Here is a 57,671-nt window from a genome sequence, read left to right as displayed (position 1 = left end):
TTTAAATCCTGCTAGATGAGTTCCACCTTCTATTGTGTCTATATTATTAGCAAAGCTAAATATATTTTCATTGTATCCATCATGATATTGAAGTGCTACTTCTACAGATATTCCATCCTTTAATCCTTCAACATATATTGGTTCCTTATGCATAGCCTCTTTATTTCTATTTAAGTAAGAAACAAAAGATTTTATACCACCTTCATAATGATAATCCTCTTCCTTTTCAAATCTTTCATCAATAAGTTTTATTCTAATTCCCTTATTTAAGAAAGCTAACTCTCTAAGTCTTTGAGATAAAATTTCAAAATCAAATGTTGTCTCTTCAAATATTTCTGAATCAGGCTTAAAGTGAACCTTAGTTCCATGCTTATCAGTCTCACCTATTCTCTCTAAACCTGTTTTAACTAGTCCCCTAGTATAAATTTGTTGCCATAGCTCACCTTCTCTCGCTACAGTAACTATACATTCTTCTGATAGAGCATTAACAACAGATGCACCAACTCCATGAAGGCCTCCAGATACCTTATATCCACCTCCACCGAATTTTCCTCCGGCATGAAGTACTGTCATTATTACCTCAACTGTTGGCTTTCCCATTTTGGGATGAATACCAACAGGCATTCCTCTACCATCATCTATAACAGTAATTGAATTATCTTTGTGTATATATACTTCAATATTATTACAATATCCCGCTAGAGCCTCATCTATACTGTTATCAACTATTTCGTAAACCAGATGATGAAGTCCTCTTGAACTTGTGCTACCTATATACATACCAGGTCTTTTTCTTACAGCCTCAAGTCCTTCAAGAACTTGAATTTGACTTTCATCATAGGCTTGCTTATTTTGTTCTAACATATAACTCCTCCTACCTTTTTCACTAAAAATAAATTTAAAATTTATTTTTAGTGTAATTAACCTTTCCTTAATTGCTATATACTAATAGTCAATATCCGTTCTTTTTGTTAATGTTGAGGATGATATTGGGGAAAGATAAATCTTGCTTTTTTTATTTACTTCAGCAATTACAAAAGATTTTGGTTTATCATTAGTTATTCGCTCAACAAATCCGTCCTCTTCTGCCATTCTTAAAAACGCTATTGTATCTGAACTGTACATAGTTGTTTGAAGATCAAATATACCTATAACATCTTTTATAGGTACTACTACATTTTCACCTAAATGTAAAAACACAAATACTCCTCCTTTATTTTCCTTGTATAATACCTTCTATGACTCTAAAAACCTTCGCCTTATCATCAAGATAATTAGTTAAATCCTCTATACCCGTGCAAGTTATAATTGTTTGTATATCTTTTATGGAACTTAACACATATCTTTTCCTATTAAAGTCTAACTCTGAAAGTACATCATCAAGAAGAAGTACTGGATACTCTCCTGTAAGCTCCTTAATTATTCTAAGAGAGGCAAATTTTATAGTTAACACTGCCGTCCTTTGTTGACCTTGAGATCCATAACTTTTAGCATCTACTCCATTTATAAAAATAGAGAAATCATCTCTGTGTGGTCCAACAGATGTATTTCTTTTTTCTTTATCCTTTTCTCTATTTTTTTCTAAAGAAGTTATTAGAGATGACTTAATATTATCTAAATCTTTAATAGAGCTTATATATTTAAAATCAATTTTCTCTTTTCCTGATGTAATTTCATTATGAACAATTTTACCTTGTTCATTAAGCTTATTTAAATATTTCAATCTTTCTTTTACTATATATTCTCCAAATTCAGCTAATTGAAAATCATAGATATCAAGCATAGAAAGATCTATATTTCTATTTTTTAAGACCATGTTACGTTGACTTAAAACTTTATTATATTGGACTAAGTTATAATAATATTTTTTATTTAATTGACAAATCTCCATATCTAAAAACTTTCTTCTTATTCCAGGAGATTCTTTTACAATTCTTAAGTCCTCAGGAGAAAACATCACTACATTAAATGCACCAACTAATTCGCCGATTTTATTTATTTTTATAGAATTTACTTTAATGGCCTTTCTACCATCTTTTAAAATGCTTATATCAATTTTCTTATCTAATCTTTTCTTAGAAATATTAATACTTATATAAGCTTTTTCTTTATCCCATTTTACTAATTCTTTATCTCTATTAGTTCTGTGAGATCTTGCAAATCCACAGTAATACATAGCTTCAAGAATATTAGTTTTTCCTTGGGCATTATCTCCCATAAATATATTCACATTTTCTCCAAGATCTATTGATATTTGGTCATAATTTCTGTAATTTAAAACCATTATATTTTTTATATACATATAAACACCCATTTAATTATATCATATTATTAAATAATATATATTAAATGTAAATTATTAAATAATACTATACTCTTGCTCTTCAAACTGAACCTTATCTCCAACAAAAAGCTTTTTTCCCCTTTGAGTACATATTTCTCCATTAACTTTTACTAAACCTTCAGCTACTAATATTTTAGCTTCTGATCCTAGTGATACAATTCCGCTCCATTTTAAAAATTGATCTAATTTTATAAATTCAGTATTTATATTTATTTCCTTCATAATACTTTTAACTATAAATGATTAATTAACCAATTATAATTAACAACCTCCATAATACATTTTTTTACTATTTTACCAATCTAACTGGTAATACTAAGTACTTACTATTGTTAATTTCTTTATTTCTTATAACACAAGGAGATACACTACTAGTTAATTCTAATATAACATATTCCTCTTCCATATTTTTAAGAACATCTAATAAATACTTTGAATTAAATGCAATTTGCATAGGATCTCCTTGCAAATTTATTGAAACTTCTTCTCTTACTTTTCCCAATTGAGAATTAGAAGTGATTATTATATTATCTTCTTGAATATCTAATTTTATAAGATTACTATTACCTTCTTTGGCCATAAGAGAAGCTCTTTCTATACCATTTTGGAATCCTTGCTTATTAACTTCTACTAAAACTTTATATTCTTGAGGCAATAAAGAATTATATTTAATAAATTCTCCTTCTAAAAGTCTTGATATAACTTTAGTATTTCCCAAATTAAATAAAATATGGTTAGTTGTAAAAGTTATATTTACATTTTCATCACTTTCTTCTAATATCTTTGCTACTTCATTAAGGGTTTTACCTGGTATCACAGCACTTATTGTGTTATTTGTATCTATAGTTTCGCTTCTTAAAGCTAATCTATATCCATCAAGTGCTACTAAATTTAAATTTCCTTCAGTAACTTCAAAAAGTATTCCTTGAAGTATTGGTCTTGTTTCATCTTGAGCTATAGCAAAAGATGTTCCCTTTATCATATTTTTTAGTAGACTTTGAGAAACTGTAAAAATCATATTTTCATTTATTTGAGGTAATCCAGGAAACTCATCTGAATTCATGTGTATAAGATTAAAATTAGATTTTTCACATGTTATTTGTATTATATTATTTTGTAATGTTTCTATTTTTACTTCTGAGTTAGGTAATTTTCTAATTATCTCTCCAAAGATTTTAGCATCTACAACTATTTTTCCTTGTTCTAATACATCTGCTGATATCTTAGTTTCAATACTTACGTCTTTATCTGATCCTATTAAAGTTAAAGTATTATTATTAGCTTCTATGTAAATACCTTCTAAAATAGGCATTGTTGATTTACCAGTTATTGCTTTTTGTGCTATAGATATAGCATCTTGAAGTTTTGTTTTATTACATATAAAAATCAAAGTATAAAACCTCCTTATTTATTAACAGTTAAAATATAGTTTAATTATAGATAGATATAATTAATATTTAATAGTAGTAGTAGTAGGGGCTGTGAATTTGTGGATAAGTATATTATATGTAGTAATAGCTTAAAAGATTGTGTAAATATAATGTGGATAAGTCATTACTAAATTTTTAAACTTATCCACAGTATTCACATTGTAAAAATACAAATATATTTATCCACAGGTAATTCAGTATTTATTATAAACAATTGTTAATTAATTTTGATTTAGTTTTTTAGATAGCTCATTTATAGTGTTTTCAAGGCCTTCATCTGATTTTAAATTTTCAGAGATTTTTTCATAGGCATGAATTACAGTAGTATGATCTCTACCTCCAAATTCTTCGCCGATTTTTGGAAGCGACATATCTGTTAATTTTCTACTTAAATACATTGCTATTTGACGAGGATAAGCTACATTTCTTGTTCTTCTTTGAGATTTTAAATCCTCAACTCTAAGGTTAAAATAATTAGCTACTGTATCTTGAATTATATCAATGGTTATGTGTACTCCTTGCTTGTTTGAAATAATATCCTTTAAAGCTTCAGAAGCTAAATCTACAGTAATATCTCTATTAGTTAAAGATGAATAAGCTACTATTCTTATTAAAGCTCCTTCAAGTTCTCTTATATTAGATTTTATTTTTGTTGCAATATACACCATAACTTCATTTGCTACATTTAAATTTTCTACATCTGCTTTTTTCTTTAGTATTGCCATTCTTGTTTCAAAATCAGGGGGTTGTATGTCGGCTATTAATCCCCATTCAAATCTTGAACGTAATCTATCCTCTAATGTTGGTATTTCTTTAGGTGGTCTATCAGAAGATAGGATTATTTGTTTATCTGCTTCATGAAGTGCATTAAATGTATGGAAAAATTCTTCTTGAGTTCTTTCCTTACCAGCAATGAACTGAACATCATCTATTAAAAGAACATCTACATTTCTATATTTATTTCTAAACTCTTCATTTTTATCATCTTTTATTGCGTTTATCAATTCATTAGTGAATTTTTCAGAAGATACATAAACAACTTTCGCTTTAGGATTATTTTTTAATATATAATGACCTATAGCATGCATTAAGTGAGTTTTTCCAAGTCCAACTCCTCCATATATAAATAGAGGATTATAAGCTCTTGCTGGAGCTTCAGCAACTGCTAAAGATGCTGCATGAGCAAACCTATTACTGTTACCAATGACAAATGAATCGAAAGTATATTTAGGATTTAAAGTTGCTGACATTTCATCATTTACCACTACAGAACTTTGATTATCATCAACTTTTTTATTTTCCTTTGAAATCTCTCCTTCTCCTTGCATATTTGACTCAATTAAAAAATCTATATCATATTTTTTTGAAGATACTAATTTTATTGCTTGGATTATTAGAGGTTTATATCTTTTCTCCAAAATGTCTTTGGTGAACTCATTAGGAACGCTCAATTTTATGGTTGAATCTTTTATAGCGATAGGCTCACAGCTTTTGATCCAAGTGTTAAAGCTAACTTCCGTCATTTCACCCTTAATAATATTTAGGGTTTTTTCCCATATTTGATCTAATTGGGCATCCATGTTATATCCTCCAGTTATAAAAATATAATAATAAAATAAAAATTTTTTCGACAAAAAAAGCTAATATTAACAGGTTATCAACAATATAATCAACATATACAATAATTGTAATATGATGTTGATAAACTTATACACATGTTAATAATTACGTTTATTAAAAAAATTATATCATAATTATCCACAATATAAGACAAAATGTATAAGAAAATTATTGACAAAGCTTAATATTAGAATTTTAGCCAAAAATATAAAATATAATACTAACTTATATACAAAAAATAACAAGTTATGCACAGAGTTTTCCACAGTTGTGGATAAGTCCTATGTATATATATATTTATTCACAATCAATTTTAATAATAACATAAGTAAATAGGGCGTTTCAATAACTTATCCACAATTATTTTTATACTATGAGTGATTTATTAACAGTTCTTTAATTCCTTGACATAATATTGCTTCAAATATATAATTAAAAAGTAAAACTTAAATTAATATTTAAATTGGCAGAATAGTTTTTGACTATAAAGAAATAATAGTCGAAGGGGGTGAATTGCAAATGTTCATGACATACCAACCAAAAAAGAGACAAAGAAAAAAAGAGCACGGTTTCAGAAAAAGAATGAGCAGTGCTGCTGGAAGAAACGTTATTAAGAGAAGAAGACTAAAAGGTAGAAAAAAATTGACAGCATAAGGGCCGCTTTTGTGGCCTTTTTCTGCAATTTGCAGAAAAAAAGGAGATTGGATATATAAATGCTAGCCAATAACAAAAATAAAAAATTTAAATTAAGAAAAAATATAGAATTTAGAAATGTATATAGAAGAGGCAAATCTTTCTCCAATTCTTTACTTGTTTTGTATGTATATAGCAATAGAAAAAACAAGGATAATGAGGGAAAGATTTTTAATAAGGTAGGAATTTCGGTAAGTAAGAAAGTTGGAAAAAGTGTAGTTAGAAGTAGAGTAAAAAGATTGATAGGTGAAAGTTATAGACTGAATCACGAATCTATTAATAAAGGCTATGACTTTGTATTTATAGCCAGAGTAGCTTCAAAAAATAGTGACTATAAAAATATAGAAAAAGCCATGCTTAATTTATTTAAAAAGGCAGGTCTTCAAAATGATGAAAAGGATTTTTATAAGTCTAATTAAATTCTATAGAAAATATATATCACCTTTAAAAAAACCTTGTTGTATATATTATCCATCTTGTTCTCAATATACAATGGAGGCCATTGAAAAATATGGAGCTTTAAAAGGTGGTTTTATGGGCATAAAGAGAATATTAAGATGTCATCCTTTCCACGAAGGTGGTTATGACCCAGTTAAGTAGAACTTAGGAGGTTAGAAATTTGTATACAGTATTAAAGCCAATAATTGCTTTATTGACCATGGTATTTAATGGACTACACCAATTTATAGTAAGTATAGGTGTTACTAATAGTGGTGTTTCTTATGTACTTGCTGTACTTTTAGTTACAGTAATAGTTAGATTAATATTGTTACCTTTAAATATAAAGCAAATGAAGTCTCAAACTAAAATGCAAGAGCTTCAACCTAAAATGCAACAATTACAAAATAAGTATAAAAATGATCCACAAAAACAACAAATGGAGATTATGAAACTTTACAAGGAATTTGGAGTTAGTCCTTTTAGTGGTTGCTTACCTCTATTAATTCAAATGCCAATACTTTTCTCATTATATTATGTATTTATGGGAATAAATATTGGAGGGGCTTCATTCTTATGGCTTGCAGATCTTCAACAACCTGACCCATATTATATTTTACCTATATTATCAACAGTTACAACATTCCTATCAACTTATATGATGTCAAAGTCAACGCCATCACAAAATACTGGTGGAATGAATATGAACTCAATGAATATAGTAATGTCATTAATGTCAGGATTTATAGCATTAAGAATAGGTTCATTACTTGTTCTTTATTGGATAATGGGTAACTTAATACAAATAATTCAAAATTATTTCTTAATAGTATTACCAGCCAAGAAAAAGAAACATGAAGAGGCAAGAAAAAATAATTAAGTTTTAAACTTAGAAAAATAAGGTTTTTAATTAATTATTTAATAGGGTTTTTATTGCTTATAAGGTGGGTGAATAGGGTATGAAAACATTAGAAATGACAGGTAAAACTGTAGATGAAGCTCTTAAAAACGCTTTGAAAGAATTAAATGTTAGTGCTGATAAGGTAGAATATGAGGTTCTTGATGAAGGAAGTAAGGGCTTTTTAAATATTATAGGAACTAAACCAGCTAAAATACTTGTAAAAGTTAAAAGAGATTATGTTTTAGAAGCTAAGAGCTTTTTAAGAAAAGTTTTAGATTCTATGGATATAAAAGCAGAAATAAAAATTACAGAAGAAAAAGATACCTTAAAGGTTAATTTAGTTGGTCCTAAAATGGGTTTAATAATAGGTTATAGAGGTGAAACTTTAGATTCTTTACAATATCTAATTAGTTTAGTTGTTAATAAGGGGCACGATATTCCTTATAAAAGAATTGTTTTAGATACAGAAAATTATAGAAGTAAAAGAGAAGAAACCCTTAAACGTTTAGCAGAAAAAACTGCTTATAAGGTAAAAAGGTCTGGAAAGCCTTTTAGGCTTGAACCAATGAATCCTTATGAAAGAAGGGTTATTCATTCAGCTCTTCAAGATAATAAGTTTGTATATACTTATAGTCAAGGAGAAGAGCCTTATAGACGAATAATAATAGAATTAAAAGATAATAATTAAAGTAAAAAGAAGCCTTTATAAAAGGCTTTTTTTTATTTAGAAGTTTTTTGACTATTTTATAATAGTTTTGTAAAATAAATATTAGTTTTTATGTTGGGTTAAGCTAGGTTTAATTTACCTAGTAACAAGGAGGATAACATGAAAGAATTTGATACAATAGCGGCTATTTCCACTGCTTTAGGAGAAGGTGGAATAGCTATAATTAGAGTTTCTGGAGATAAGGCTTTAGAAATCGTAGATAGTATCTTTAAAAGTAAGAATGGCAAAGATATTTTTGATATGAAAACTTATACTATGAGGTATGGACATATAATTGATTCTAATAGTGGTGAAAATATAGATGAAGTAATAATTAGTTTTATGAAGGGGCCAAGAAGCTTTACTGCAGAAGATACAGTAGAAATTAATTGTCACGGAGGAGTTGTATCTACTAATAGAGTTTTAAATGAAGTTATAAAAGCTGGAGCAAGATTAGCTGAACCGGGAGAATTTACTAAGAGAGCTTTTCTTAATGGAAGAATAGACTTAAGTCAGGCCGAGGCTGTTATGGATATTATTAAGGCTAAAACTGAACTTTCAATGAAGTCTGCAATGCTTCAAAGTGAAGGTAAACTATCTAAAGAGATACATAGCTTAAGAGCGGAATTATTAGATGTATTAGCTTTAATTGAATATGCAGTAGATTTTACTGAAGATGATGAAGAACCTGATGAAACTATACCTGTAAGGGTAGGTCAAAATTTACAAGTAGTTTTAAATAAAATTAATAATCTTTTAAATAGTGCAGAAGAAGGTAAACTTATAAGAGAAGGATTAAGTATGGTTATAGTGGGAAAACCTAATGTTGGAAAGTCATCTCTTTTAAATGCACTTTTAAGTGAAAAAAGAGCTATAGTAACTGATATTCCTGGAACTACAAGAGATGTTATTGAGGAATATATAAACTTAGATGGAATACCTGTAAAATTAGTTGATACTGCTGGAATCAGAGAAACAGAGGATGTAGTAGAAAAAATAGGTGTTGAGAGATCTAAAGAAAAAATTGAAGAGGCAGATCTTATAGTATTCATGGTAGATACTAGTAGACCCTTAAATGAAGAGGATAGAGATATAATAAACTATATAAAGAATAGAAAATATATAGTACTTTTAAATAAAGTTGATTTAGATAAAAAAGTTGATGATAAGGATTTAGATAATCTTCATAATAAAATAGAAATATCAGCAAAAACAGGATATGGAATTAAGGATTTAAAAGAAAAGATTAAAGATATGTTCTTTAATGGAAATATTGATACAGAAAGTGTTTATGTTACTAATACAAGGCATAAGCAAGCTTTATATAGAGCAAAAGAAAATGTTGAGGAAGCAATAATAAGAGTTAAAAATGACGAATTTTTAGATTTAATATCTATTTATGTTACTTCAGGTTTAAGAGCATTAGGAGAAATTACAGGTTCAGAACTTGAAGAAGATTTAGTAAATAAGATTTTTTTAGAATTCTGTTGTGGAAAGTAGGAATAAAAGTATGAAATATTTAGCTGGTGAATATGATGTAATAATAGTAGGTGCAGGTCATGCTGGCTGTGAAGCAGCTTTAGCTTCTGCAAGAATTGGATGTAAAACTCTAGTATGTACAATGAATTTAGATAGTATAGCTTTAATGCCTTGTAATCCTAATATAGGTGGAACAGCAAAGGGTCATTTAGTTAGAGAAATAGATGCCCTAGGTGGGGAAATGGGAATTAATATAGATAATACATTTATTCAATCTAGAATGTTAAATACTTCAAAGGGGCCTGCAGTACATTCTTTAAGAGCTCAAGCGGATAAAAAGAGATATCAAGAAAGAATGAAATATGTTCTTGAAAATCAAGAAAATCTTACAATTAAGCAAGTTGAAGTTATAAAATTAGATGTTGAAGATAATAAAGTTGTTGGAGTTTTAACTAAAACTGGAGCATACTTTAAAACTAAAGCAGTAATTTTGGCTACAGGTACTTATCTAAAGGGAAAAATAATTATAGGAGATATTAGCTATAATGGTGGTCCAAATGGATTATTCCCTGCAAATGATTTATCACAATCATTATTAGATTTAAAGATAGCTTTAAGAAGATTCAAAACAGGAACTCCTGCAAGAATAAATAAAAGAAGTGTTGATTTTTCTAAGATGATAGAACAACTTGGAGATGAAAAGATAGTACCTTTCTCATTTATGAGCAAGGATATAGATAAAGATCAGGTTTCCTGTTGGTTAACATATACTAATGAAAACACCCATAATATTATAAAAGATAACATCGATAGATCTCCTATGTATAATGGACTTATAAAGGGTATAGGACCTAGATATTGCCCTTCTATTGAGGATAAGGTTATGAGGTTCCCAGATAAAGATAAACATCAAATTTTTATCGAACCAGAAGGTGAAAATACAGAAGAAATGTATGTAGGAGGATTATCTTCTTCTCTTCCTGAGGATGTTCAAATACAAGTGTTAAAGAGTATTGCAGGACTTGAAAATGTTGAAATGATGAGAACTGCATATGCAATAGAATATGATTGTATAGATCCAACACAACTAAAGCCTACTTTAGAGTTTAAAGAAATAAATGGATTATATGGTGCAGGTCAGGTTAATGGAAGTTCAGGATATGAAGAAGCTGGTGGTCAAGGATTATTAGCAGGAATGAATGCTGCATTAAAAATACAAGGAAAAGAACAAGTTATCCTAACAAGAAGTGATGGATATATAGGTGTTTTAGTAGATGACTTAGTTACTAAGGGTACTAATGAGCCTTATAGAATGATGACTTCAAGAGCAGAGTATAGATTAATTTTAAGACAAGATAATGCAGATTTGAGATTAACAGAAATAGGTTATAAAGCAGGCCTTGTAACAGAAGAAAGATGGAATTCATTTAAAGAAAGAAAGAAAAATATCGAAGATGAAATTGAAAGATTAAAAAATCTTCAAATAACTAATAAAAGAGAAGTAAATGAATGGTTGGTATCTAAAAATTCTGTAGATCTAAAAAAGCCTATAAGTATGTATGAACTTATTAAACGTCCAGAGTTGGATTATTTTGTAGTTGCAGAATTAGATCCAGAAAGACCTAATTATTCTGATGATATCGGGGAGCAAGTTAATATAGTTGCAAAATATGAAGGATATATTGAAAAGCAATTAGAGCAAGTTGGTCAATTTAGAAAGTTTGAAAAGAAACTAATTCCTGAAGAATTAGATTATAATGATGTAAAAGGACTGAGAATAGAAGCAATTCAAAAACTTAGTAAAATAAAACCTATAAGTATAGGGCAAGCATCAAGAATTTCTGGAGTTTCTCCTGCTGATATATCTGTTTTATTAATATATTTAGAGCATCAATATAAAAGTAAGAATAAAAATAGTTAGTGGAGGAATCTAAATTGATATATTTTGAAATATTAAAAAAAGCTTGTGAAGATGTAGAAATAAGTTTTAATGAGCAAAAATATAAAATGCTTATGGATTATAAGGAGCTATTAAAAGAATGGAATGAAAAAATAAATCTTACAGCAATAACTGATGATGAAGGAATAGTAAAAAAGCATTTTATTGATTGTATAAAGGCTTTTAAGGCAGAAGAATTTAAAATGGCTGATAAGATAATAGATGTTGGAACAGGAGCTGGATTTCCTGGATTAGTTTTAGCTATAATGAGAGAAGATATGGAAGTTACTTTATTAGATTCATTAAATAAAAGAATAAACTTTTTAAATCAAGTAGTATCTACTTTAGGTTTAAAAAATGTTTTAACTATTCATTCAAGAGCTGAAGATGGTGCAAGAAGAAAAGATTTAAGAGAAATTTTTGATATAGCTACTTCTAGAGCTGTAGCTAATATGGCTGTACTTTCAGAATTATGTATTCCTTACGTAAAAGTTGGGGGAAGCTTTATAGCATTAAAAGGCCCTGCTATTGATGAGGAAATGAAGGATGCAAGTAAGGCTATAGATACTTTAGGTGGTCAATTAGATAGAGTAATAAAAGTAGAAATAGAAGATACAGATTTGAATCACAATGTAGTTATAGTAAAAAAAATAAAGAATACTTCTAAGGTATATCCAAGAAAAGCAGGAACGATAAATAAAAAACCAATAAAATAATTTTATTTTTTGTTGGTTTAAATAGTAATTTTTAGATATAATTTTATTATATTAAGGTTAAGTTTATAGCTTATATAAAGGGATGGGTGAAATATGCATAACGAAATAAAAAAGGTTGCGGTTGGTAATATAGTGCCAAACACATATCAGCCTAGAAAGTATTTTAATGATGAGGCATTAAAAGAACTTTCTCAATCTATAAAAGAACATGGGATTCTTCAACCTCTAACTGTAAGAAAAAGAGGAGATATGTATGAACTTGTAGCTGGTGAAAGAAGATTAAGAGCGGCAAAATTAGCTAATATGGAGTTTGTACCATGTACAATAATAGATATTACTGATAAAGAATCAGCAGAATTAGCACTTTTAGAAAATCTTCAAAGAGAAGATTTAAACTTTATTGAAGAGGCAGAGGCGTATGCAAATCTTATAAGTGATCATCACTTTACTCAAGAAAAATTAGCAGAAAGAATGGGAAAAAATCAATCTACGATAGCTAATAAACTTAGACTTTTAAAATTAGGAGAAGATGTTAGAAACCTTTGCTTACAAAATAATCTTAGTGAAAGACATGCTAGATCACTGTTATCTTTACCTAATGAAAAATTACAGCTAAAAGTTATAAAAAAAGTAATTAAGCAAGGATTAAATGTAAAAAGGACAGAGGAGCTAGTTAATAAGGAGTTATTGAAAATAGCAGGTAAAGAATTAACTAATAATGGTAAGAAAAAAATAACTGGTATTTTTTCTCCTAAGATTTACATAAACTCAATTAAGCAAGTTTTTGATAAATTTAAAATTCCAGCAGAATATAAATCAAAAGATTGCGGAGATTATGTACAAATAACTGTTAACATACCTAAGAATGGAAAAAAATAATTATAGAGAAGTATTATAAAATAATTTTAGTAATTAATTATAGTTAAAATTTATTGTTAAAATCCGAAAAATTATAAAAATAATTTTTCGGATTTTTTATGTTTCACGTGAAACATTAGTATATTTTTATGAAAAAATATGATAATTAGGTAATTGTTATCTTTAATTATTCCTATTTAGAATATATAATATAAATTAGTGGATTCGGTGAGAGGAGGTGAAACTCTAATACGGGTAGTAATTAGAGTATAATATGAAAACTATTTGCATTTTTAATCAAAAAGGTGGAGTAGGAAAAACTACTACAAACATAAACTTATGTTCATATTTAGCTATGGCAGGATATAAAGTATTAGCTATAGATATAGATCCTCAAGGTAATACTACAAGTGGATTAGGACTTGATAAAAGAAATTTAAAAAAATCAATGTATGATGTTATGACGACAGATACTAAATTAAGTGAAGTCATTAGTGAATGTGAATTAGTAAATAATTTATTTCTTGCTCCAGCTACTATGGAACTTGCAGGGGCAGAGGTAGAGATAATAGGTAATACTAAAAGAGAAAATATATTATTAGAAAAGATTGAAGAAGTAAAAGACGATTTTGATTATGTTTTTATAGATTGTCCTCCTTCACTAGGTGTTCTTACTATAAATGCATTAACTACTAGTAATTCTGTTCTTATCCCTATTCAATGTGAATTTTATGCTTTAGAGGGAGTAGGACAACTTATTAATACTATTCAGCTTGTTAAAAAATCATTAAATAAAAATCTAAATATAGAAGGTGTAGTTATGACTATGTATGATGCTAGAACTAACCTTTGTAATGAAGTTTATAAAGAAGTAGAAAAATACTTTAAAGAAAAAGTGTTTAAAACAACTATTCCAAGAAATATTAGATTAGCAGAAGCTCCAAGCTTTGGATTGCCTATAATGTTATATGATGACAAGTGTAAAGGTGCAGATGCTTATGAAAAACTAACAAATGAATTTTTAAGTAAGCAAAAGGAGTCTTAATATATGAGTAAAAAATTTGGTTTAGGAAAAGGATTAGGTGCATTAATACCAGATATGTCTGAAGATGATGCTTCAAATAAAAGTATAAAAGATGAAGAACATAAAGATAATAAAGAAAAAGATAGTTCTGAAACTATTATACCATTAAATAGAATTAAAGCTAATAATGATCAACCAAGAAAATATTTTGATGGTGAAAAAATTGGAGAATTAGCTGAATCTATAAAAAATCATGGTATAATTCAACCTTTAATATTAAAAAAAGATGGAGATTTTTATACTATAATTGCTGGGGAAAGAAGATGGAGAGCTGCTAAATATTTAGGACTTAAGGAAGTACCTGCAATTATTAAAGAGTTAAATGACAAAGAAGTATTGGAAATTTCATTAATTGAGAACATACAAAGACAAGACTTAAATCCTATTGAAGAAGCTCAAGCTTATAATAAATTATTAAAGGATTTTAATTTAACTCAAGAACAGTTAAGTGAAAGATTATCAAAATCTAGAACATCTATTACTAATACAATGAGGCTTTTAAATTTAGATCCAAGAGTTCAACAATACATTATAGAAGGCGTATTATCTGAGGGTCATGGAAGGGCGTTACTTTCATTAAAGGATAAAGAATTACAGTTTAATTTAGCTCAAAAAATTGTAGATGAAAATTTATCTGTAAGAGAATGTGAGAAAGAAGTAAAAAAAGTATTAGAGACAAAGGATAACAAAAAAGATAAAGAACAAAATAAAGCTACTGATAATATTTATTATAAAGAGATTCAAAATAAACTTCAAAATTATTTTGGAACTAAGGTAAATATAAATTCTAAAAAAGATAAAGGAAAAATAGAAATAGAATATTATTCAGAAGATGATTTACAAAGAATATTAGATATTATTAATTATAAATAATATTTACTATAAATAATGTTTAATGTTTCACGTGAAACATTTTAAGAAAGGATGAAATTTAGTGGATAACATAACAAAAGCTATATCACAATACACACCATATATTTTAATAGCACTATCAGTAGTAGCTTTATTACTTTTTATATTAGTTATAGTCTTATTTAAATCTCTTAATAAGCTTGAAAAAAGATATAGAAGACTTATGAGAGGTGTTAATAATAAAAATATAGAAGATTTAGTTGTTAACTATTTAGATAAAGTTGATGAAGCAAAAGAAATATCAAAAGAAGCTATGGCTCATTGTATTGGTTTAGAAGAACATATAAAGGGATGTATACAAAAGGTATCTGTAGTAAGATTTAAAGCTTTTGAAGATGTAGGAAGTGATTTAAGCTTTTCCGTCGCTTTATTAGATGAAAATAATGATGGAGTTATTCTTACAGGAATATATGGAAGACAGGAAAGTACAACTTATGCAAAACCTATAGATAAAGGTATATCAAGATATGATTTATCTGATGAGGAATTAACCGTGTTAAATCAAGCTATTAATAAATCTATATCAAAATAATATTAGATTAAATAAAAGTATAAAAACCTCCTATAAAGATAATATTATCTTTATAGGAGGTTTTTATATGAATATATATGTTAGCGATAAATTAAAGGACTTTATAAATCCCTTAGAGAAAAAGGGATATAAAGTTGCCAGAAAAAAGGATGAAAATTTTGAAGCTTTAATTTGCAGTGTAAAGGAAGAAGATTTATCAAATTTTCAAGAGAAAATTAAACTAAATAATATATTAGTTATTGATAGTAGGAGTAAAAGTATAGATGAAATAGATATTATATTACGGAATAAGCATTTTAATAATTTTTAATTAATTACATCTTCAATTTTATTTATAAATTTTGTTTTATTATTACCAAAAACTTTTAATATAAAATGATTTATAGCAATAGATATAGAGTTAGCTAAAGTTACCACTGTATATAGTCTAGTATTTTGTAGTACCATAAATTCTAAGCTTCCACATATATTTACAATGCCAAGTATGCTTAAATCTCCTACTGGAGGTAAGTCTTTAGATACTGCAAGACCGGGTTTAAGAGGTTTTTTTTCTATTAATATTTTTCCTACATTTTGAACGGTTCCTAGACAAGCGTCTATTGCAACTATATAAGGGTTCTTAAATTTTTTATTTATTGATATTATTGTTTCTTTAAGATTCTTTGCGTGGATAGGATTTTCTAGGCTACCATAAAAATATATACTTTTTTTTATAGAAAATTTCAGTTTATCTCCTACTAATGGTCCTAAGGAATCACCGGTAGACCTATCTGAACCTATACATAAGAATATAATAGTTCTTTTTTGCTTTATTATTGGTAAAAGTTCTCTATACAAATAATCTCTAAGTATAAAAGATGAATTTAAGTCTAAAGAGTCTAATAAAAGTGAGTTACACATAATAAAAACCTCCTTTATTGTTAATTATTAACAATAAAGGAGGTTTTTATACTATAATTAAAGAATTTCTACCTTTTTTAAAATATTATAAAATACCACTAAGAACATACAAAATACCATTCCGCCAAAGCCGTTTAGTTCTAAACCTATAAATATTGCTGCTAATACTGCAACAGGATCTAGCCCTAAGGATGATGACATAATTTTAGGTTCTATAATCTGTCTAGTTAAGAATACTAAAATGTATAATATCACAAGACCAATACTTCCAAAATAATTTCCTTGGAAAAAGAACATTATTGATAGGGGAATATAAACTAAAGGCATTCCTACTACAGGAAGTAAATCTAATAAAGCAGATAATATACTTAAAACTAAGGCATATGGTACTTTAAAAAATAAAAATCCTATAAAAGTCGTTAAAAATGATATAAATATTATAGCCATATAGGATAATATATAATTACTAAACATTTTTTTACCGTGAGTAAAAACTTTAAATATTTTATTTGTTGATTGAGGCATTTTATTTAAAAGTTTAGCTGAACTTGACATTGCTAATCTCTTAGTAAAGAAATAAGTTGATAGCAATGTAAAGGCAATAACCATCCCTATATAAGGTACATAAGAAACAATTGTTATAAGAGCTTGTATTAATGTTGTGCCTAAAGATATAGATGTACTTATAAGGCTTGTAGCTGTTGAAGCTAAATTATTTCTTATAGCATCAGATATTGTGGGATCTATTGCTATTGATGATATATTGTTTAAAGTATTTGTAAAAAAGTTATAAATTTCAGATGAGTTATTTGATATTAATTGTTGAAGGTATTTTGTTATACCTATTAATTCTGCTGTTAATGATGAAACTAACATTATATTAACAACAGTTATTATTCCAAAAAATATTACAGTTGTAATTATTGAAGCTAACCAATCTTTCATTTTAAACTTTTTTATTAAAAATCTAGTAGGATATCTAAGTATATATGCACAAATTGCAGCTAATACAAAGGGTATTGTGTATTTTAATGTAGAAAAGAATAATATAAAACAAATAGTATATGCTACAAAAAAGATACTTAACCTACTAATACGCTCCTGAAAATCCATTAAAGTCCTCCTTTTATTGAGTTTATTGCATCTATAAATTTGTCTATTTCTTTATATGTATTAAAGTATCCTAAACTTATTCTTACAGTACCTTCAGGAAATGTTCCAATTGTTTTATGAGCTAAAGGTGCACAATGAAGACCTGTCCTATTAACAAAACCATATTCACTATCTAATATAAATGATGCTTCAGATGGATCTATATCTTTAAAATTAAAAGAAAAGGTAGCAGTTCTTCCCTTAGGAGATTTTAATCCATAAACTTTTATTGAGTCTATGTTTAGCATCTTTTCTAATAGATATTTACTTAAACTTTCCTCTTTTTCTCTTATAGTGTGTAGTCCCTCTTTATTTATAAAATCTAATGCAGCTTTTAAACCTATTATTCCTGGAATGTTTAAAGTTCCACTTTCAAATTTATCTGGTAAATAATCAGGTTGATATAAGGAATGTGATAAACTACCAGTACCTCCAGTTATAAATGGTTTTGATATAGAGTTTAAATCATCACTTATAATAAAACCACCTATACCTTGAGGTCCCATTAATCCTTTATGGCCTGTAAAGGCTAAAGCACTGCAATTTAATTTTTTAAAGTCTAAATCTATAATTCCTGCAGTTTGAGCTGAATCGATTATAAAGTATAGATTGTGTTTTTTGCAAAGCTCACCTATTTTTTCTAATGGTTGAATTGTTCCTATTATATTTGAAGCATGAGAAAAAACCATTAATTTAGTATTATGGTTTATTGCTTTTTCAATATCTGATAAGTCTATTCTTCCTAATAAATCGCATTGAATTATATCTAAGGTTATAAAACCTTCATCTTTTAATTTGATTAATGGTCTAAGTACTGAATTATGTTCCATTGATGATGTTATAACATGCCATCCTTTTTGTATAGAACTAAGAAAAAGTGTGTTTAGTGATGTTGTTATGTTGTTTGTAAATATTACATTTTCTGATTTATCAAAATTAAAAAAGCTTGATAATATTTCTCTACACTCAAAAATATTTCTACTACTTTCTAATGAAGCAGATGATGAACCTCTACCAGCATTTCCACCACCATTTATCATATAATTTACCATAGCATCTACAACTGCTTTTGGTTTAGGAAAAGTAGTTGCGGCATTATCAAAATAAATACTCATATATACCTCCCTAAAAAATTAATTTATAAAGACCAAAAACTATAAAACCTAATCCTAAAATTATTAATATATATTTTAATAAGAAAAAAGTTTTTGTAGTTTGATTTTTTTTGAATATCTTTATTCCCTTACAAGCTAAAGCATTTATTATAGCAAACCAAGCTAATGATCCTACTATCATAGATATTATAGCAGTAAAATAGTAAAGTGTCCCAGAATCCCTCCATACAGGAATTATTGTACCGCTTAAAGCTAACCATAAGGATGGAGTCATAGGATTAAGTGCTGTTAGAAAAAATCCTGTAATTATACCTCCAAGTTTAGTGTCTTTTAAAAATTTGAATTTTAAAATACTAGAACTTTTTTCTGTATTTTTTTTGGTAAGTTGTCCAAAAATAATTAGAATTAAACCACATATAACCCAAAAAAGGCCTTCTGTTTTAGGATTTGAATTAAGTAAATTTGCAAGTCCTAGATTTATTAATAAAAAATAAAATACATCTGCAAGTACAGCTCCTACAGATACTTTAAAACCTTCGTTGAATCCTTTAGAAATAGATTTATTAACGGATTCTATTCCAGAAGGACCAAGAGGTATGGAATATATAAATCCTGTTGAAAATCCAGCAGAAACTGCAATAAAAAATCTTGTAATTATATTCATTTGCAAGTCCACCTTAATTTATATTTTTGTACATATAAACATTATAATTTAAATAAAAAATTTTTTCATTAGTATTTATAAGTTTAATCAAAATATTCAAAAATATACCAATAAAATTAATATCTTTTATTCTTTTTTTACATTAGGTATACTATATAGGTAAAGATAATGGAGGTGAAATACTTTTATAGTAGAAGGATATGAATAATTATATAATAGTTTTTAAAAATACCCATGATGCTATTCAAGCAGAAAAAATTTTAAAGGAACAAGGGGAATCAATAATGGTTATGCCAACACCAACTTGTATAACAAAAAGTTGTGGAATAAGCATTAGATTCAATGAAGGAATATTAAGTAAAGTGGAAAATTTAATAAAAGAAGAAAAGATAGTTACAAAGAATATTTATGTTAAGAATGGACAAGAATTTAAATTATATAGATAGGGGGAAGTAATATTTTAATGAATTCACTTACATCATTTTTAGAATTAGATCTTGAAAAAAATTTTATAAAAATAGGACATTTACCCCCAATAGATCTAGACTCATTATATAAAGTTATATTTAAAATAATAGCTGTTATAGTAATAATGTTTTTAATGTACATATCAATTAAAATAGGAAATGTTTTAATTGAAAAGTTTATTAAAAAACAAGGTCAAAGCAATTTAAAATTTACTATGAATCAAAAAAAGGCCACTACTGTGGCAGCTTTATTAAAAAGCTTACTAAAGTATGTGGTTTATTTTTTAGGTTTAGTTACTATAGCTTCATTTTTCTTTAGTGGAGTATCTCTTGCTTTTGCTGGAATTGGAGGTACAGCTATAGGCTTTGGAGCTAAGGACCTTATAACAGATTTAATAAATGGAATATTTATATTATTTGAAGATCAATTTGCAGTTGGCGACTATGTAACTTTAGGTAACTACAGTGGTATAGTTCAAAGTATAGGCATAAGAACAACTACCCTTAAGGATTTTTCTGGTGATGTACACTTAATACCTAATGGTAGTATAACTACAGTAACTAATCACTCAAGAGGAAATATGAGAGTTATGTTAGATATAGATATAGCTTATGAAGAGGATATAGATAATGCTATAGATGTTATAAATAAGGTATGCGAAGATTTTTCAAAAGATAATAAAGACATTGTGGAAGCGCCTAAAGTAATAGGAGTGCAAGCTTTAAAAGATTATAGTGTTACTATAAGAGTTTCTGGCTCTGCAAAATCTATGACTCAATGGTCAGTTGAACGAAATCTTAGAAAATTAATTAAGGAAACTTTAGATAAGAAGAATATAGAAATACCTTATCCTAAAGCAGAATATATAAGCAAAACTAATACCCATGGTAATACTGAAAATTATACTGGTCCTAAAGGAATTGAAACTAATAATCAAGAGATTGGAAATAATATAAATAATAATTAAAACAAGAAGGAGTTATGAAATGGTAGTTCAAACTTTTTATATTGGAGATATTGTTGAAATGAAAAAGCAACATCCTTGTGGAAGTTACAATTGGGAGATAATAAGAATTGGAGCAGACATAAAGATTAAATGCGTTGAGTGCAGCAGAATAGTTATGGTTCCTAGAAGTAAATTTCAAAAGAGTATAAAAAAAATAATAAAAAGTAACGCTCCTCAAGAATAAATTTACAAAAATAATTAAATATTCTAATAAAAATCACTTGAAAATATTTTTAGTTAGTGATAATATAATAAATTGTAAGTCCCTGCAGTGGTAAACCACTGCCGTTTGGCCAGAGGGAGGAGGTGAAAATGATGAGAAAATATGAAACTATATTTGTTTTACATCCATCATTAGAAGAGGATGCTGTTAAAGCTTTAATCGAAAAGTTCAAGGGTGTAATAGAAAATGGTGGAGGAACTGTTGATAACGTTGATTTCTGGGGTAAGAGAAAGCTTGCTTACGAAATCGCTAAAGTTAACGAAGGTTACTACACTTTATTTAACTTCACTGCTAACCCAGAGTTACCAAGAGAGTTAGACAGAATATTCAGAATTACTGATGGAGTTATAAGAAACATAATCGTTAAGGAAGAAAAATAGGAGAGGTTTTTTTTATGAATAAAGTAGTTCTAATAGGAAGACTTACAAAAGATCCTGAGTTAAAGTTTACTCCAGGAACAGGAACTGCAGTCACCACTCTTACGCTTGCTGTTGACAAGTATAATCGTTCAACAGGTCAGAGAGACGCTGACTTTATTCCAGTTGTTATATGGGGTAAACAAGCAGAATCTACTGCTAACTACATGAGTAAAGGTAGTCAAATGGCTATCAGTGGTAGAATCCAAACGAGATCTTATGATGCTAAAGACGGTACAAAAAGATATGTCACTGAAGTTGTAGCAGATGATGTCCAATTCCTTTCAAAAGGATCTGGTAGTTCTCAAAATGCTAGCCAAGGATTCGGTGGCGGTTCTGAATATGGTGCTTCATCAAATAACAATAGTTTTGGTGGAGGTACTTTTGATGAGGATATGACTCCTGTAGATGATGGAGATATCCCATTCTAATTCAAATGAGGTAAGGAGGGAAAACAATGAGCAGAGAAGTAAGAAAAGGCGGAAAATTCAGAAGATCAAAGAGAAAAGTTTGTGCTTTCTGTGTTGAAAAAGCTGAAGCTATAGATTACAAAGACGTTAATAAGTTAAGAAAGTATGTTACTGAAAGAGGAAAGATACTTCCAAGAAGAATTTCAGGAACATGTGCTAAGCACCAAAGACAATTAACTGAGTCAATAAAGAGAGCTAGAAACATAGCTTTATTACCATTCACAACTGAGTAATAAAAGCATAAAACCCACGGCGTTTGTCGTGGGTTTTATTAATATACCGAATTTTATTGAAATAAATTGAATTTAAAATTAAAATATATGTTAAAGGGTTCTAGTGAATGGAGTGGTTGTATGAGAAAAGATGATTTTAATATAATGAGAAATATTAAAATAATTGAAGATTTAAAGGCACAACTTTTATGTATTATTGCAGAGTTTTTTAGACTTTTAACAAAAGGAAGTAATGTTGCTCATGATGCAATACTAGAATGCATTTCCGGGGCAATAATATTACTATATGTACTCGCAGAAAAATTAGGATACTCTTTCTTAGAAGTAGATGATGATATGAAGAAAAAGTTGAAGGTTGGAATAGTAGAAGAAGATTCCGTAGAAAAAGATGGTAAATCATTATCAAGACTTCATACTCATTTAAAGGAAAGAGGTTAATGGAGGAATTTAATGAATAAAAAATATGAAACAAAATCCATTGTAGAAGCTGCGTTAATTTCTGTCATAATATTCTTACTTATGTTTATGAGCAGTTATGTACCTTTAATTGCAAGCTTTGTAATGCCTATACCTATTGCTATGTTATACTTAAGACATGATAAATCTGTATCTATTTTATCTATAATAGTAAGTGGAGTTCTTGTATCTATGTTTAACAATATATTTATAGGCATACTTTCTGCTATTATTTATGGAGTAACAGGAATTACATTAGGTATTTGTATAAAGAAGAAAATAAAACCTATAAAAACAATATTTATTCTTGGAGTAGTAAACCTTATTACTACTATATTAAATTTATATGTTACAGTATATATTATTTCAGGTGAAAATATATCTATTATAATTCAACAAATAATAGATATGATGAAGGAGTCTTTAGAAGTATATAGTAGTATTGGAATTGATATAACAGCAAATCCTTTATATCAAATTATAAACAATTTAACTATTGAAAGTGTAATGGTTATTATTCCATCTGGATTTATAATATCAGCAATTTTATCAGCCTTTTTCAATTATATTATAAGCAGAAGTATATTTAAAAAGTTTAAATACGAGTTAGAACCATTACCTAGTTTTGAAAATTGGTATTTAGATGCAAGATTAGGAGCGATATTTATTATAATAGTTTGTTTATCGGCTATGGCGTCTTCTAAAGAATTACCTTATGCAAAGTATATATTTACTACAGTTTATAACTTATTAAATTTTAGTGTTATAATAGTTGGTTTATCTGTAATAGTTTATTTTTTAAAGAATAAGCTAAAAATGAGTAAAGTACCTTTAATTATTATAGGAATATTAATAGTTACATCTCCTATAGGTGGATTTTTGACAATATTAGGATTTATAGATTTAATTGTAGATATTAGAGGAGTGGACCCGGAGAGTTTGGGAAATGCTATAAGACGTAAAATGTCTTAAATTGAAAGCCTCAAAAAAATAATAAAGGAGGCAATTTGATGAAGTCTTTAAAAAATAAAAATATTATACTTATTTGTTTTTTTATATTTATATTAGCAGTTTTATTTTATATTAAGAACTTAATAGAGTTAAGCCTTATTATACTTTTTGGGGTTATAATATTATTTTCATATAAACTTATAAAAATAAATCAAGCTAACGAATTAAATAAAAAAAAGGCAGAAGAGTTTTCTTTAGAAATTGATGATATAATAGAAAAAAATTTATTGGCGCTTATGTATCCCTTAGCAATTATAAAAAGAGATGGAGAAATAGTTTGGAGTAACGAAAAGTTTAAAACTGTCTTTAAAGTGCAAGATGATACGGCCATTAATATAGGAACTGCTGTGAGAGGCATAGCTTTAGATAAAGCATTAAAATATCAAAATGGTATGATACAAAGATTAAGAAGTAGAAAAAGGGCTTATGATATTTATGTTAATACAATAAACTTTAATAATGAACAGTTATCTATAGTTTACTTTAATGATGTAACATATCTAATAGAAGGAACTAAGGAAAGTGTTATGCTTATAGAAGTAGATAATCTAAATGAAGTTGTAAAAAGCATAGATGAAAATAATGGACCTTTATTTATTGCAGAGGTAGAGAGAGCTATAAATAATTACGCTCAAAATCTTAATGCTATGATAAGGAAATACGACTCTACTAAGTATGTTTTGTCTGTATCAGATTCAAACATTGAAGAGGAAATTGCAAAAAAGTTTGATATATTAGATACTATAAGAGAAATCAACTTAGGAAATAAACTTGAGGTTACGCTTAGTATAGGTGTAGGAAGAGGCGGAGATTCTCCAGCAGAAAATCACGCTTATGCTATTAAAGCTAAGGAATTAGCTTTAGGAAGAGGTGGAGATCAAGCAGTAATAAAAAAAGGTGATAAATTTAGTTTTTTTGGTGGTAACACAAAGGAACTAGAGAAAAGAACAAGAGTTAGGGCAAGAGTTGTAGCCCATGCATTAAAAGATCTTATATATGAAAGTAGTAAAGTTTATATAATGGGTCATAGAAATCCTGATTTAGATTGTTTTGGGGCAGCAGTGGGAATAGCTTCTGTATCGAGACAATTAGGTAAGCAGTGTAATATTATTTTAAATAAAGATACAAGGGCTATAGAAAAGTATTTAATAAGAGTAAAAAATGATGATATAAATAGTAACCTTATAATATCAGGAGATAAGGCTAGAGAAACTATAGATGAAGACACTCTTTTGATTTTATTGGATGTTCATAGTAGGGGATATGTTCAAGATTTATCTATAGTAGAAATGGCATCTAATTTAGTTATAATAGATCACCATAGAAGAAGTGCTGATTATATAGAAGGTGCGCTTCTTAGTTATATAGAGGTATATGCTTCATCAACATCAGAACTTGTAACAGAAATGGTTCAATATATGTTAGAGAAGCCAAAACTTACTCAAATAGAAGCGGAGGGATTACTAGCTGGTATATGTATGGATACTAAAAGCTTTTTCTTTAAAACTGGAGTTAGAACTTTTGAAGCTGCATCTTTTTTAAGAAGATTAGGTGCAGATACAATAGATATAAAGAAGTTTTTTAGTAATGATTTAGAAAGCTATGTACAAAAAGCTGAAATTATAAAATCCGCAGAAGTTAAAAATAATATTGCTATAGCAACTTGTCCTTCGTATATAGATCAAACTGTTATGGCAGCCCAAGCAGCAGATGAATTATTAAATATAACAAATATTCAAGCTTCTTTTGTATTAGTACAAATAAACAACGATATATATATAAGTGGGAGATCTTTAGGAGATATAAATGTTCAAGTTATTCTTGAATATTTAGGTGGCGGTGGACATATGACTATTGCCGGTGCTAAGTTAGAAAATGTAGATATTAATAATGCAAAAGAAACACTAAAAGAAGCTATATCAAAATACTTAGAGGAAGGTGAATAATAATGAAAGTTATTTTATTACAAGATGTTAAGAAGTTAGGTAAAAAGGGTGATGTAATAAATACATCAGATGGATACGCAAGAAACTATTTATTTCCAAGAAAGTTAGCTGAAGAAGCTACAGATTCAAATTTACATGTATTAAATGCTAAAAAAGAAACTGAAAGAAGAAAAAAATTAGCAGAGTTAGAAGCAGCTCAAAAATTGGCTGGTGAATTAAAGAATAAGGAAATTAAAATAAACGCAAAAGCAGGAGAGAATGGAAGACTATTTGGCGCTATAACAAGCAAAGATGTAGCCGAATTAATAAAAAAACAATTTAATGTTGACGTAGATAAAAAGAAAATAGTAATGGATACTATAAAGGTTTCTGGAACATTTGAAATAGAAGTTAAACTTTATCCAGAAGTTTCTACTAAGATGAAGGTTGTTATTGCTCCTGTAGCATAAGGAGGACTAGAGTTTTGAAATCACTAAACCATTTTAATATATTAGAAGAAGTAATGGAAAGTAATATGAGTTTAGATTCACAAGTAAAGGTTCTATTTGATATTGTAAAAAATGTATTAGACGAAGGTGCTGTAAGAGCAAGGACTGTAAAATACAAATTACAAAAGTATGTAAAATCAGAAAATCCATATGAAAATTTATATGCATTAAATAAGATTGTGTCTGATGGAAAGGGATTAAAAGAAATTCCTACAGAAAAAAATCTTAATGAAGCTTTAGAATCTAGCTATAAATTTATATCGGAAGAACTTGCTAAAAGATATATACAAAATAGAATCGAAGGTCAAGTTGAAGAAGCCATAATGGAAAAGCAAGAGAAATATATTGATGAAATGAGATTAAGCATTATAAGAAAACAAAAGGGACCTGAAAATGCTAAAACTCTAAAAAAGCTTGAAAAACTTGAAAAGTTAGATAAAAGAGATACTAATAAAAATATAATGAGTCTTTTAAGACCAGAATCTTTTAAAGAAATAGTAGGTCAAGAAAGAGCTATAAAATCATTAATATCAAAACTTGCATCACCATATCCACAGCATATAATTCTTTATGGACCTCCAGGAGTTGGTAAAACTTCTGCAGCTAGGTTAGCTTTAGAGGAAGCAAGAAAGTTATCATTCACTCCTTTTGATGATGATTCAAAGTTTGTTGAAGTAGATGGAACAACATTAAGATGGGATCCAAGAGAAATAACAAATCCTCTTTTAGGATCAGTACATGATCCTATATATCAAGGAAGTAAGAGAGATTTAGCTGAAATTGGAGTACCAGAACCTAAACCAGGTCTTGTTACAGATGCCCATGGTGGAGTTTTGTTTATTGATGAAATTGGTGAATTAGATGACATTCTTCAAAATAAACTTTTAAAAGTTTTAGAAGATAAAAGAGTTGAATTTTCATCATCATACTACGATCCAGATGATGAAAATATACCTAAATATATAAAGTATTTATTTGATAACGGTGCACCAGCAGATTTTGTTTTAATTGGAGCTACAACAAAGAGTCCAAGAGATATAAATCCAGCACTAAGATCAAGATGTACAGAAGTTTATTTTGAACCTCTATCATCAAAGGATATTGAAGAGATAATAAATAATGCAGCCGAAAAATTAAATGTTGGTCTTGAAGATGGTGTAGCTGAATTTATAAGTGCTTATACTATTGAAGGTAGAAAAGCTGTAAATATATTAGCTGATGCTTATGGATTTGCATTATATAGTAATAAAAATTCAGATCAAAAAATAGATAAAATATCATTAAAAGACGTAGAAGAAGTTATTTCTATAGGAAGATTTGTTCCCTATGAAATATTAAATAAAAATCAAAAACCTGAAATAGGTCATATATACGGCTTAGGTGTTAGTGGATTTTTAGGATCTACTATAGAAATAGAGGCAGCTGTATTTAAAGCTAAGAAAAAAGGCGCAGGTACAGTAAGATTTAATGATACAGCAGGTTCTATGGCAAAGGATTCAGTATTTAACGCAGCCTCTGTTATTAGAGAGTTAACAGATAAAGATTTAAAGGATTATGATATCCATGTAAATGTGATTGGTGGAGGTAATATAGATGGACCTTCAGCAGGAGCAGCTATAACAATATGTATAATAAGTGCATTATTAAATAAACCTTTAAGACAAGATATTGCTATAACAGGTGAAATATCTTTAAGAGGAAATGTAAAACCTGTTGGAGGAATATTTGAAAAAGTCTATGGAGCTAGAAGAAAGGGTATAAAACTTGTAATAGTTCCTAAGGATAACGAAAAAGAAATACCTACTGGTTTAACTGATATAGAAGTTAAATCAGTAAGTAATATTGATGAAATCATGAAGTTAGTTTTTGAAGACTAATAATTAAATAAATTAAGCTTTCCTTTTTAGGAAGGCTTAATTTTTCTTACTTTAGTGAAGGTATTTATCTATTTCTCACCTAATTATTAAAATAAACTGTATAAAAAGTATATAATTTTAATTACTAGTAAAATATTATTAAATAGGAAATAAAATTAATAATTACGTATATATTTAATAATAAAATATTTTAAAAGTAACTAAACAAAATAAAATTTAATTGTCATAATAATTAAATTACGTTATATTAAACTTAGTATGTCTTAAATTTTCAATTGTGAATTTTAATTATAAATTAAAAATATTTATTATATCTAATATAAAAGAAAGGAGGAAAAAATATGGATGCACCAATGATGAGAAGTTTACCTCATAATTTAGAAGCAGAACAAACGGTTTTAGGTGCTATGCTTATTGATAAATCTGCAATATCTCAAGCAGCAGAAGGTCTTACATCAGATGATTTTTATAGAGATGCTCATAAAGTAATATTTGCAAATATGGTAGAAATGTTTCAAAAGGATATAGCTGTAGATCGTGTAACCTTACTAGAATATCTTAATTCTAAGGATAAGCTAGAAAAAGCTGGTGGTATAACTTATGTAACAGAGTTAAGTGATTCAGTGCCGTCTACTGCTAATCTAACATCATACATAAAAATAGTAAGTGAAAAATCTACCTTAAGAAAACTTATAAAATCTTCTACGGAAATAATTGAAGATTGTTATAATAATCAAGCTGATGTAAAAATGGTAGTTGATAGATCAGAAAAAAAGATTTTTGACATCGGAGAAAGTAGAAGCACTAGTGATTTTGAACCTTTAAGCATAGTTTTAGAAAGAGGATTTGAGCAAATAGAAGAACTTTTTAATAATAAAGGACAAATAACAGGTGTAGGTTCAGGATTTGTAGAATTGGATTCTAAAACTTCAGGATTTCAAAAAGGTGATATGATATTAATTGCTGCAAGACCATCTATGGGAAAAACAACTTTTGCTCTTAATATTGCAGAACATGCTGCCTTAAGAGAGGGAAAAAGTGTTGTAATATTCTCTTTAGAAATGTCTAAAGAACAGTTAGCTTATAAGCTTTTATGTTCAGAAGCTAATGTAGATATGCTAAAACTTAGAACAGGTAATTTAGAAGATAAAGATTGGGAAAATATAGCAAGGGCTGCAGGTCCATTGGCAAATGCAAAAATTTATATAGATGATACTGCAGGAATATCAATAATGGAAATGAGATCTAAATGTAGGAGATTAAAATTAGAGCATGGTATAGATTTAATTCTTATAGATTACCTTCAACTTATGAGTGGTAGTGGTGGAGAAAGTAGACAACAAGAAGTATCAGAAATATCAAGATCCATAAAAGCTTTAGCTAAGGAAATGGAATGTCCTGTTATAGCCTTATCTCAGCTTTCCCGTGCACCAGAGCAAAGAGCGGATCATAGACCTATGCTTTCAGATCTTAGGGAATCAGGTTCAATAGAGCAAGATGCAGATCTTGTTATGTTCTTGTATAGAGATGAGTATTATAATAAAGAAACAGAAGAAAAAAATGTTGGTGAGTGCATAATAGCAAAGCAAAGAAATGGTCCTGTTGGAACTGCTAAACTTGCATGGCTTGGACAATATAGTAAATTTGGAAATCTAGATGTTGTTCATACTCAGTAATGTATATTAATACAAATATTAATTATTAGTTTAATTGTGTGATTTTTATAAAAGAAAAGTATTAATTTTAAAATTCAATAAAATATTGATATATAAAATTAAAATAAATAAAAAGCTGTAAGTTTAAACTTACAGCTTTTTATTTAAAATTAAGAAATAATCTAAATAAAATTATTTATGTATAATATTAATCTAATTTGGAAAAAATTATTATAAGTAGTATTTATGTAAATTAACGATTAGTTTTAATTAAAGTTAATTTTAATATATTATTTTGGTAATTACATATAGTTTTAGAGAAATCGATGTCATTTATATAAACAATACTTTTTTTATATTTATAGTAATTTATATAATTTATTTTATAAATTTCTTTTATACTTAAAATAATAAAATTATTTAAATAATATATTTCTATGTTTTCTTTTTTTATGTTAGGTAAATGTGCTTTTAATATATAGTATTCACTATTATCTTCAATATGAAAATTAAAGTTTTCAATGGAATCTTTTTTCCTATAAAATAAATTATTTTTTAATGGATAAGCAAATTTGTTTTTTGAATTAATTAAAACATAAGATTTTAATTTGGGTAAAGTTAACATTTTAAAACCTCCTTTGTTTTAATATTAATAATATTATTATTAGAATAATATTATTAAGGTATGCTGAGACTTTTTGGAGAAAAATATAAATAATATTAGCATATAAAATAATTATATAATCTATATTTACTTAATAGATTAAAAATACTAAAAAAGAATCAAATATAAATAAATATTATAATAGATATATGGCAAAATGTGATTACAAATCAAAAAATATCAAAAATAAATGATAATTATTTTCAATTACTATTGACAAAAGGAAAAAAATAATATAAACTAACATTAGTGAGAATCGTTATCAATAAACGATATCTTGACTGGACCACAGACAAACAAATCGTGTTAATTTCAAACAATAAACTCCTCTTGAAATTAAATCACAAAACCTCGGCCTGGACAACCGAGGTTTTTGATTTTGTATAAAAATAAATTTGAACTTAATTTCACTATTATTTTTAAGAATATAAAAAATAATAAGGGACAGAATAAAATTAATCTTTATTAAAAGCAAAAGGGAGTGAAATTATGGATATAAATAAAAGTTTAGAAAGTAAGAATCAAAGTATGATTGATAATAGCAATGATTCACAAAATTCTTCTAATGGATATAAACAAAGAGGAAATGCAGCTGTAGGGATTGATAAAAAGAGAACTAAAGGTAAAAAATAATAATTAAGGACAGATAAATATTATATTATTATAAAAATCATAAGTTTAAGAAATATATGATAATATATTTAAAAATTTAAAAAAGGTACATCAAAATCACTTTATGGAAAATGTTTTCTGATGTACCTTTTATTCAAATTAAAGTTATTTTAATTTTGCAACTCCACTTTTAAATGCTGCTTCTTTTACAGCTTCTGCAACTTTATCTTGTACACTTCTATTAAATGCTTTTGGAATAATAAAATCCTCACAAAGCTCTTCTTCGCTAACAGAATTTGCAATAGCTAATGCAGCAGCAAGTTTCATTTCTTCATTTATTTCACTAGCTCTTACATCTAATGCTCCTCTAAATATTCCAGGGAAAGCTAAAACGTTATTGACTTGGTTTGGAAAATCTGAACGGCCAGTTCCAATAACTCTGGCTCCAGCCTCTTTTGCATCTTCAGGGAAGATTTCAGGAACAGGGTTCGCCATTGCAAAGATTATAGAATCTTTATTCATTGATTTTACCATATCCTTAGTAACTGTATTTGGAGCAGAAACACCAATAAATACATCAGCTCCTTTTATTACATCTACTAAATTTCCTTGAATATTTTTAGGATTAGTAATTTGAGCTAATTCTTTTAATGAATCATTCTTAAATTTCATTCCTCTATATATTGCACCACTTCTATTACAAACAACAATATCTTTTACACCAAAGGATAGTAGAAGCTTTGCAATTGCAATTCCTGCAGATCCAGCACCATTCATTACAACCTTTAAATCCTCAGGTTTTTTATGTACTATTTTTAGTGCATTTATAAGACCAGCAAGAGTAACTATTGCAGTACCATGTTGATCATCATGAAAGACTGGTATGTCCAATTTTTCTTTAAGTTTTTGCTCTATTTCAAAACATCTAGGAGCTGAAATATCTTCTAGATTAACCCCTCCTAAGGTTGGAGAAATTCTAACCACTGTTTCTATGATTTCTTCTGGGTCCTTTGTGTTAAGAACTAAAGGAATAGCATCTACATTACCAAATTCTTTAAATAAAACAGATTTACCTTCCATAACAGGTAAGGCTGCCATTGGACCAATATCTCCAAGTCCTAATACAGCAGTACCATCAGAAACAACTGCTACTGTATTCCATTTTCTTGTATAAACATAAGCCATATCAGGATCTTTATTTATTACTCTACATGGTTCTGCAACACCAGGAGTATAAGCTAGGCTTAAATCCTTTTCATTTTTAATTTGTGCTCTTGGCAAAATTTCTAATTTACCCCTTTTTTCTTTATGAAATTCTAAAGCTTCTTCATATATATTCATATTAAACACCTCTCATAAAAGTATTATATATATATTATAACGGAAAACTTTCATAAAGGGAAAGAATTATTTCATTTTTTGAAAAATTTATGATAATTAGACCATACGAATTATTAATTGATAATATTATAAAACATTCGTTGTTTTTATTGACCTTAAAGGCCATATTTGGTAGTATTAAATAGTAAGCTCATTAAGAGCTTTAATTAAGAGAGTAATAAATAAATACCTATAGTGAATACTATAAGTAGCTAATTTATTTTATATAAAAATTTATATTTAAAGCTACTTATTGATGTGAGGAGGAAAAGCTATGTCAGCATTTATAGTTTTAGGAGCTCAATGGGGAGATGAAGGAAAAGGTAAGATGACAGACTATCTTGCAGAGGAAGCAGATGTAGTTGTTAGATACCAAGGAGGAAATAATGCCGGTCATACTGTAGTGGTTGGAGACAAGGAATATAAGTTACACTTAATTCCATCTGGTATATTATATGATGATAAATTAAATGTTATAGGAAATGGAGTTGTTGTAGATCCTGTAGCATTATTTACAGAAATTGAATATTTAGAAGGTTTAGGAGTAAAGGTTACTCCAGAAAAACTTGTAATAAGTGATAGAGCACAATTAATAATGCCTTATCATAAAACTTTAGATAAGTTAAAAGAAATAGCTAGAGGAAAAAATGACATTGGAACTACTGGAAAAGGAATAGGTCCATGTTATACAGATAAAGTAGAAAGATGTGGAATAAGAGTTTGTGATCTTATGCATCAATCTGTTTTTGAAGAAAAGCTAAAAGAAAATATAGAGATGAAAAATCAATACATAACTAAGGTTTTAGGCGGAGAAGCATTAAACTACGATGAAATAAAAGAAGAATATCTAAAGTATGCTGAAAAAATGAGACCTTTTGTTCAAGACACATCAGTAAGAGTATATGATGAGATAAAAGCAGATAAAAATGTTCTATTTGAAGGTGCTCAAGGAATGTTACTTGATATAGATTTTGGAACATATCCATATGTTACTTCATCAAATACTACGGCTGGAGGAGTAAGCAACGGTGTTGGTGTAGGACCAACTATGATAACAAATGTAGTTGGTATAGCTAAAGCTTATACAACAAGAGTTGGTAAAGGACCTTTTCCAACAGAATTAAATGATTCAATGGGTGATTGGATTAGAGAAAAAGGATTTGAATTTGGTGTAACAACAGGAAGAGCAAGAAGATGTGGTTGGTTAGACTTAGTAATACTAAAAACAACTGCTAGAGTTTCTGGATTAACTTCATTAGCTGTTACTAAAATAGATACTTTAGCTGGATTAGATAAAGTAAAAGTTTGTGTTGGATATAAATTCAATGATAAAGTTATAGATTATTTTCCAGCTAGCTTAGAAGATTTAGCTAAATGTGAACCAATATATGAAGAATTTGATGGTTGGGATGAGAGTGTAGCAAATGCAAGAAGCTATGAAGAACTACCAGAAAATGCAAAGAAATACTTAAAGAGAATAGAAGAATTTACAGGCACAAGAATTTCAATAGTTTCAGTTGGTCCAAAGAGAGATCAAACTATGAGGGTAGATGAAATCTAATTATTGCCATAATAATATTATTTATATAAATCAATCTGTAATTAACTTTACAGGTTGATTTTTTTATAAAAATCATTAATTATAAATATAAATAGATAGATAAAGTATTATAAGTAAATACTATTGATAAAATTTTAAATCCGACCATTTTCCTTGAATTTAAAATTTTTATTTAGTATAATTTATAAAGTAATAGCGATTCACGTTAAATTAAAAAAAAGTGAGGTTGGTTTTTATGAATATAACTAAGGACATGACTATTGGTGAAGTTGTTAGACAATGGCCAGAAAAAGCGGAAGTTTTAATGAGTTTTGGAATGGGATGCGTTGGATGTCCATCAGCACAAGCTGAAACTATTGAGGAAGCTGCAATGGTTCATGGATTAAATTTAGATCAATTATTAGAAGCTTTAAATAAGTAAGGCAATTACAATAAATTAAAAAAGGATAGGTTTTAACCTATCCTTTTAGTTTATATATTAATTTAAATATTTTCACATAAGAAAGGGAGATATAATTATGGGAAAAACTTTTGAGCATACTTATGATATAAATTATTGTGATGTTAATTGTTTTTTAGAAGCTAATACAAGTTGCTTGTTGAATCTTATATGTGATATAGGTATGAGGCAATCTCAAAGCTTAGGAGAGAGTGTAGAGAGATTAATGAACAAAGGATATGGTTGGGTATTTTATAAATATGATTTTAAATTTTATAAGTATCCTAGGGTTTGTGAAAAAGTTAAAGTAAGAACTGATTGCTATGGACTTAAAAAATTTTATGCATTTAGAAAATATTTTCTAGAAAATGAAAATGGAGAGTTAATTGGAGAAGGAATAGCTACCTTTTTAATGATTAATTTAAAAAGAAGAAGACTTATGAGAATTCCTGAAGATGAATATAAGCTTTATGGAGTGAAAGAAGATTTAGAAGATATATTAGAAATAGAAGATATACCTAAATTTGAAGATGGAGATCTTAAAAAGGATTTTAATGTTGGCTATAGAGAAATTGATACTAATTTTCATGTAAATAATGTAAATTATTTAGATTGGTCTATGGAGACATTACCAAAAGAGGTTATTCTTAAAAAGTATGTTTCAAGAGTTGTTATAAATTTTTTAAAAGAATGTAGTTATGGAGATAATATAAGTTGTATAGGATATATTACAGAAGATGGTAAGGAAAGTATACATAAAATAGTAAATAATGAAGGTAAAGAACTTGCATTAGTTCATTTATATTTAGAAGATAGATAAAGGAATCTTTGATGTTTTATTATATAAATATTATATAATTTAGCATCAAAGATTCCTTATTTATTTAGAGGCATTAAAACCTGCTACAAATCCAGAGCTCCATGCCCACTGAAGATTGAATCCTCCACAATCACCATCAACATCTATTATTTCACCACAAAAATATAAATTTTTAATAAGTTTTGATTCTAAAGTTAAGTTATTTATTTCTTTAGTATCAACTCCACCTATTGTAACCTGAGCATTTTGAAATCCATTAGTTCCAATACACTTAAATTTCCAACACTTTAAAAGAGATAATATATTTTTCTTTTCATTCCAATCTAATTCCCAGCAAGGCTTATGAATATTAGATACATTAGCTTCTTTAAGTAAGGTTACTATAAGTTTTTTATTTATTATACCTATTAAAGAATCGGATATACTTCTATGAGAAAACATAGCAAAGTGAGATTCTAAGAAGTTTTCTAATTCATCAATAGATTTATTAGGCATCATATCTATAGAAATAAATACATCTTTACCTTCTGATAAACCTACAGAAGCATTTCTTGATAGTTGAAGAATAGGAGGACCTGAAATACCGTAATCAGTAAATAAAATTTCTCCAAATTCCGTTCTTTCTAATTTGTTATTAATATATATAGAGGAAAATCCATCAAATTTAACTCCAGATAAAGCCTTTAAACGATCATACTCTAATTTTAGCTGAACTAATGAAGGTTTAGGTTCTATTATATTGTGACCTAAGCCCCTTGCAAGAGAAAATCCTGAACCATCGGATCCAGTTTTAACAGCAGATTTTCCTCCACAAGCAATTATGAGTTTAGAGCAACAAATAGGCTCTAGAGACTCTTCTTTAGGAATTAATTTAAATCCTTTTTTATTAGTTACTATCTTTTTTATTTTATAGGAATTGTATAATGGAATGTTTTTATCTTCTATTGAAAGTCTAAAAATATCCACTACAGAAGAAGCTTGAAGGGATTGTGGGTACATTTTTCCCTTTTCTAACTCAACTATTGGAAGTCCTATACTTGTAAAAAAGTTTTTTGTAGTATCTACAGAGAATTTAGACAAAGCATTGTTATAAAAACCATCTTCAGAACTATGAAAGTTTTTAAAGGGAAATGATATAGAGCTATTACTTATATTACATCTACCATTACCAGTAGTTAATATTTTTTTCCCTATTCTGTCTGTTCCTTCTACTATAGCAACATCTACTCCATAATCTTTAGAAGTTAAAGCGGCTATAAGCCCAGAAGCTCCTCCACCTAAAACAATTAAATCATGATATATCATATATTAATTAGCTCCTTTTATTTTAAGTAATGTAATATAAAATTAGTATTTATATTAAAGAATAATTTATTTAATTTTAACATAGCGCTATTTATACTTAAAGATTAGTTTTTAAATTAAAAAGAAATGTACTTTTATTATGATTAGTATAATTTAAATAAATATTTATAAAAATTTTTTTGAAATTAAGAAATAAATTTTAAAATTCAGTGGAATAAAAAAGGATTTTTTCACTATATGAAAAATAAAGTTAAAAAATATTTGTTTTATAAATCATAGGAAAAGGTAGGATTTAAAAGATTTTAAGAGAACTTATTTAAAATTAAAATAAAAAAGCAAAAAAACTAAAAATATTTAAAAAAAGTGTTGACAGTATACCTTTTTTTTTGTATCATAGTCTTTGTCAGGTTGCGGGGCAACCGAAAGAAATAAATAAAACATTGAATATATGGATTATTAATGTGGTACAGCTGATAAGGCCCCTTGGTCAAGCGGTCAAGACACCACCCTTTCACGGTGGTAACAGGGGTTCGATTCCCCTAGGGGTCACCATTCGGGCGCATAGCTCAGCTGGGAGAGCATCTGCCTTACAAGCAGAGGGTCACAGGTTCGAGCCCTGTTGTGCCCACCACATTATGGCTCAGTAGCTCAGTTGGTTAGAGTGCCGGCCTGTCACGCCGGAGGTCGAGGGTTCGAGCCCCTTCTGAGTCGCCATATATATCTTGGCTCCTTGGTCAAGCGGTTAAGACACCACCCTTTCACGGTGGTAACAGGGGTTCGATTCCCCTAGGAGTCACCAAATTTGGGCGCATAGCTCAGCTGGGAGAGCATCTGCCTTACAAGCAGAGGGTCACAGGTTCGAGCCCTGTTGTGCCCACCAAATTTGGCTCAGTAGCTCAGTTGGTTAGAGTGCCGGCCTGTCACGCCGGAGGTCGAGGGTTCGAGCCCCTTCTGAGTCGCCATTAAAAAAAATAAGCTGGCATGGCTCAATGGCAGAGCAGCTGACTTGTAATCAGCAGGTTGTAGGTTCGACTCCTATTGCCAGCTCCATTTTTAAAATTTAATCTTGGCTCCTTGGTCAAGCGGTTAAGACACCACCCTTTCACGGTGGTAACAGGGGTTCGATTCCCCTAGGAGTCACCACAAACTTGGGCGCATAGCTCAGCTGGGAGAGCATCTGCCTTACAAGCAGAGGGTCACAGGTTCGAGCCCTGTTGTGCCCACCAAGTTTGGCTCAGTAGCTCAGTTGGTTAGAGTGCCGGCCTGTCACGCCGGAGGTCGAGGGTTCGAGCCCCTTCTGAGTCGCCAAAAAGCTTTGGATTTTTCCAAAGCTTTTTTTATTTGAAATATTTTAATTTAAAATGTAGATTTATTTTTCATAAATTAATATAAAAATATAATTTAATAAGTATGTAATTAGTAATTAAATTATTTTTAATGGTTTTCAAAGTTAATTGATTTAATTTTTATATCTATATAAACTTTTATATAATAAGTACAATCATAGAAAGTGTTAGAAGAAAAGAGTGAATTTTATGATACAATTAAAAAATTTAGTAAAAGATGATTTATTTAAAGAAAAAGATAAAAATAGAGACTTCCATAAAATAAGAGAATTTTTTGATCTAAATGAAAAAGAACAATATACAATAGATGATATAACTTGGAATGATTTAGAGATGGATAAAATTTATTCTAATATAGATAGAACTTATAGCAGTGCTGGAGAAAGTGTTCTTTATAGTATGCTTAGAAATCCTCTTATGAATAAGGAGAAAATAAAATCTAGAGAAAATGCAATTGAGAATTTTAAAAATAATAGAAAGTTAATTATTGATATAAGATGTATTCTTTTTAAACTTGGATTTGATAAAGAAAACATGTTATTAGGAATGTTAAATGGCATGTTAACTATAAATAAATTAAAATATTACATATATTATTTTTTAGGAAGAATATTACCTATAGTTTTAGTTTTATTAGCAATATTTCTTAAAGATACAAGGTTTATGTTTGCGTTTATGGTTGTGGCATTAATCAATTGTGGAATAAATAGAAGTGAAGAGAGAGTAATACAGGCTAGTGGAATAAATTACTTAAGAGATCTAATTAATGTAGGAAAAAAGATATCTAGAATAAAGGATAATTCTATAGAATACTATAAAAATAATATAAAGGGTATTTTAAAAGATATAAAAAATATAGATAAAGGTACATTAGTAATTGATATTTTTAATGGATTTGGTGGAGTATTTGAATTTCTTGCAATTCCATTTTTAATAGAGGAAAGTACTTACTATAAAATCAGCACTGAAATAGAAAAAAACAAGGATAAAATATATGATTTATTTTATAATATAGGACAAATAGATGCTTTATCTTCAATTGCCATATATAAGCTATGTAATGAGGATAGGATTTGTATACCACAGTTTGTTGATAAAAAATCTTTAAAAATAAAATCTGGAATTCATCCTTTATTAAAAAAATCAGTAGCAAATGATATAGCAATTGATAGTAAAGGAATTGTTTTAACTGGAACAAATATGTCAGGAAAATCAACATTTCTTAGAATGGTCGGAGCTAATATTTTAATATCTCAAACATTTAATTTTTCCTTTGCAAAGGAGTACAAGGCGCCATTTTTTAATGTAGTTTCTTCAATTAGCCCTAAGGATGATATTGACAATGGAAAAAGTTATTATATGGCTGAAGCGGAATCATTACTTAGGATTATAAATTCACTAGAAAAAGATATTCCTGTATTTTCATTAATAGATGAAATATTTAGGGGCACTAATCCTGTAGAAAGAATAGCTTCATCGGCAGAAATATTGTCATATATAAATAAAAGAGATGCAATAGTAATTGTTGCTACTCATGACAGAGAGCTTACCGATATGCTAAATAATGAATATGATTTTTATTATTTTAGTGAAGATGTAAATAATAAAGAAGGATTAACTTTTGATTATAAGATTAAAAAGGGAATATCTAAAACAAAGAATGCTATAAGGCTTCTTGATTATATAGGATATCCAAAAGAGATAATAAAGAATTCTTATATGAGATGTAAGGAATTAGAACATTATATATAAATTAAGTTTATAATATAAAATATTTATCCACATAACAATAAATTAAATTTATAATTATGTGGATATTTTTATATAGTTATTTGTGGATAAAAAATAATTCTAAAGCTGTGTATAACTTTAGAATTGAAGCTAGCTTTTATATAAGATAAATTAAATTTATTATTTTAATTTAGATAAGTTTTTCTTAACTCTTATATCTTCAGCATAAAATTTATAAAGAGTAAAATTACCTAGAAGTCTTGATGTAATTCTTTCAGAATAAGTTTTTGATAATGATGGTAAAGTTAAATTTGTTGAAATTAACATTTTTTTATTTTTTAAAATCTTTTTGTTCAGTAAGGTAAATAATTCAGTTATTGAAAACTCTGTTATTTGTTCAGCTCCTAAGTCATCTATTATTAATAAATCACAATTTACTAATAAGTCTTCTAAAAATTCATTTCCTTGAAAACGAATTTCTTTTAAATTTCTTATAAGCTCATCAGAAGTTCTATAAACAACTAAAAAACCATTATCTAAAAGGGCCTTAGCTATACAATGAGATAAGAAGGTTTTGCCAGTTCCTGAATTTCCATAAAAAAGTAGGTTGTTGTTATGATTTTTAAAATTAGGAATATAGTCATTTACTATTTTATCTAATATAGTCTCCATATTTCTCCTTGGAGAAAATTTTTCATCCCCTATTTTATGAGAAGTATAGTAGTTTATATCAAAGGTTTTAAAGTTATTTGCTCTAACAGCATCTTCTAGATCAGAGTTTTTATAATAAAGTTGTACTAATTTTTGTCTATAACAAGAACATTGCCTTACACCTATATAGCCTGTATCTTTACATTTTTTACATCTATAATGAAGATTAAGATAATCAGGAGTATATCCCTTAGAAACAAGCATTTCACATTTTTTCATTCTTAAATCAGTAATGGCCTCTTGAAGTTTATAAAATTCTTCTTCTCTATTAGAAGATTTTTTTAAGGCGTTTAATGAAAGTTTAATGCATAGATTACCAATTTTATTATCTACTGCTATAATTTCAGGATACAATTTTTTTATCTCTTCTTTTCTATTTTTAAAAGCATTTTCTTCTTCATTACGTATTTTTTCGTAAATATTCATAAGTTCTTCTTGATAACCTTTAATCATTGTCATCCCATCCTAACAATTTCTTTTCTAAAGAATCATAATCATAAACTCTTTGTTCATAATCATTGAATCTAAGAGTATTTTTATTTTCTTTAGTCTTTCTTTTTACTGATGTTTCTTTATGCATTGAATCTTTTTTAGCTACATCTTCTATAGTTTGTATATTATCTTTATACCATTTATTTAAAATACCATCTATGTATTTAAAATCTGCTCTATTTAATCTTTCAAAGCATATTTCACATGCTTTAAAAATCATTTCTATAGAAAAATTATATTTATACAGCCATTTTTCTAGAAGTTCTTGTTGAGGCTTCATTACTTCACCATTTTTTATTCCCATATAAGTTAAAATTTTTCTGATTTTTATCCACTTATCTTCATTTTTTGTTATATAAGATTGGGCAGATTCTAGGGTTTTTATACCAGCATCATACCAATTTAAAGCTACTTTTTCAATATATCTAATATCAGATTTACCTTTTGATACACAATATTCTATAAGTAAAAGTATCATTTCAGAAGGAAATCCGTAATCATTTTGCCAACTTAGATAAGTTGTCATTTCCTTAGGGGATAATGGTCTGCCTGTTAAAATCTCAATATCTTTTAACATATCTTTTCTATCATTTTTATTTAATTCTTCTAAAAGGTTGACAGAATTATTATTGACAACATCTTCAGTTTTTAAATCCATAAATTGAATATTAAAGTTTCCCATCTTATCTATAGGAATAAGTTTAATGATTCCTTCATCGTTCCAATAATTAAGAGCATTCATAACATCAGATTCTAATAAATTGAGATTTGAAGCAATAACAGAGGAACTAACACCTAGCTCTCCAGAAACACTGTACTTTAGCATTAATAGATAAACTTTAACAAATTCACCTCTTGCTTTAATCATATATTTTTCAATAAATATATTATTAACTGGTGTAAATTCAATTGTAGAGCTTTTTAGCATAAAAGTACTCATAAGGAATAAGTCCTCCATTTCAAAGTTTATTTAAGTATTTATAATTAACATTAATAATTACAATTATACTGTAAAACTTATTATATCAGAGCAAGTCATTTCTCTCAATGTTACTAAATTATATATGAAATTGAATAAAAAAATATATTAATGGGAAGATTAATAAAGAATTTTATTTTTTTAAGAAATTTTCACTTTAAAGGAGAATATTATGGAGAGTAAAAATTTCCAATATATTAAAGTACTTAAAGGATTTTTTCTTACCTTTATTCCATTAATTATATTTTTAATATTAATTAAAGAGCCTGCTTTCTATGAGGTTTATTGTAATGAAATAACTATTGGTTATACTGATAGCAAATATAAAATAGAAAAAATATATTCTAATATACTTAAAGAATTATCTAATAACTTTAATTCAATAAAAGAAGGAGAAAATAGGTTTACATATAAAAAGGTAAATAAATCAAATACTTTAATATTATCTGATGAAATATTAAAAGAAAATATATTAGAAAAAATAGATGTTAAAGTAGAGGGATATAAACTTACAGCAAATGATATTGATTTAGGGTATATATCTAAAGAAGATGAAGGAAAAACAATATTAGAAAATCTAGGTTATAAATATATGGAGATGAATAAATTAGAAGAGGAAAATATAAAAAGTATAGATGTGAAAGCTAATTTTAATTATGAAAGTGAATATGTTTATCTTTCGGAAATATCAAATATCAATGATATTGTAGAAAAAATTATAGAACTAAACAAAAAAACTCCTGTAACTTTTGTAGAGATTTCAGCATTAAAAAAAGAAAGAAGAGATATAGAGTCTCCAGTATCTTATATAAATTCAAAGGATATGTTTTTAGGAGAGAGCAAAAGAGTAGATGGACAAAAGGGAATAAAAGATGTAGAAGAAAAAGTTTTATATGTTAATGATAAAGTAAAAAGCATAGAAATTTTAGAAGAAAATATACTAGTAGATGCTACAGAAAGCATAATATATAAAGGAATAAAAAATCCTATTGAAGAAAATCTAAAGTTTTTAAAAATTCCATCTAGAGGATATATAAGTTCGAATTATGGATCAAGATGGAATGGAGAAAAACATCATGGGATAGATATAGCAGCTAATTCAGGGACTGATATAATAGCCAGCTTAGATGGAAAGGTTATAGATACATCTTATCATAGTATATATGGCAAAAAGGTTATTTTAGACCATGGAAATAAAATTCAAACATTATATGGTCATTGTAGTGAAATACTGGTTAAAAAAGGTGATAAGGTAAAAAAAGGTGACGTTATAGCTAAAGTAGGAAATACGGGAAGAAGTACAGGGCCTCATGTTCACTTTGAACTTAGGGTAAATGGAAAAGCTATAAATCCTAATAATTATATAGAATAAAAAATAGTATAAGGTGTATAAAGACTACAAAACCCTATAGTTATAAAAAATCAAACCTATGAAGTTAGATCTTAAATCTAATTTCATAGGTTTGATTGTAAAATATAACTTAAAAATAATTTATATAATATTTATTGTATAAGATTCAATTCTAAAAATTAATGAATTACTTTAAAATTTTAGAAAATAGAGTATTTGTATTAACTAATCCTTCCCCTTGATTATACTTTAACCAGTCCTTTAATTCGCAAGACATTTTTAATAGGGAAACTACATCTTTAAAATTTAAATTATTATTGAATTCATATAATAATGCACAAAGTCCACTTATATATGCACAACTACAAGAAGTTCCACTATAACTTATATAATTTTCTTCTAATTTTGAAGGATATAACTTTCGTCCATTTCTTTCTGATATAAAAAATTTATCTGAATTTAGAGAGCATATATTAACAGAAGCTGCTAATAAGTCAGGTTTTTTTATTTTTTTTATTGAAGTAGATGGAGAAAATTCAAAGTCTTTAAATGACTTAAAGCTATCTAACCCACCTACTGTTAAACAATTATCTAAAATAGCAATTCCTCTAATAGAATCTTCTTTAGAAGGATTACTTCCACTTGGTACAACAGGAGTAAGTCCTTTACCTATTGCTATATTAAAAATCTTTTTAAATAATGAATTTATAAAGGGATTATGTTCTAAAATTTCAAAAGGTAAGCATAATACTTTTATATTATTTTTTTCTGATAAGTTTATTAAAGTCTCTAAACCTAAAAGGACATCAGATACATATCCCTTACCTGTTGCATTGAAGGATTTTATAACAAATAAATTTGCTTTTTCTGCAATACCTTTAAATAAACCATCAGAGCAGTATCCACTACCACATAATATTCCTGATATAAATGTACCATGACCATTATCATCATAAGGATATTTTATATTGTTTATAACATCTAAAAAATATTTAATTTTATTATTAGGAATTAATAAATCCTGATGAGGATAGACTCCACTATCTATTAATCCTATTCCAATATTCTTACCTGATAATTTATATTTCTCGGGAAATTTAATTCCATTTGCATAAGAAACGCTAAGGCTTCCACAAAGATGAGCATAACTATCAAAACATATATATTCAACTTCTGGAAATTCTAATAATCTTTCTATAACGCGAGAAGAAGCATAAGCTGAAATAATTCTTATTGAATTAATTGTATGAATTAAAGAACCTTTTAAATTACAAATTTTCTTTGATATATTATCTTCAAATTTTTTGCATTTAATTAATACTCTATATTCTTTATAAATATTTTCATTCATTGCATCTCTTAAGTTTTTCTCTATTTTATTTTTAAAAGAAAACATAAAAATCTCCTCAATAGCAATTACACTAAATATTATATGAAATAGTATTTTGTATTGTTCTAATTAAAAGATATATACTACAAACTTATACTATTTATCATATAAACATAAAAATTAATTTAAAATAATAAAAAATTGACCTATAAGTTTTTAAAACTTATAGGTCAATTAAAATTAAAATTTATATTCTTCTTTACATAAGTTAAAAAAGGCTTTAGCTATAGGTGTTAATGTTCTTTTAGAATGAATTATTAGATTTAATTCTCTATGTAGTCTTATACCTTTAATACGAGATATATTAAAGGTTTCACATCCATAATATTCACTACATAGTTTTTTAGATAAAATAGATACACCTAAGCCATTTTTAACAAATTGTATTAAGGTATCTATATTGTTAGCTTCACAAATTATATTTAATGAATTTAAAGATATATTATTTAAAATTAAAGCTTGTTCAAAAGTTTTTCTGGTAGCAGAGTTTTTATCTCTTAATATAAATTTATAACTTATAATGTCTTCTATGCTTATTTCTTCTGGAAGATGAAGATTAGGGGACGATACTACAACAAGTTCATCATCTAAAAGCTTGTAACAATTAATTTTATCATTATCAATATTTCTTCCTATAAGGCCTATTTCATAATTATAGTTTAATAAGTCATCTATTATTGCTCCGGAGCTTTGTTCTTTTAACATAAACTGAATATTTGGAAACTTATTATTAAATTTACGAATAAGATTAGTTATTATTGTATTGCATGGTGTACTACTAGCAGTTAAATATAATTTTCCTTTTACATTATCATTAAAATCACAAAGACTTGATACTGCATTATTTTTTAAATTTATTATATCAACTGCATAATTAAGAAAACATTTACCAGCGGGAGTAAGATTAACCTCTTTTGATGTTCTATCAAAAAGTTGTACATTAAGTTCTTTTTCTAAAGAAGCTATATGAGAACTTATGGTAGGTTGAGAAAGATATATGGCATTAGCCGCTTTAGAAAAACTTTTTAATTTTGCTACACTCAAAAATGCTTCCATTTGTTTAAAATCCATAAAATTCACGTCCTTATTCATTGTTAAATTTAAAACATATCTTCTATATATTATATATTATAAAGTAAAAAAATTACAGAGCTATATAGCTCTGTAATTTTTTTCTTATCTAAATAGACTGACGTTTACCTATATCTACTAACTTTATAGAAGAATCTTTTAAATCTTTTAGTCTTTTTATGGTTTCATCGAATTTCTCTAATGAAAGGCTAAAGGTTTTGTAATGAATTGGAAACATTGAAGGACAATTCATTGATTTAAACATCTTATAACTTTCTTCTGGTGTACAGTGCATTTCTGAAAATCTATCTGGTTTATAACAACCTACAGGCATTAAAGCTATATCACAATTGATATCTTTAAAGTTTTTAGTATAGGCAGTATCACCAGCAAAGAAAACTTTCTTATCTTTTACTGTAATTAAATATGAGTTAGAACGATTGTTTTTACCTATGTAAAACCTTCTTCCATCATGGTTTGCATCAAAGCAGTCTATTCTTATATTATTATCTTTAAAGCTTTCTCCACCATGCAGTAGTATTACTTCCTTAAATCCTAATAATTTCAAAGGTCTTTTATAACCATTAGGAACTATAACTGTAGCATCTTTATTTATTTTTTTTAATGATGGAAAATGAATATGGTCTGTATGACCATGAGATAATAAAACATAATCTATTTTAAAGTTAGAGGGACAAAAAGGTAATCTAACTAACCTTTTAAAGTTTCCTAAGAATGAGGCCATAACAGGATCAGTTAGTATAATTTTTCCATATAAATTAATAATAACAGTAGCATGACCTAACCAAATTAAAGAGTTTTCTTCAAGGGTATCATTAGAAGGAACTACTCTTTCTTTAAAATAATGACATGTATTTATATAAGCTAATTGTGATAAAAAAGCTATATTTTTAAAAAATTTCATGTTATCCCCCTCTAAGAATATTAGTTTATCTTCTCCATTTAAATATTATAATACCTACTATCATAATAATAACACCAGCTATTTCGTTGAAACCAAAAGGTAATTTCTTTGTATTGAAAAGACCAAAGGCATCTATTATAGCTGCACTAAGAAGTTGAGCAACTAATATTATAGAAATTGCATAGGTAGCACCTAAATTTTTTATACCACCCATTACTGTAAATGTTATTATAACACCTAATAGTCCCCCTGTTAAATATAATTTATTAGATGTTAATAATTCTTTATAATTTCCTTTACCTACAAAAAACGCTATTATTATTGTTATTATAAAGGCAGATCCTTGAACAAAGGCATTTGTTTCCCAAGTTCCTACCTTTTCCTCTAATCTTGTATTAAAGACTCCCTGTAATGTCATTGAAATACCTGATATTATAGCAGAAATTATTCCAAACATTTTATTATCACCTCTTAAGATAGTATTCCTAAAAAGTGAAAAAATATAAAAAATAGCACTAAAAATTTATAGTGCTATTTCAGTAATAGTTTTTTTAAAGAATTGTTCTTCTATGGATTGAATTGAAAACCCTAAGGTTATTCCAAGACTTATATAATCTTCTAAAAGAGTTTTGTAATGATCTAAAGATGGTGAAATGATTAAATCATTAACATCTATGTATAAGTTTAAGAATTGGTCACTTAAGCAATAATCATTAGGTTTTATTAGTAAATTACACATGCTAGAAAAATTGCTATCTAAACCCAAAGAAATTATACTGCAAAAACAGTCTATATATTTTTCTTTTATTGTAGTTATTGAAATACTATCATCTTTATTAATACAATAATTAAAACATTTAGTAGAGTTTGCCAAATCACCTATTTTTATTTGGATTTCTAGATTTTTTCTAGCTTTGATTTTATATGGGTTTAAGTTTTTGTCTAATAAAAATTGCTTGTTATATTCCTCTTGTTGATGAAAAAATTTACTAAGATTCATTTGTAAATCCCCCTATCTTCTTAGGACAATGCACTTATACTATTGTACAAAATCTTTTATTTATTGAAAAGTGGAGTAAACGAATACAAGTAAAAAATATTTTAAATTGTTTAAAAAGTTTATCTTTTTTGTATTTTAGAAAAAAATAATAACTATACTTTAGTATAGTTATTTAAAAGGATTTCAATGGATAGCTTAAAACTATAGTTTCTTTTTTATTATTTATAGATTTCCATAATTCTATTCTATCTATTTTAGCAGTATCATAAAAACTTTCTATTTTTGATTTAGAATTAGAATTTCCATTTTTATTATCTCTATTTTTCCAATCTCTTTGGTTAGAATTAACAAATGATATATAAAGATCAGAATTTTCTACATTTGATCTAACATTAAAACCATGAAGTTTAAGAGTATCATTTATCAAACGCGATAATCTCTTTATATAACCTCTATTTTCAACTTCTAAATTAATAGATTTATATGGTTCTCCAATACAGACAAAATCTTTTAATTCTACTTTAAATCTTTTATAAGGCTTTAAAATCTTGCTTAATACAGGATCTAATTTTTCTATGTTAGGATTTTCTATAATCTCTAGTGGTATATGCAACTTCGGTAAATTTCTATGAAGTTTATACTTTCTAGATAAAGTTCTTTGCATAGGTTCTATAGCCTTATATGATTCATCGTCGAATAGTGCTACTAGATAATATTTCATATTTAAACCTCTCTTAGCATTATTGATATACACAAGCTTTTTTATAAATTATAACATAACATAATGAATAATTAAAATATAACTTGGTAATGATAAATTTGAAGATAATTTAAAGTTAATTTTAAGGAGGAATTTATTATGAAACATAATGAAAGCATAGGCTGTACAGTTCATGAGTGTAAATATCACTGCAAGGAAGATAATTATTGTACACTAGATAAAATTCAAGTTGGAAAGCACTTAGATCAAGCTCATAGCAAAGAAATTACTGACTGCAATAGCTTTGAAGTTGAAGGTTAAACTGTAAATAGCCTAAAATATAAAAAATAACATCTTCACTTTTTGGTGAAGATGTTATTTTTTTATGCTTTAAAAAGTTTTTATTATAAAATATGTTTTTTTAGGGATAATATAATTATACAAAATTATATGGATAATTTATGAAATAAATAATTTTATATGTATTTTAGTTAAATATATATAAAAAATAAAATAAAGTATTTTTAAATAAAAATATATGTTTAATATAGATAATACTATTGTTATAATAATAAAGAATCTAAAATTGATTTGAAGAAAAAAGTTAATTTAAAAGTAAAGAAATAACTATATAAATAACTATTAAAACATATTAAAAAATGTCTTCAAATATGGACAGTATATGATATAATGAGAATTATGAATAAAAATAAAGTGATGAAATTTGATAACTAACAAAATTGATATAGACGGATTTGGAAATTTTTTATAGGGAATTTATAAAATTTTGAATAAGGGTGAAGTTAATGGAAAAGTTGATTATAAACGGAGGGAAGTCTTTAAAAGGCTCTGTAGAAATAAATGGAGCGAAGAATGCAGCGGTAGCTATTTTACCAGCAGCAGTACTAGCAAGTGAAGGGAAATGTGTAATAGATAACATTCCCAATATTGAAGATGTTCATTGCCTTGAAAGAATACTATCTGATTTAGGATGTAAGGTTAAGAAATTAGATGATAATACTTTAGAGATAGACGCTACTAATATAAATAGTCATGAAGCATGCACTGAAGATGTAAGAAGAATGAGAGCATCATATTATTTTATAGGTGCTTTATTATCAAGATATAAAGAAGCTAAAGTAGAATTACCAGGAGGATGTCCTATAGGGGTTAGACCTATTGACCAACATATCAAAGGTTTTGAAGCTTTAGGAGCAGAGGTTACAATAGAACATGGTACTGTTAATGTTAAGGCGGAAAGATTATTAGGAGCTAATATATTTTTTGACGTTGTAACAGTAGGTGCTACTATAAATGTTATGATAGCTGCTACATTAGCAGAAGGTACAACTGTTTTAGAAAATGTAGCTAAAGAGCCTCATGTAGTTGATGTTGCTAACTTTTTAAATTCTATGGGTGCTGATATTAAAGGTGCCGGTACAGATGTTATAAGAATCAAAGGTGTTAAAAAATTAAAAGGATGTAATTATAGTGTAATTCCTGATCAAATAGAGGCTGGAACATTTATGATTGCAGCAGCAGCAACAAGTGGAGACGTAACAATTAAGAATGTTATACCAAAGCATTTAGAATCAATAAGTGCTAAATTAATAGAAATGGGTGCTAGTGTAGAAGAGGGAGATGACTCTATAAGAGTTAAAGTTTTAAAGCCTTTAAAAGGAGTTAACATTAAAACAGCTCCATACCCAGGATTTCCAACAGATATTCAGCAACCTATGTGCTCTTTATTATGTGCTGTAGAAGGAAGAAGTCTTATAACGGAGACCATTTGGGAAAGTAGACATAAGCATGTTGATGAACTTAAAAAAATGGGCGCTTGTATAAAGGTAGAAGGACGTACAGCTATAATTGATGGAGTAGATAAGATAACAGGTGCTATTGTTAAAGCTACAGATTTAAGAGCTGGAGCGGCTATGGTAATTGCAGGATTAATAGCTAAAGGTGATACAGAAATTACAAGTATAGAGCATATAGATAGGGGATATCCAAAAATTGAAGAAAAGTTTAAAGCTCTTGGTGCTGATATAAGAAGAGTTGTAAATGACTAATTTGGGGGAAATAACTTATGATATTTTGCTCACTATATAGTGGTAGCAGTGGAAATAGTATTTTTGTAGGATCAGAGAAAACGAAAATACTTTTAGATGCAGGTTTACCAGGTAAGAAGATTGATGAGGCTTTAAAGTCGATAGATCAGAATCCTGCGGATATAGATGGTATATTTATTACCCACGAGCATTCAGATCATATTAAAGGCGTGGGGGTAATGTCTAGAAAATACAATATACCTATTTTCGCAAATAGCGCTACTTGGAGTTCTATGGAAGGTTCCATAGGAAAGATAAAAGAAGAAAACATTAAAGTTATAGATAAACGTAGCACTATAACTATAAAAGATATTGATGTAAAGTGTTTTAATATACCTCATGATGCTATATCTCCAATGGGATATACTATTCATAATAATGGTAAGCAAGTTAGTGTAGCTACAGATTTTGGAACATTTACGGAAGAAATAAAAGAGAATATTAAGGATTCAGAAGTTATACTTTTAGAGAGTAATCATGATGTTCAGATGTTAAAATTTGGACCTTATCCTTATAATTTAAAAAGAAGAATTTTAAGTGAAATAGGTCATTTATCAAATGAAGATTGTGGTAAAGCTATATTAGATATTTTAGATCTTAGAAGAAAGAAAAAAATAATATTAGGACATTTAAGTAATACTAATAATCATCCAGATTTAGCTTATGAAACAGTATTAGGTGTTTTAAGGGATAATAATATAGCTATTGGTGAAGATATATCTTTGTCTATGGCAGATAGGCATAAGCCTAGTGGATATACTGAACTATAATTTAAGGAATGGGTGGATATATGAAATATATAAAAGGCAAGTTTTTTTTAGCAATAGGATTAGTGTTTTTATTAGTTACATTTATTGGATGTGAAAAAAGAGATAATAAAGCAATAGCAAATAAAGAGCAAGCTAAAAATATAAAAGTTTTAAATGAAGGGGGAGATAATACCCTAGATTTAGACTTATATTTTGATGCCTCAACTGGTGAGAATAATCCGCAAATAGGAAAAACAGAGCTATTATTAGATAAAAAAGAGGTTTTAGGAACAGTTATTGTTAATGCTTTAATAAAAGGTCCATCAATGAAAGGTGAACTTAAACCTGTATTACCAAAGGATACTAAATTATTATCCTTTTCAGTTAAGGATAATGTTGCTATTATTAACTTAAGTAAAGAAGCTCAAACCAAATTAAGTCCAGCTAAGGAAGAGGCATGTTTAAAGAGTATTGCTGCTTCTGTATGCCAATTATCTGGAGTAGATAAAATCAATATACTTATAGAAAACCAAATGATAGAATCCTTAGGTGGAAATTATGATATAACAAAGCCTTTTAATAAGGAAGATATAAGTAAATTAAAGAAAGTATAGTAGTATTATTTATATAGATACTTTGTTAAATTAAACTTTTTATGGAATTAATTATGAAAAAATACATTAAATTTTTGTTATAAACTTAAAAAACTTGAAAAAAACAAAGGTAATTTGTATAATTTCAAGTAGAATATGTCTAGAGAAGGAGATTGTAAAGATGAGTTTATATAGTCAATGGACAGATATGGTTGTAAACTATGTAAAAACTAAGGGAGAGGCTGCATTCTGGTCAGAATATAGCGAAATTGAAAAGAAGATATACACTAACATATTAGCAAACCATACTACAGTTAAAAAAGCAACAATAAAGGAGTTATCTAAGGAGTTTGATTCAACTGAAGAATTCGTAATGGGATTTGTTGATGGAATAAATGATAGCTTAAAGAATCAATATGATTTAGAAACAATAAACGAAGATACTGAATTAGCATTTGATGTGGATTTTGAAAAATTATATTTTAATATGTTAGATGCTAAAGCTGATTATCTTTATGATTTACCACAATGGGATGCTATATTCTCAGAAGAAAAGAGAAAAGAAATTCAAAGAAATTATAGAGAATCAAAAATAGCAAGAAATGAAAATAAAGTAGGAAGAAATGATCCTTGTCCATGTGGAAGTGGAAAGAAGTACAAGAAGTGTTGCGGTAAAAATGCTTAATTGAAATTTATTTTTGCATATGGAATTTTAAAATTGTAGAGAACATAAATTAAGGAGGTTTAAAAACCTCCTTAATTATTTATGAAGTAAAAAGCTTTATATTACTAATATTTAAGGTTATATTTAAATATTAATAATATAATAAAGCTATATAATCAATATTATAAGAGGAGAGTTGTATATGGACAAGAATCTAAATTGGGTTAATGATAAGAAAATAGAAAGAACTATAAAAGCTTTAGAGAATAATAATATAAATGGATTTTATGTAAAAGATAACATAGAATTAATAGATAAGATAAAAGAATTAGTAGAAGAGGGTGCAACAGTTACTTGTGGCGGATCAGTAACTTTATTTGAGACAGGAGTTATAGATCATCTAAGAACATCAAGATATAAGTTTTTAGATAGATATAAAGAAAATTTAACTCAAGATGAAGTGAAAAAAATATATAGAGGTGCTTTTTCAGCAGATGCATATTTTACTAGCAGTAATGCTATAACTGAAGATGGTGAAATATATAATGTAGATGGAAATGGTAATAGAGTTGCTGCAATGTTATATGGTCCAGATAAAGTTATAATAATTGCAGGAATAAACAAAATAGTACCAGATTTAAATTGTGCAATAGAAAGAAACAGAAGAATTGCGGCACCGGCTAATGCAAAAAGACTTAATAAAAATACTCCATGTGCTAAGTTAGGATATTGTATGGAGTGTTCTAGTGAAGATAGAATATGTTTAGAATATACATTAATTAAAAGACAAAAAATAAAAGGCAGAATTAATGTTATATTTTTAGATAAGGAATTAGGATATTAAGAAAATAAATATAAAATCATATTTATAAAAATATTATTTTATATGAAGTGATAAAGTTTTAAATGATTAATATCAATAAAAGCTTGCATAAAGGCTATATACTAGATTTAAATAAATTTTATATTTATTTAAAAAAGGTCAAGTCTTGCAAGCTTTTTTATTATAAAAAATTAAAAGTAGTTAATACATAACAACTAAAAATCTAGACTAATATATTAGAAAATCATAAAAATAAATGTATAATATAATAGTTCAAAAGTTAATTAAATCTAGAGGAGGATAGGTGAGATAAATATAATTTTTATTTTACTCACTAAAGATAAATATGAATATAACAGTTATAACCGTAGGAAAACTTAAAGAGAAATATTTAAAACAAGCAATATATGAGTACTCTAAAAGATTAAGTAGATACTGTAAATTAGATATTATAGAACTATCAGATGAAAAAACACCGGATAATGCATCAGAAAAAGAAGAGCTACAGATAAAAGAAAAAGAAGGAAACTTAATTTTATCAAAAATAAAAGATACCATGTATGTAGTTGCTATGGATTTAAAAGGAAAGCAAATAACTTCAGAAGAATTTGCATCATTTATAGATAATTGTGGAGTTACAGGAAATTCAAACATAGCCTTTATAATAGGAGGAAGTCTTGGCCTTTCAGAGCAAGTTTTAAATAGAGCCAACTATAAATTATGTTTCTCAAAAATGACTTTTCCACATCAATTATTTAGAGTTATGCTATTAGAACAGATATATAGAGGGTTTAGAATAATTAAGGGAGAACCTTATCATAAATAAGTAAGGTTTTTAGATTTATATAAATAATATCAATGGTTAAATCTGACTTTATAGCGAACAATATTATATTTATAAAGTATGTTATATAAAAGATGCAAAATAAAATTAAAGTATTAGATATATAGTAATTTTTAGAGGTGATATGGAGATTAGTACAAGAACTATTATGATTTTTCTTGAATTTGAAAATATTCACCTTATTAATAAATAAAATTATATTAAAAAGCAATTTACTATTAATTAGTAAATTGCTTTTTTAATTAGAATATTTTATGTTAAGTAGAACTTTTACTAAATATAAAAATAAAAGATACCTTAAAATTTTATTTCTTTAATTTATTAAATTAATTTAAAGTATATTCTAAATTTTGTTAGATATAATTTTTTTATTACACTTTTTACTATCTAGATTTGAGTTTTCATTATTTAAAAATAATAATAGCTTATATTAACATAACAAAAATGTAATATTAATGAAATATAGTTACATTGAGGGTGAAAAGAGAATCCTATAAAATAAGTTTAAAAACATTAGTTAATACAGATAAAAAGGAGGATTTACAAATGAAAAATATATTAAGTGTAGAGAAAATTGAAAAGTATTATGGAAATAAGGGGAATGTAACAAAGGCTATAGATAATATCAGTTTTAAAGTTTATGAGGGAGAATTTCTTGGAATAATGGGACCTTCTGGAAGTGGTAAAACCACATTACTTAACTGTATAGCAACTATTGATAATGTTACTACCGGTAAGATAATGATAAATGATAATGATATTACTAGATTAAAATCAAAAGAGTTAGATAAGTTTAGACTAAATGAGTTAGGTTTTATATTTCAAGATTTTAACTTATTAGACACCCTTACAGCTTATGAAAATATTGCTTTAGCATTAACAATAAAAGGTGATAAAAGTTTAGAAATAGATAAAAAAATAAGATTAGTAGCAAAATATTTAGAAATTGAAGAGGTATTAGAAAAATATCCTTATGAAATGTCTGGCGGACAAAAGCAAAGAGTTGCCTCAGCAAGAGCAATAGTAACTGATCCATCTTTAGTACTTGCTGATGAACCAACAGGTGCACTAGATTCAAAATCAGCTAGACTATTACTTGAAAGATTTGAAAGTTTAAATAAAGAGTTGAATACTACAATACTTATGGTTACTCATGATTCTTTTACAGCAAGCTATGCTCATAGAATACTTTTTATTAAGGATGGAAAAATCTTTAGTGAGCTTGTAAGAGGAAATGATACTAGAAAAGAGTTCTTTAATAAAATTATAGAAGTTATATCCCTTCTTGGAGGTGACGATAACAATGTATTTTAATATAGCTTTGGCTAATATAAAAAAAAGTTATAAGGACTATACTATATATTTCTTAACACTAATATTAGCTGTTTGTATGTTTTATAGTTTTAACTCAATAGATTCACAAAGGGCTATTATTGAAATAGCATCTTCAGATTCAAAATATATATCTAGATTAATTGAGATTATGTCGGGAGTATCAGTACTTGTATCTATAATATTAGGAAGCTTAATAGTATATGCAAATGATTTTTTAATAAAAAAACGAAAAAAGGAATTAGGCATATATATGACTTTAGGTATGGGAAAAAGAAAGATATCAAGAATTTTAGTAATGGAAACATTTATAGTTGGACTTATATCTTTAGTTTCTGGTCTTATATTGGGAATTGGAGTATCACAAGGGTTATCTACTTTCACTTTAAAGTTATTTGATATTGGTGTGGATGAATATAAATTTAATATATCCATAGGGGCTATAGGTAAAACTATATTATATTTTGGAATAATGTTTTTACTTGTTATGATATTTAATGTATTTGTTATTTCTAAATATAAGATAATTGACTTACTAAAAGCAGATAGAAAAAATGAAAATATAAAATTAAAAAATCCATTTATATATTTATTGTTATTTATTTTATGTTTAATATCTTTTTGTTTTGTATATAAATCTATACTAACAATAGGTTTGGATTTAAGAAATCCTATGTTTAGAATATCAATTTTTGTTGCAATAATATGTACAATATTATTTTTTCTTAGTCTATCTGGATTCATATTATATGTAGCAAGTAAAAATAAAAAGATATATTTTAAAGGACTAAATATATTTGTATTAAAGCAGATGAGTAGTAAAGTTAATACTAACTTTTTATCTATGGCTTTAATTTGTATGATGTTATTTATCACAATAGTGGTGTTATCTATAGGAATAAGCTTTAAAAAAGATTTTGAATCAGGTTTAAAAAAAACAACTCCCTTTGATGCTAGTATAGTATTATATACAAATAATGAAAATAAAAATATAGAAGATTTACTTAATAAAATCCATTTTAAAATAAGTGAAAATGAAAGATATGCAGTTTATAATGAATATGCTACAAAAATGACACTAAATGATTTATTTAAAGCTCAAGATAAAGAATTAGATGGGTTTGGTCCAAATTTTATAAAAATATCTGACTATAATAAAATACTAAAACTTAAAGGTGAAAAAGAAATAAATTTAAATAAAAATGAGGTTTTACTCTTATCAAATTATAAGAAGTTATATAAGCAGATTGATGAAAAATTAAAAATTAGCAATACAATTAATATTAAAGGAAGAGAATACTTAGTAAAAAATTATAAAGTTCTAAAAGAAAATTTGAATACTAATACCTTTGCCAATACTTACTGTACAATAGTTATAAATGATAATTATTTATCCAATTATAAAGTTTATCAATCAGTACTTAATGTAATGTATTCTGATAATAATAGAGCAGAAAACAATAAAAAATATGAGGAAATTGATAAAGGTTCAATTAATGGTAAGTATAAAAGCTTAAATGTTGACTATATATCCGCTTATTCAAAGGATGGAGTTTATTCTAAATTTAAAGGACTTACAACTACAATGCTATTTATTGGAATATATTTAGGTATTGTATTTTTAATAACTAGTATGGCTGTATTAGCGCTCCAACAATTAACAGAAGCAAGTGATAGTATAGAAAGATATAGATCTTTAAAGAGAATTGGTGCAAATAAAAAAATGATAAATAAAACAATATTCATTCAAATATTTATATATTTTAGTCTTCCAATTATTCTTGCATTAATTCACTCTGTAATTGGAATTATAGTAGTTAATGATTATATAAATACCTTTAATCCAATAGATATTAAATTTTCGGTTGTAATAACAACTTTAATATTTATCGTGATTTATATAGGATATTTTTATACAACTTATTTAGGATATAAAAACATAGTAAAAAATAATATTTAGATTTATAGTAATTGTTAAGGTTTTTAAAGCTTCATTGAATTATATTTTAGACTGGAGGAAGGTAATGAAGAAAATTATCGTTATTGAAGATGATGAAGTTATAAGAGAAGAATTACAAGAGTTTCTAAAAAGGTATGGGTATGAAGTGAAAGCTCCTATAGATTTTAATAATATAATAGAATATATTGAAAATGAAAATGGAAATCTTATATTATTAGATATAAATCTTCCTGTTTTTGATGGTGGTCTTATGTCAATATTTTGGACACAAAAAGTCAAACTTTTTCATGCTGTACTTCTAGCTAATAATTCACATTGATCTGGAGTCATGTAATTAATAGAAGAGTGTATCCTTTTTCTGTTATACCAACCTTCAATATATTTAAATA

At 27.1% G+C, this 57,671-nt stretch carries 61 protein-coding genes, 10 tRNA genes and 1 pseudogene (1 of these 72 running past the window's edge); 51 read left to right on the top strand and 21 right to left on the bottom strand.

Going from position 1 to position 57,671, the window contains the following annotated elements; genetic code table 11:
* The 6 genes from gyrB to dnaA all read right to left on the bottom strand — a co-directional run.
* A protein-coding gene (gene gyrB / locus BUA70_RS08605; RefSeq protein WP_072896321.1) for a DNA topoisomerase (ATP-hydrolyzing) subunit B crosses the window boundary here: on the bottom strand, window positions 1–864 show its 5' portion. The gene continues 1,047 nt to the left of window position 1, outside the view; 864 of the gene's 1,911 nt are visible here — the first part of the coding sequence; the start codon lies at window positions 862–864; its stop codon lies beyond the left edge, outside the window.
* A gap of 81 nt (window positions 865–945) precedes the next feature.
* Window positions 946–1,200 (bottom strand): extracellular matrix regulator RemB, encoded by a 255-nt coding sequence (gene remB / locus BUA70_RS08600; protein ID WP_072896320.1) that lies wholly within the window; start codon window positions 1,198–1,200, stop codon window positions 946–948.
* Between the two features lie 13 nt (window positions 1,201–1,213).
* Window positions 1,214–2,302, bottom strand: coding sequence for a DNA replication/repair protein RecF (gene recF, locus BUA70_RS08595; RefSeq protein ID WP_072896319.1), 1,089 nt, complete (start codon window positions 2,300–2,302; stop codon window positions 1,214–1,216).
* Window positions 2,303–2,359: 57 nt separating this feature from the next.
* Window positions 2,360–2,566: an RNA-binding S4 domain-containing protein gene (locus BUA70_RS08590; RefSeq protein ID WP_072896318.1), complete on the bottom strand. Its 207-nt coding sequence runs from the start codon at window positions 2,564–2,566 to the stop codon at window positions 2,360–2,362.
* Window positions 2,567–2,633: 67 nt separating this feature from the next.
* Window positions 2,634–3,734 carry a DNA polymerase III subunit beta gene (dnaN, locus tag BUA70_RS08585; protein ID WP_072896317.1) on the bottom strand — a complete coding sequence of 367 codons (1,101 nt, stop codon included), beginning with the start codon at window positions 3,732–3,734 and terminating at the stop codon, window positions 2,634–2,636.
* 261 nt (window positions 3,735–3,995) lie between these two features.
* On the bottom strand, window positions 3,996–5,354 hold the full coding sequence (dnaA, locus tag BUA70_RS08580; RefSeq protein ID WP_072896316.1) for a chromosomal replication initiator protein DnaA: 1,359 nt from the start codon (window positions 5,352–5,354) through the stop codon (window positions 3,996–3,998).
* A 559-nt stretch (window positions 5,355–5,913) separates the two neighbouring features.
* On the opposite strand from dnaA, the gene rpmH reads away from it, so the two are divergent.
* The 13 genes from rpmH (at window position 5,914) to BUA70_RS08515 (ending at window position 15,962) form a co-directional block, all read left to right on the top strand.
* On the top strand, window positions 5,914–6,048 hold the full coding sequence (rpmH, locus tag BUA70_RS08575) for a 50S ribosomal protein L34 (protein WP_072896315.1): 135 nt from the start codon (window positions 5,914–5,916) through the stop codon (window positions 6,046–6,048).
* A 59-nt stretch (window positions 6,049–6,107) separates the two neighbouring features.
* Window positions 6,108–6,506 (top strand): ribonuclease P protein component, encoded by a 399-nt coding sequence (rnpA, locus tag BUA70_RS08570; RefSeq protein ID WP_072896314.1) that lies wholly within the window; start codon window positions 6,108–6,110, stop codon window positions 6,504–6,506.
* A complete protein-coding gene (gene yidD / locus BUA70_RS08565) occupies window positions 6,478–6,687 on the top strand; it encodes a membrane protein insertion efficiency factor YidD (protein ID WP_207657649.1) in 210 nt (69 codons plus the stop codon). The genes rnpA and yidD overlap by 29 nt, the downstream gene beginning before the upstream one ends.
* A gap of 19 nt (window positions 6,688–6,706) precedes the next feature.
* Window positions 6,707–7,405 carry a membrane protein insertase YidC gene (gene yidC, locus BUA70_RS08560; protein WP_072896311.1) on the top strand — a complete coding sequence of 233 codons (699 nt, stop codon included), beginning with the start codon at window positions 6,707–6,709 and terminating at the stop codon, window positions 7,403–7,405.
* Between the two features lie 79 nt (window positions 7,406–7,484).
* A complete protein-coding gene (gene jag / locus BUA70_RS08555; RefSeq protein WP_072896306.1) occupies window positions 7,485–8,114 on the top strand; it encodes an RNA-binding cell elongation regulator Jag/EloR in 630 nt (209 codons plus the stop codon).
* 138 nt (window positions 8,115–8,252) lie between these two features.
* Window positions 8,253–9,632 (top strand): tRNA uridine-5-carboxymethylaminomethyl(34) synthesis GTPase MnmE, encoded by a 1,380-nt coding sequence (gene mnmE / locus BUA70_RS08550; protein ID WP_072896305.1) that lies wholly within the window; start codon window positions 8,253–8,255, stop codon window positions 9,630–9,632.
* Window positions 9,633–9,642: 10 nt separating this feature from the next.
* On the top strand, window positions 9,643–11,532 hold the full coding sequence (mnmG, locus tag BUA70_RS08545; RefSeq protein WP_072896303.1) for a tRNA uridine-5-carboxymethylaminomethyl(34) synthesis enzyme MnmG: 1,890 nt from the start codon (window positions 9,643–9,645) through the stop codon (window positions 11,530–11,532).
* Between the two features lie 59 nt (window positions 11,533–11,591).
* Window positions 11,592–12,266 (top strand): 16S rRNA (guanine(527)-N(7))-methyltransferase RsmG, encoded by a 675-nt coding sequence (gene rsmG, locus BUA70_RS08540; RefSeq protein ID WP_423236779.1) that lies wholly within the window; start codon window positions 11,592–11,594, stop codon window positions 12,264–12,266.
* Between the two features lie 93 nt (window positions 12,267–12,359).
* Window positions 12,360–13,145, top strand: a complete 786-nt coding sequence (gene noc, locus BUA70_RS08535; RefSeq protein ID WP_072896301.1) for a nucleoid occlusion protein — start codon at window positions 12,360–12,362, stop codon at window positions 13,143–13,145.
* A gap of 253 nt (window positions 13,146–13,398) precedes the next feature.
* The gene (locus tag BUA70_RS08530) at window positions 13,399–14,169 is read left to right on the top strand and encodes a ParA family protein (RefSeq protein ID WP_072896299.1); all 771 of its coding nucleotides are present in this window, start codon (window positions 13,399–13,401) and stop codon (window positions 14,167–14,169) included.
* Between the two features lie 3 nt (window positions 14,170–14,172).
* The gene (locus BUA70_RS08525; RefSeq protein WP_072896298.1) at window positions 14,173–15,081 is read left to right on the top strand and encodes a ParB/RepB/Spo0J family partition protein; all 909 of its coding nucleotides are present in this window, start codon (window positions 14,173–14,175) and stop codon (window positions 15,079–15,081) included.
* Between the two features lie 61 nt (window positions 15,082–15,142).
* Entirely contained in the window at window positions 15,143–15,652 is a 510-nt protein-coding gene (locus tag BUA70_RS08520; RefSeq protein WP_072896297.1) for a DUF4446 family protein, read from the top strand.
* Window positions 15,653–15,719: 67 nt separating this feature from the next.
* Entirely contained in the window at window positions 15,720–15,962 is a 243-nt protein-coding gene (locus tag BUA70_RS08515) for a YkuS family protein (protein ID WP_072896295.1), read from the top strand.
* Here BUA70_RS08515 and yyaC read toward each other — a convergent pair.
* The 4 genes from yyaC to BUA70_RS08495 are packed head-to-tail and all read right to left on the bottom strand — an operon-like array spanning window position 15,959 to window position 19,483.
* On the bottom strand, window positions 15,959–16,552 hold the full coding sequence (yyaC, locus tag BUA70_RS08510; RefSeq protein ID WP_072896294.1) for a spore protease YyaC: 594 nt from the start codon (window positions 16,550–16,552) through the stop codon (window positions 15,959–15,961). The two genes, BUA70_RS08515 and yyaC, sit on opposite strands and share 4 nt — an antisense overlap.
* Before the next feature lie 57 nt (window positions 16,553–16,609).
* A complete protein-coding gene (gene ytvI, locus BUA70_RS08505) occupies window positions 16,610–17,665 on the bottom strand; it encodes a sporulation integral membrane protein YtvI (protein ID WP_072896293.1) in 1,056 nt (351 codons plus the stop codon).
* On the bottom strand, window positions 17,665–18,819 hold the full coding sequence (locus BUA70_RS08500; RefSeq protein ID WP_072896291.1) for an aminotransferase class V-fold PLP-dependent enzyme: 1,155 nt from the start codon (window positions 18,817–18,819) through the stop codon (window positions 17,665–17,667). The genes ytvI and BUA70_RS08500 overlap by 1 nt, the downstream gene beginning before the upstream one ends.
* A gap of 10 nt (window positions 18,820–18,829) precedes the next feature.
* Entirely contained in the window at window positions 18,830–19,483 is a 654-nt protein-coding gene (locus BUA70_RS08495; protein WP_072896290.1) for a LysE family transporter, read from the bottom strand.
* Window positions 19,484–19,683: 200 nt separating this feature from the next.
* Between BUA70_RS08495 and BUA70_RS08490 the strand changes: the two genes are divergently transcribed.
* The 12 genes from BUA70_RS08490 to BUA70_RS08435 all read left to right on the top strand — a co-directional run bounded on the left by BUA70_RS08490 (window position 19,684) and on the right by BUA70_RS08435 (window position 29,753).
* Window positions 19,684–19,929 (top strand): putative Se/S carrier protein, encoded by a 246-nt coding sequence (locus tag BUA70_RS08490; protein WP_072896288.1) that lies wholly within the window; start codon window positions 19,684–19,686, stop codon window positions 19,927–19,929.
* 17 nt (window positions 19,930–19,946) lie between these two features.
* Window positions 19,947–20,918, top strand: coding sequence for a mechanosensitive ion channel family protein (locus tag BUA70_RS08485; protein ID WP_072896286.1), 972 nt, complete (start codon window positions 19,947–19,949; stop codon window positions 20,916–20,918).
* Between the two features lie 19 nt (window positions 20,919–20,937).
* Window positions 20,938–21,141, top strand: coding sequence for a DUF951 domain-containing protein (locus BUA70_RS08480; RefSeq protein WP_072896285.1), 204 nt, complete (start codon window positions 20,938–20,940; stop codon window positions 21,139–21,141).
* 131 nt (window positions 21,142–21,272) lie between these two features.
* The gene (gene rpsF, locus BUA70_RS08475) at window positions 21,273–21,560 is read left to right on the top strand and encodes a 30S ribosomal protein S6 (RefSeq protein ID WP_072896284.1); all 288 of its coding nucleotides are present in this window, start codon (window positions 21,273–21,275) and stop codon (window positions 21,558–21,560) included.
* A gap of 14 nt (window positions 21,561–21,574) precedes the next feature.
* Window positions 21,575–22,027 carry a single-stranded DNA-binding protein gene (locus BUA70_RS08470; RefSeq protein ID WP_072896283.1) on the top strand — a complete coding sequence of 151 codons (453 nt, stop codon included), beginning with the start codon at window positions 21,575–21,577 and terminating at the stop codon, window positions 22,025–22,027.
* A 26-nt stretch (window positions 22,028–22,053) separates the two neighbouring features.
* A complete protein-coding gene (rpsR, locus tag BUA70_RS08465; protein WP_072896282.1) occupies window positions 22,054–22,299 on the top strand; it encodes a 30S ribosomal protein S18 in 246 nt (81 codons plus the stop codon).
* 120 nt (window positions 22,300–22,419) lie between these two features.
* Complete coding sequence (locus tag BUA70_RS08460) at window positions 22,420–22,737, top strand: MazG-like family protein (protein WP_072896280.1); 318 nt, start codon at window positions 22,420–22,422, stop codon at window positions 22,735–22,737.
* Window positions 22,738–22,749: 12 nt separating this feature from the next.
* A complete protein-coding gene (locus tag BUA70_RS08455; RefSeq protein ID WP_072896279.1) occupies window positions 22,750–23,727 on the top strand; it encodes a DUF2232 domain-containing protein in 978 nt (325 codons plus the stop codon).
* A gap of 38 nt (window positions 23,728–23,765) precedes the next feature.
* Window positions 23,766–25,712 carry a DHH family phosphoesterase gene (locus tag BUA70_RS08450; RefSeq protein WP_072896278.1) on the top strand — a complete coding sequence of 649 codons (1,947 nt, stop codon included), beginning with the start codon at window positions 23,766–23,768 and terminating at the stop codon, window positions 25,710–25,712.
* Between the two features lie 2 nt (window positions 25,713–25,714).
* Window positions 25,715–26,161 (top strand): 50S ribosomal protein L9, encoded by a 447-nt coding sequence (gene rplI / locus BUA70_RS08445; protein ID WP_072896277.1) that lies wholly within the window; start codon window positions 25,715–25,717, stop codon window positions 26,159–26,161.
* A 53-nt stretch (window positions 26,162–26,214) separates the two neighbouring features.
* Window positions 26,215–28,077 (top strand): Lon family ATP-dependent protease, encoded by a 1,863-nt coding sequence (gene lonC / locus BUA70_RS08440; protein WP_423236780.1) that lies wholly within the window; start codon window positions 26,215–26,217, stop codon window positions 28,075–28,077.
* 341 nt (window positions 28,078–28,418) lie between these two features.
* A complete protein-coding gene (locus BUA70_RS08435) occupies window positions 28,419–29,753 on the top strand; it encodes a replicative DNA helicase (RefSeq protein WP_072896274.1) in 1,335 nt (444 codons plus the stop codon).
* Window positions 29,754–29,985: 232 nt separating this feature from the next.
* On the opposite strand, the gene BUA70_RS08430 is transcribed toward BUA70_RS08435, so the two are convergent.
* The gene (locus BUA70_RS08430; RefSeq protein ID WP_072896272.1) at window positions 29,986–30,357 is read right to left on the bottom strand and encodes an Hsp20/alpha crystallin family protein; all 372 of its coding nucleotides are present in this window, start codon (window positions 30,355–30,357) and stop codon (window positions 29,986–29,988) included.
* 528 nt (window positions 30,358–30,885) lie between these two features.
* Between BUA70_RS08430 and BUA70_RS13160 the strand changes: the two genes are divergently transcribed.
* Window positions 30,886–31,029, top strand: a complete 144-nt coding sequence (locus BUA70_RS13160) for a hypothetical protein (protein WP_172607499.1) — start codon at window positions 30,886–30,888, stop codon at window positions 31,027–31,029.
* A gap of 144 nt (window positions 31,030–31,173) precedes the next feature.
* Here BUA70_RS13160 and BUA70_RS08425 read toward each other — a convergent pair whose 3' ends face one another.
* Window positions 31,174–32,349: an NAD(P)-dependent malic enzyme gene (locus BUA70_RS08425; protein ID WP_072896269.1), complete on the bottom strand. Its 1,176-nt coding sequence runs from the start codon at window positions 32,347–32,349 to the stop codon at window positions 31,174–31,176.
* Window positions 32,350–32,662: 313 nt separating this feature from the next.
* Between BUA70_RS08425 and BUA70_RS08420 the strand changes: the two genes are divergently transcribed.
* The 3 genes from BUA70_RS08420 to BUA70_RS08410 all read left to right on the top strand — a co-directional run bounded on the left by BUA70_RS08420 (window position 32,663) and on the right by BUA70_RS08410 (window position 35,208).
* Window positions 32,663–33,949, top strand: coding sequence for an adenylosuccinate synthase (locus BUA70_RS08420; RefSeq protein WP_072896267.1), 1,287 nt, complete (start codon window positions 32,663–32,665; stop codon window positions 33,947–33,949).
* A 235-nt stretch (window positions 33,950–34,184) separates the two neighbouring features.
* Window positions 34,185–34,370 carry a DUF1858 domain-containing protein gene (locus BUA70_RS08415; RefSeq protein ID WP_072896265.1) on the top strand — a complete coding sequence of 62 codons (186 nt, stop codon included), beginning with the start codon at window positions 34,185–34,187 and terminating at the stop codon, window positions 34,368–34,370.
* Window positions 34,371–34,467: 97 nt separating this feature from the next.
* The gene (locus BUA70_RS08410) at window positions 34,468–35,208 is read left to right on the top strand and encodes an acyl-[acyl-carrier-protein] thioesterase (RefSeq protein WP_072896263.1); all 741 of its coding nucleotides are present in this window, start codon (window positions 34,468–34,470) and stop codon (window positions 35,206–35,208) included.
* A gap of 60 nt (window positions 35,209–35,268) precedes the next feature.
* Here the strand turns inward: BUA70_RS08410 and BUA70_RS08405 are convergent, their stop codons facing one another.
* Window positions 35,269–36,513, bottom strand: a complete 1,245-nt coding sequence (locus BUA70_RS08405; RefSeq protein WP_072896261.1) for a BaiN/RdsA family NAD(P)/FAD-dependent oxidoreductase — start codon at window positions 36,511–36,513, stop codon at window positions 35,269–35,271.
* Between the two features lie 477 nt (window positions 36,514–36,990).
* Here BUA70_RS08405 and BUA70_RS08400 point away from each other — a divergent pair.
* The 11 genes from BUA70_RS08400 to BUA70_RS08350 all read left to right on the top strand — a co-directional run bounded on the left by BUA70_RS08400 (window position 36,991) and on the right by BUA70_RS08350 (window position 39,611).
* Window positions 36,991–37,065 (top strand) — tRNA-Glu (locus tag BUA70_RS08400).
* Window positions 37,066–37,068: 3 nt separating this feature from the next.
* Window positions 37,069–37,144, top strand: a tRNA-Val gene (locus tag BUA70_RS08395).
* A 6-nt stretch (window positions 37,145–37,150) separates the two neighbouring features.
* Window positions 37,151–37,227, top strand: a tRNA-Asp gene (locus BUA70_RS08390).
* A 10-nt stretch (window positions 37,228–37,237) separates the two neighbouring features.
* Window positions 37,238–37,312 (top strand) — tRNA-Glu (locus tag BUA70_RS08385).
* A 5-nt stretch (window positions 37,313–37,317) separates the two neighbouring features.
* Window positions 37,318–37,393: transfer RNA gene (locus BUA70_RS08380), tRNA-Val, on the top strand.
* Window positions 37,394–37,398: 5 nt separating this feature from the next.
* A tRNA-Asp gene (locus BUA70_RS08375) sits at window positions 37,399–37,475 on the top strand.
* Between the two features lie 13 nt (window positions 37,476–37,488).
* Window positions 37,489–37,563: transfer RNA gene (locus BUA70_RS08370), tRNA-Thr, on the top strand.
* Window positions 37,564–37,581: 18 nt separating this feature from the next.
* Window positions 37,582–37,656 (top strand) — tRNA-Glu (locus BUA70_RS08365).
* Between the two features lie 7 nt (window positions 37,657–37,663).
* Window positions 37,664–37,739, top strand: a tRNA-Val gene (locus BUA70_RS08360).
* Window positions 37,740–37,744: 5 nt separating this feature from the next.
* Window positions 37,745–37,821: transfer RNA gene (locus BUA70_RS08355), tRNA-Asp, on the top strand.
* Between the two features lie 227 nt (window positions 37,822–38,048).
* A complete protein-coding gene (locus BUA70_RS08350; protein WP_072896259.1) occupies window positions 38,049–39,611 on the top strand; it encodes a MutS-related protein in 1,563 nt (520 codons plus the stop codon).
* A 159-nt stretch (window positions 39,612–39,770) separates the two neighbouring features.
* Here BUA70_RS08350 and BUA70_RS08345 read toward each other — a convergent pair whose 3' ends face one another.
* Window positions 39,771–40,754 carry an ATP-binding protein gene (locus BUA70_RS08345; protein WP_072896256.1) on the bottom strand — a complete coding sequence of 328 codons (984 nt, stop codon included), beginning with the start codon at window positions 40,752–40,754 and terminating at the stop codon, window positions 39,771–39,773.
* Window positions 40,747–41,733, bottom strand: coding sequence for a DnaD domain protein (locus tag BUA70_RS08340; RefSeq protein WP_072896254.1), 987 nt, complete (start codon window positions 41,731–41,733; stop codon window positions 40,747–40,749). Before BUA70_RS08340 ends, BUA70_RS08345 begins: the two co-directional genes overlap by 8 nt.
* A gap of 211 nt (window positions 41,734–41,944) precedes the next feature.
* On the opposite strand from BUA70_RS08340, the gene BUA70_RS08335 reads away from it, so the two are divergent.
* Window positions 41,945–43,144, top strand: coding sequence for a M23 family metallopeptidase (locus BUA70_RS08335; protein WP_072896251.1), 1,200 nt, complete (start codon window positions 41,945–41,947; stop codon window positions 43,142–43,144).
* A gap of 166 nt (window positions 43,145–43,310) precedes the next feature.
* Here BUA70_RS08335 and BUA70_RS08330 read toward each other — a convergent pair whose 3' ends face one another.
* The 6 genes from BUA70_RS08330 to BUA70_RS08305 form a co-directional block, all read right to left on the bottom strand.
* Window positions 43,311–44,519 carry a S8 family serine peptidase gene (locus tag BUA70_RS08330; RefSeq protein WP_072896249.1) on the bottom strand — a complete coding sequence of 403 codons (1,209 nt, stop codon included), beginning with the start codon at window positions 44,517–44,519 and terminating at the stop codon, window positions 43,311–43,313.
* Between the two features lie 174 nt (window positions 44,520–44,693).
* A complete protein-coding gene (locus BUA70_RS08325) occupies window positions 44,694–45,584 on the bottom strand; it encodes a selenium metabolism-associated LysR family transcriptional regulator (RefSeq protein WP_072896247.1) in 891 nt (296 codons plus the stop codon).
* 109 nt (window positions 45,585–45,693) lie between these two features.
* Window positions 45,694–46,509: an MBL fold metallo-hydrolase gene (locus BUA70_RS08320; RefSeq protein WP_072896244.1), complete on the bottom strand. Its 816-nt coding sequence runs from the start codon at window positions 46,507–46,509 to the stop codon at window positions 45,694–45,696.
* Window positions 46,510–46,534: 25 nt separating this feature from the next.
* Complete coding sequence (locus BUA70_RS08315; protein WP_072896241.1) at window positions 46,535–46,966, bottom strand: DMT family transporter; 432 nt, start codon at window positions 46,964–46,966, stop codon at window positions 46,535–46,537.
* A 66-nt stretch (window positions 46,967–47,032) separates the two neighbouring features.
* The gene (locus BUA70_RS08310; protein WP_072896239.1) at window positions 47,033–47,509 is read right to left on the bottom strand and encodes a dUTP diphosphatase; all 477 of its coding nucleotides are present in this window, start codon (window positions 47,507–47,509) and stop codon (window positions 47,033–47,035) included.
* A gap of 172 nt (window positions 47,510–47,681) precedes the next feature.
* Window positions 47,682–48,230: a hypothetical protein gene (locus BUA70_RS08305; protein WP_072896236.1), complete on the bottom strand. Its 549-nt coding sequence runs from the start codon at window positions 48,228–48,230 to the stop codon at window positions 47,682–47,684.
* 138 nt (window positions 48,231–48,368) lie between these two features.
* Between BUA70_RS08305 and BUA70_RS08300 the strand changes: the two genes are divergently transcribed.
* The 10 genes and pseudogenes from BUA70_RS08300 to BUA70_RS08255 form a co-directional block, all read left to right on the top strand.
* Window positions 48,369–48,530: a DUF1540 domain-containing protein gene (locus BUA70_RS08300; RefSeq protein ID WP_072896234.1), complete on the top strand. Its 162-nt coding sequence runs from the start codon at window positions 48,369–48,371 to the stop codon at window positions 48,528–48,530.
* 485 nt (window positions 48,531–49,015) lie between these two features.
* Window positions 49,016–50,278, top strand: coding sequence for a UDP-N-acetylglucosamine 1-carboxyvinyltransferase (locus BUA70_RS08295; protein WP_072896232.1), 1,263 nt, complete (start codon window positions 49,016–49,018; stop codon window positions 50,276–50,278).
* Window positions 50,279–50,295: 17 nt separating this feature from the next.
* Window positions 50,296–51,087 (top strand): MBL fold metallo-hydrolase, encoded by a 792-nt coding sequence (locus tag BUA70_RS08290; RefSeq protein WP_072896230.1) that lies wholly within the window; start codon window positions 50,296–50,298, stop codon window positions 51,085–51,087.
* A gap of 20 nt (window positions 51,088–51,107) precedes the next feature.
* Complete coding sequence (locus BUA70_RS08285; RefSeq protein ID WP_072896227.1) at window positions 51,108–51,680, top strand: GerMN domain-containing protein; 573 nt, start codon at window positions 51,108–51,110, stop codon at window positions 51,678–51,680.
* 160 nt (window positions 51,681–51,840) lie between these two features.
* A complete protein-coding gene (locus BUA70_RS08280; RefSeq protein ID WP_072896224.1) occupies window positions 51,841–52,344 on the top strand; it encodes an SEC-C metal-binding domain-containing protein in 504 nt (167 codons plus the stop codon).
* Window positions 52,345–52,525: 181 nt separating this feature from the next.
* Entirely contained in the window at window positions 52,526–53,167 is a 642-nt protein-coding gene (locus tag BUA70_RS08275; RefSeq protein WP_072896222.1) for a lactate utilization protein, read from the top strand.
* A 325-nt stretch (window positions 53,168–53,492) separates the two neighbouring features.
* Window positions 53,493–53,972, top strand: a complete 480-nt coding sequence (rlmH, locus tag BUA70_RS08270; protein WP_072896219.1) for a 23S rRNA (pseudouridine(1915)-N(3))-methyltransferase RlmH — start codon at window positions 53,493–53,495, stop codon at window positions 53,970–53,972.
* Between the two features lie 564 nt (window positions 53,973–54,536).
* Window positions 54,537–55,304 carry an ABC transporter ATP-binding protein gene (locus tag BUA70_RS08265; RefSeq protein WP_072896217.1) on the top strand — a complete coding sequence of 256 codons (768 nt, stop codon included), beginning with the start codon at window positions 54,537–54,539 and terminating at the stop codon, window positions 55,302–55,304.
* A complete protein-coding gene (locus BUA70_RS08260; protein ID WP_072896215.1) occupies window positions 55,294–57,282 on the top strand; it encodes an FtsX-like permease family protein in 1,989 nt (662 codons plus the stop codon). Before BUA70_RS08265 ends, BUA70_RS08260 begins: the two co-directional genes overlap by 11 nt.
* A 64-nt stretch (window positions 57,283–57,346) precedes the next feature.
* A pseudogene (locus tag BUA70_RS08255) lies at window positions 57,347–57,526 on the top strand (response regulator); the annotation flags it as partial.
* Window positions 57,527–57,671: the final 145 nt, after the last annotated feature.

This window comes from Clostridium fallax (assembly GCF_900129365.1).
GTDB lineage: Bacteria > Bacillota > Clostridia > Clostridiales > Clostridiaceae > Clostridium_AH > Clostridium_AH fallax.
Note: the sequence above shows the minus strand (reverse complement) of the source record. Positions and strands in the feature narration are given on the sequence as shown.

Excerpts from the sequence above, each read along its gene's own strand:
- rpsF (WP_072896284.1), top strand. The coding sequence starts at position 21,273 with ATGAGAAAATATGAAACTATATTTGTTTTACATCCATCATTAGAAGAG.
- rlmH (WP_072896219.1), top strand. The coding sequence starts at position 53,493 with ATGAATATAACAGTTATAACCGTAGGAAAACTTAAAGAGAAATATTTA.
- mnmG (WP_072896303.1), top strand. The coding sequence starts at position 9,643 with ATGAAATATTTAGCTGGTGAATATGATGTAATAATAGTAGGTGCAGGT.
- yyaC (WP_072896294.1), bottom strand. The coding sequence starts at position 16,552 with ATGTGTAACTCACTTTTATTAGACTCTTTAGACTTAAATTCATCTTTT.
- yidD (WP_207657649.1), top strand. The coding sequence starts at position 6,478 with ATGAAAAGGATTTTTATAAGTCTAATTAAATTCTATAGAAAATATATA.
- BUA70_RS08460 (WP_072896280.1), top strand. The coding sequence starts at position 22,420 with ATGAGAAAAGATGATTTTAATATAATGAGAAATATTAAAATAATTGAA.
- BUA70_RS08425 (WP_072896269.1), bottom strand. The coding sequence starts at position 32,349 with ATGAATATATATGAAGAAGCTTTAGAATTTCATAAAGAAAAAAGGGGT.
- BUA70_RS08325 (WP_072896247.1), bottom strand. The coding sequence starts at position 45,584 with ATGGATTTTAAACAAATGGAAGCATTTTTGAGTGTAGCAAAATTAAAA.
- BUA70_RS08295 (WP_072896232.1), top strand. The coding sequence starts at position 49,016 with ATGGAAAAGTTGATTATAAACGGAGGGAAGTCTTTAAAAGGCTCTGTA.
- BUA70_RS08525 (WP_072896298.1), top strand. The coding sequence starts at position 14,173 with ATGAGTAAAAAATTTGGTTTAGGAAAAGGATTAGGTGCATTAATACCA.
- BUA70_RS08275 (WP_072896222.1), top strand. The coding sequence starts at position 52,526 with ATGGACAAGAATCTAAATTGGGTTAATGATAAGAAAATAGAAAGAACT.
- BUA70_RS08500 (WP_072896291.1), bottom strand. The coding sequence starts at position 18,819 with ATGAGTATTTATTTTGATAATGCCGCAACTACTTTTCCTAAACCAAAA.
- BUA70_RS08420 (WP_072896267.1), top strand. The coding sequence starts at position 32,663 with ATGTCAGCATTTATAGTTTTAGGAGCTCAATGGGGAGATGAAGGAAAA.
- BUA70_RS08330 (WP_072896249.1), bottom strand. The coding sequence starts at position 44,519 with ATGTTTTCTTTTAAAAATAAAATAGAGAAAAACTTAAGAGATGCAATG.
- BUA70_RS08470 (WP_072896283.1), top strand. The coding sequence starts at position 21,575 with ATGAATAAAGTAGTTCTAATAGGAAGACTTACAAAAGATCCTGAGTTA.
- BUA70_RS08450 (WP_072896278.1), top strand. The coding sequence starts at position 23,766 with ATGAAGTCTTTAAAAAATAAAAATATTATACTTATTTGTTTTTTTATA.
- BUA70_RS08590 (WP_072896318.1), bottom strand. The coding sequence starts at position 2,566 with ATGAAGGAAATAAATATAAATACTGAATTTATAAAATTAGATCAATTT.
- BUA70_RS08495 (WP_072896290.1), bottom strand. The coding sequence starts at position 19,483 with ATGAATATAATTACAAGATTTTTTATTGCAGTTTCTGCTGGATTTTCA.
- rnpA (WP_072896314.1), top strand. The coding sequence starts at position 6,108 with ATGCTAGCCAATAACAAAAATAAAAAATTTAAATTAAGAAAAAATATA.
- BUA70_RS08455 (WP_072896279.1), top strand. The coding sequence starts at position 22,750 with ATGAATAAAAAATATGAAACAAAATCCATTGTAGAAGCTGCGTTAATT.
- BUA70_RS08290 (WP_072896230.1), top strand. The coding sequence starts at position 50,296 with ATGATATTTTGCTCACTATATAGTGGTAGCAGTGGAAATAGTATTTTT.
- BUA70_RS08335 (WP_072896251.1), top strand. The coding sequence starts at position 41,945 with ATGGAGAGTAAAAATTTCCAATATATTAAAGTACTTAAAGGATTTTTT.
- BUA70_RS08430 (WP_072896272.1), bottom strand. The coding sequence starts at position 30,357 with ATGTTAACTTTACCCAAATTAAAATCTTATGTTTTAATTAATTCAAAA.
- BUA70_RS08280 (WP_072896224.1), top strand. The coding sequence starts at position 51,841 with ATGAGTTTATATAGTCAATGGACAGATATGGTTGTAAACTATGTAAAA.
- BUA70_RS08345 (WP_072896256.1), bottom strand. The coding sequence starts at position 40,754 with ATGATTAAAGGTTATCAAGAAGAACTTATGAATATTTACGAAAAAATA.
- recF (WP_072896319.1), bottom strand. The coding sequence starts at position 2,302 with ATGTATATAAAAAATATAATGGTTTTAAATTACAGAAATTATGACCAA.
- BUA70_RS08260 (WP_072896215.1), top strand. The coding sequence starts at position 55,294 with ATGTATTTTAATATAGCTTTGGCTAATATAAAAAAAAGTTATAAGGAC.
- rpmH (WP_072896315.1), top strand. The coding sequence starts at position 5,914 with ATGTTCATGACATACCAACCAAAAAAGAGACAAAGAAAAAAAGAGCAC.
- BUA70_RS08305 (WP_072896236.1), bottom strand. The coding sequence starts at position 48,230 with ATGAAATATTATCTAGTAGCACTATTCGACGATGAATCATATAAGGCT.
- BUA70_RS08490 (WP_072896288.1), top strand. The coding sequence starts at position 19,684 with ATGAATAATTATATAATAGTTTTTAAAAATACCCATGATGCTATTCAA.
- mnmE (WP_072896305.1), top strand. The coding sequence starts at position 8,253 with ATGAAAGAATTTGATACAATAGCGGCTATTTCCACTGCTTTAGGAGAA.
- rplI (WP_072896277.1), top strand. The coding sequence starts at position 25,715 with ATGAAAGTTATTTTATTACAAGATGTTAAGAAGTTAGGTAAAAAGGGT.
- BUA70_RS08415 (WP_072896265.1), top strand. The coding sequence starts at position 34,185 with ATGAATATAACTAAGGACATGACTATTGGTGAAGTTGTTAGACAATGG.
- BUA70_RS08485 (WP_072896286.1), top strand. The coding sequence starts at position 19,947 with ATGAATTCACTTACATCATTTTTAGAATTAGATCTTGAAAAAAATTTT.
- BUA70_RS08350 (WP_072896259.1), top strand. The coding sequence starts at position 38,049 with ATGATACAATTAAAAAATTTAGTAAAAGATGATTTATTTAAAGAAAAA.
- BUA70_RS08310 (WP_072896239.1), bottom strand. The coding sequence starts at position 47,509 with ATGAATCTTAGTAAATTTTTTCATCAACAAGAGGAATATAACAAGCAA.
- BUA70_RS08410 (WP_072896263.1), top strand. The coding sequence starts at position 34,468 with ATGGGAAAAACTTTTGAGCATACTTATGATATAAATTATTGTGATGTT.
- BUA70_RS08530 (WP_072896299.1), top strand. The coding sequence starts at position 13,399 with ATGAAAACTATTTGCATTTTTAATCAAAAAGGTGGAGTAGGAAAAACT.
- noc (WP_072896301.1), top strand. The coding sequence starts at position 12,360 with ATGCATAACGAAATAAAAAAGGTTGCGGTTGGTAATATAGTGCCAAAC.
- BUA70_RS08340 (WP_072896254.1), bottom strand. The coding sequence starts at position 41,733 with ATGAGTACTTTTATGCTAAAAAGCTCTACAATTGAATTTACACCAGTT.
- lonC (WP_423236780.1), top strand. The coding sequence starts at position 26,215 with ATGGAAAGTAATATGAGTTTAGATTCACAAGTAAAGGTTCTATTTGAT.
- BUA70_RS08515 (WP_072896295.1), top strand. The coding sequence starts at position 15,720 with ATGAATATATATGTTAGCGATAAATTAAAGGACTTTATAAATCCCTTA.
- ytvI (WP_072896293.1), bottom strand. The coding sequence starts at position 17,665 with ATGGATTTTCAGGAGCGTATTAGTAGGTTAAGTATCTTTTTTGTAGCA.
- jag (WP_072896306.1), top strand. The coding sequence starts at position 7,485 with ATGAAAACATTAGAAATGACAGGTAAAACTGTAGATGAAGCTCTTAAA.
- BUA70_RS08285 (WP_072896227.1), top strand. The coding sequence starts at position 51,108 with ATGAAATATATAAAAGGCAAGTTTTTTTTAGCAATAGGATTAGTGTTT.
- rpsR (WP_072896282.1), top strand. The coding sequence starts at position 22,054 with ATGAGCAGAGAAGTAAGAAAAGGCGGAAAATTCAGAAGATCAAAGAGA.
- BUA70_RS08300 (WP_072896234.1), top strand. The coding sequence starts at position 48,369 with ATGAAACATAATGAAAGCATAGGCTGTACAGTTCATGAGTGTAAATAT.
- BUA70_RS08315 (WP_072896241.1), bottom strand. The coding sequence starts at position 46,966 with ATGTTTGGAATAATTTCTGCTATAATATCAGGTATTTCAATGACATTA.
- BUA70_RS08320 (WP_072896244.1), bottom strand. The coding sequence starts at position 46,509 with ATGAAATTTTTTAAAAATATAGCTTTTTTATCACAATTAGCTTATATA.
- BUA70_RS08405 (WP_072896261.1), bottom strand. The coding sequence starts at position 36,513 with ATGATATATCATGATTTAATTGTTTTAGGTGGAGGAGCTTCTGGGCTT.
- BUA70_RS13160 (WP_172607499.1), top strand. The coding sequence starts at position 30,886 with ATGGATATAAATAAAAGTTTAGAAAGTAAGAATCAAAGTATGATTGAT.
- dnaA (WP_072896316.1), bottom strand. The coding sequence starts at position 5,354 with ATGGATGCCCAATTAGATCAAATATGGGAAAAAACCCTAAATATTATT.
- BUA70_RS08435 (WP_072896274.1), top strand. The coding sequence starts at position 28,419 with ATGGATGCACCAATGATGAGAAGTTTACCTCATAATTTAGAAGCAGAA.
- BUA70_RS08265 (WP_072896217.1), top strand. The coding sequence starts at position 54,537 with ATGAAAAATATATTAAGTGTAGAGAAAATTGAAAAGTATTATGGAAAT.
- BUA70_RS08480 (WP_072896285.1), top strand. The coding sequence starts at position 20,938 with ATGGTAGTTCAAACTTTTTATATTGGAGATATTGTTGAAATGAAAAAG.